The following is a 52,489-nucleotide window of genomic DNA, read 5'->3' on the forward strand; positions in this document are numbered from 1 at the left end:
GCGTGTTGTTTGAGAACTCAACAGGGTGTTTGGATGGTCAGCGTGTGGGCTGGCTGGGATGCTTGGGGCTAGGTTCCTGAGTGGTTCTGGCTGGTACTGTTTTTGACTGTCTTTTCCTTGGGGCACTTTGCTTGAGTGTCTCGTGAAAATCGGTCAGGGCATGCTTCGACACATACTGTGAGTCACCGGGTTCGCAAGAGCGCGGTGCGCGACAAGTTTTTGTTGGAGAGTTTGATCCTGGCTCAGGACGAACGCTGGCGGCGTGCTTCACACATGCAAGTCGAACGGAAAGGCCCGCTTGCGGGTACTCGAGTGGCGAACGGGTGAGTAACACGTGGGTAACCTGCCCCCATCTCTGGGATAACCGTTGGAAACGGCGGCTAATACCGGATACGACCACCTTCCGCATGGTTGGTGGTGGAAAGTTTTTGCGGTTGGGGAGGGGCCCGCGGCCTATCAGCTGGTTGGTGGGGTGATGGCCTACCAAGGCGTTGACGGGTAGCCGGCCTGAGAGGGCGGTCGGTCACATTGGGACTGAGATACGGCCCAGACTCCTACGGGAGGCAGCAGTGGGGAATTTTGCACAATGGGCGCAAGCCTGATGCAGCGACGCCGCGTGAGGGATGACGGCTTTCGGGTTGTAAACCTCTTTTATCCACCACGAAGGCGGTGTATTCGCACCGTTGACGGTAGTGGTTGAATAAGCGCCGGCTAACTACGTGCCAGCAGCCGCGGTAAGACGTAGGGCGCGAGCGTTGTCCGGATTTATTGGGCGTAAAGGGCTCGTAGGCGGCCCGCTGCGTCTGCCGTGAAAGGCCTCGGCTTAACCGGGGTTTTGCGGTGGATACGGGCGGGCTTGAGGCAAGTAGGGGAAACTGGAATTCTACGTGTAGCGGTGAAATGCGCAGATATGTGGAGGAACACCGGTGGCGAAGGCGGGTTTCTGGGCTTGTACTGACGCTGAGGAGCGAAAGCGTGGGGAGCGAACAGGATTAGATACCCTGGTAGTCCATGCTGTAAACGGTGGGCGCTAGGTGTGGGGCCACATTGGTTGGTTCTGTGCCGTAGCTAACGCATTAAGCGCCCCGCCTGGGGAGTACGGCCGCAAGGCTAAAACTCAAAGGAATTGACGGGGGCCCGCACAAGCGGCGGAGCATGCGGATTAATTCGATGCAACGCGAAGAACCTTACCTGGGTTTGACATCACCCGGAAACCCCTAGAGATAGGGGCCTCTTCGGACTGGGTGACAGGTGGTGCATGGCTGTCGTCAGCTCGTGTCGTGAGATGTTGGGTTAAGTCCCGCAACGAGCGCAACCCTTATCCCGTGTTGCCAGCATTCAGTTGGGGACTCGCGGGAGACTGCCGGGGTTAACTCGGAGGAAGGTGGGGATGAGGTCAAGTCATCATGCCCCTTATGTCCAGGGCTTCACGCATGCTACATTGGCCGGTACAGCGGGTTGCGATACCGTGAGGTGGAGCGAATCTCTGTAAAGCCGGTCTTGGTTCGGATTCGAGTCTGCAACTCGACTCGATGAAGGTGGAGTCGCTAGTAATCGCAGATCAGCAACGCTGCGGTGAATGCGTTCCCGGGCCTTGTACACACCGCCCGTCACGTCATGAAAGTTGGCAACACCCGAAGCCTGCGGCCTAACCGGTTTACCGGAGGGAGTGGTCGAAGGTGGGGCTGGCGATTAGGACGAAGTCGTAACAAGGTAGCCGTACCGGAAGGTGCGGCTGGATCACCTCCTTTCTAAGGAGTCCCGACCCCCCATGCGTGGGGGCGTCAACCATCCGAGTCCGCTGCCGGCATTTCGCTGGTGGAGGTTACTGCTCGGGTGTGTATGGACTAAATGTTTTAATGGTGTGTCGACTACACGTTGTTCAAGCGGGTTGGATTCCCGCTTCCATCCTTGAGACCCATGGTCTCTGTTCATGTCCTTCGGGATGTGGGCGGTGATTGTGGGTCTCGCACCCTGTTGGGGTTCTGAGGCAATACGTCTCGGAGCCTGGTCCTGTCGAAATCGCTGCTGGTAGTGGTGGGCTTGGCGGGGCTGGTGTGTTGTTTGAGATTTGTATAGTGTGCGTGAGTGTCTTTGTTTCTATCTGACTTGGCTGTGTGTTGGTTAAGTTGTGTAGGGCGCATGGTGGATGCCTTGGTGCCGGATGACCGATGAAGGACGTGTGAGGCTGCGATATGCCTGGGGGAGTTGCCAACTGGACTGTGATCCCAGGGTTTCCGAATGGGGTAACCTGGCCGGCTTGATGGCCGGTCGCGCCTGCCTGAATGTATAGGGCGGGTGGTGGTGTGGCGGGGAAGTGAAACATCTCAGTACCTGCTGTGGAGAAAACAAGAGTGATTCCGTCAGTAGCGGCGAGCGAAAGCGGAGGAGGCTAAACCTGGTTCGTGTGATAGCCGGCAGGCGTTGCGGGTCAGGGGTTGTGGGACATCATCGTTAGTTTCTGCCGAAACTAGGTGCGCGCGGCATTGTCTAGTCGAACGGTGTGGGAAAGCCGACCGGAGAGGGTGAGAGTCCCGTAGGTGAAGGGCAGTGTCGGTGTACGGATGGTGCACCCGAGTAGCGCGGGTTTCGTGGAGGCTCGTGTGAATCTGGCAGGACCGTCTGCTAAGCCTAAAGAGGTCCGGTGACCGATAGTGGAGAGTACCGTGAGGGAATGGTGAAAAGTACCCCGGGAGGGGAGTGAAAGAGTGCCTGAAACCATGTGCCTGTAAACCGTCAGAGCCCGGCATGGGTCTTGTATCCATGTAGGCGGGTGATGGCGTGCCTTTTGAAGAATGAGCCTGCGAGTTATGGTATGCCGCGAGGTTAAGCCGTGTGGTGGAGCCGGAGCGAAAGCGAGTCTGAATAGGGCGTGCAGTGGTGTGTTGTAGACCCGAAGCGGGGTGATCTACCCATGTCCAGGGTGAAGCGGCTGTAAGAGGTCGTGGAGGCCCGAACCCACCTAGGTTGCAAACTGGGGGGATGAGGTGTGGGTAGGGGTGAAAGGCCAATCAAACTCCGTGATAGCTGGTTCTCCCCGAAATGCATTTAGGTGCAGCGTCGCATGTTGCTCCGTGGTGGTAGGGCGCTGGTTGGGTGATGGGCCGTGTCGGTTACTGAACTCAGCTAAACTTCGAATGCCATGGTGTTGAGTGCGGCAGTGAGTCGGCGGGTGAGAAGATCCGTCGTCGAGAGGGAAACAGCCCAGATTACCGGCTAAGGCCCCTAAGGGTGCACTGAGTGGAAAAGGATGTGGGGTCGCGTTGACAGCCAGGAGGTTGGCTTAGAAGCAGCCATCCTTGAAAGAGTGCGTAATAGCTCACTGGTCGAGTGGTTTTGCGCCGATAATGTAGCGGGGCTGAAGTGCACCGCCGAAGCCGTAGCAATGCCCGATAGTTTCGACTGTCGGGGTTGGGTAGGGGAGCGTCGTACATGGGGTGAAGCTCCGGAGTGATCCATGGGGTGGACTTTGTACGAGTGAGAATGCAGGCATGAGTAGCGAAACACAGGTGAGAATCCTGTGCGCCGATTGACTAAGGGTTCCAGGGGACGGTTGTTCCGCCCTGGGTTAGTCTGGGCCTAAGGCGAGGCCGAGAGGCGTAGTCGATGGATAACCGGTTGATATTCCGGTACCCGAGTGCCGCGTATGAGTGATAGCGGTTGTGCTAACCGGCTGCAAGCCGGTGCGGAGCGGTCTTCGGATCGCATCGCATCAGTGAGTGGTTGGGGTCCTTTCCGTGTGTAGCGTAGTGATGGGGTGACGCAGTGGGGTAGCCGTACCGTCTGGTGGATTAGGCGGGGTAAGGTGGTAGCCCGGGACTCTAGGCAAATCCGGAGTCCCTCAGGTTCGACCTGGAGGGTGAGCGCTGAAGCATAGCTCTTTTGAGTGAATTCGGTGATCCCGTGCTGTCGAGAAAAGCCTCTAGCGAGTGGTAGTCGGCCAGTACCCTAAACCGACACTGGTGGTCAGGTAGAGTATACTGAGGCGTTCGAGTGATGTGTGGTTAAGGAACTCGGCAAATTGCCTCCGTAACTTCGGGAGAAGGAGGGCCCTTTCTGGTGGTGCGTGCGCACAGGAGCTGGAGGGGGTTGCAGAGGCCAGGGGGAAGCGACTGTTTACTAAAAACACAGGTCCATGCGAAGCCGTGAGGTGAGGTATATGGACTGACGCCTGCCCGGTGCTGGAACGTTAAGAGGATCCATCAAGGCTTCGGCCTGCAGTGGTGAATTGAAGCGCCAGTAAACGGCGGTGGTAACTATAACCATCCTAAGGTAGCGAAATTCCTTGTCGGGTAAGTTCCGACCTGCACGAATGGCGTAACGACTTCCCCGCTGTCTCAACCACATGCTCGGCGAAATTGCAGTACGAGTAAAGATGCTCGTTTCGCGCGGCAGGACGGAAAGACCCCGGGACCTTTACTATAGCTTGGTATTGGCATATTGTCTGGTTTGTGTAGGATAGGCGGGAGCCTGGGAAGCTGCGACGCTAGTCGTGGTGGAGGTGTTGGTGAAATACCGCTCTGACTAAATGATGTGTCTCACCCGCGGCCCTGATCGGGTCGGGGGACAGTGCCTGGTGGGTAGTTTAACTGGGGCGGTTGCCTCCTAAATGGTAACGGAGGCGCCCAATGGTACCCTCGGGCCGGTTGGAAACCGGTCGGTGAGTGTAAGCGTAGAAGGGTGCTTGACTGTGAGACCGACGGGTCGAGCAGGAGCGAAAGCTGGGGCTAGTGATCCGGCACCAACGTACGGATGTGGTGTCGCTCAACGGATAAAAGGTACCCCGGGGATAACAGGCTGATCTTCCCCAAGAGTCCATATCGACGGGATGGTTTGGCACCTCGATGTCGGCTCGTCGCATCCTGGGGCTGGAGTTGGTCCCAAGGGTTGGGCTGTTCGCCCATTAAAGCGGCACGCGAGCTGGGTTTAGAACGTCGTGAGACAGTTCGGTCCCTATCCGCCGCGCGCGCAGGAGATTTGATGGAGGGCTGTCCCTAGTACGAGAGGACCGGGATGGACGAACCGCTGGTGTGCCAGTTGTACCGCCAGGTGCATGGCTGGTTGGCTACGTTCGGGAGCGATAACCGCTGAAAGCATCTAAGCGGGAAGCGTGCTCTAAGATGAGATCTCCGTCAGCAGCAATGCTGGTGAGGCGCCCTAAAGATGATGGGGTTGATAGGCTCGACATGGAAGAGCAGCAATGCTTGGAGTGGACGGGTACTAACCGCCGAGAACTTAACACAACACTACGGCCGGCAACGGTCAGGTAGAAACCACATTCACGCACACTATGCGATTCTGAGACAACACACCTCAGACTCGAAGGACCCCGGCAGGGGTCCGACAGCTCTGGCTTGACGCCCCCCAGGGGCTCGCCAGACGAACCGACACCCGAGCGGGTGTCCACAGGTTTGTTTGGTGGTGAGAGCGGAAGTGACACACCCGGTCCCATTCCGAACCCGGTCGTTACGGCTTCCAGCGCCGATGGTACTGCACTCGAGAGGGTGTGGGAGAGCAGGACACCGCCAAACATGAAACACAAAAGGAAGGCCCGGCACACAAGTGCCGGGCCTTCCGCATATCTGGAATCAGTTCGAGTCGACGCCGCAATGGCGCCTCCTGCGACAGGCGCCCTGCGGCACGGCGATGAAGAAGGCCCCCACCGGATGGTGGGGGCCTTTTCCGTTTGCGGCGCTTAGACGTACGGGCCTTCGAGGTGTTCGCCGGCGTGCTGGCGGTACCAGAGTCCGCGGTAGCAGCGCCACGGTTGCGGGCGCAGCTGCGTGGGCGCGAAGATCTGCTCCAGGAGGCGGCGCGCCTCGAGGAAGAAGTCGAGGCGCTCGTCGGGGGCGGCGATGTGCTGGGAGTCGTCGACGGGGGTCTCCGCAGGGAGGATCGTCAGCGACGGCCACATCGTGGTCTGCTCGGCGAGGGGGAGGAGCCAGGCGCGCATCTCGTCCAGGGGCTCGCTGCCCACCGTGTAGGTGAACGAGGTGCGGTGGCCGGCTTCCCTTGCGGCCGAGAGGATCTCGGACAGGCGCTCGGACTGGTGGTTGGCGACCGGGGAGACCGGGTCGGCGGCCGCGGCGTCTTGGGGGACGATCGGCTCGGCCGCGAGTGCGGTGCTGTCGTCCTTGTACGTCTCGGTCGTGAGGAACAGCAGGACCGGGCCGACCTTCTCGGCGAGCTCGTCGAACGCGTCCTTGCTGCGCAGGGCCGGGGTCAGGACGCCGAGCGTGGTGGACTCGGGGAGTCCTTCGGCGGTCATGGCCTCGCGGACCGCCAGGAGGTGCTGGACGATCAGGCGCTCGTCGAGGGCGCCGCTCGCGGAGAGGGTGACCTCGTCGAAGAGGTGCTGCTCGCCGTCGTCGGCCAGGTCGGAGGCCAGGGCCTCCAGGAGGTCGCGGTAGCACGCGACGAGTTCCGAAGGCTCGATCTCGGACTGGAGGAGGAGGGTGGCGGCGGTGCCGTCGGCGCGGAGGTACCCGCGGACCTCTTCTCCCGGTTCGGCTTCGATGATCTCGGCGACCGGGGTGCCGTCGACGCAGAGCTCGCTCAGGCCGTGCTGCGGCGAGGACGGGTCGACGTGGGCCCGGAGGCTGAAGGGGGAGGTGGCGCGATCGGCCGGGAGGACGAGCATGAACTCCTCGTCCTCGGAGTTCAGGCGCAGGCGCATGCCCTCGGTGTTGTTGCCGCGCAGACCGTAGAGGTTGAGCGCGATGAGCAGGAGCTCGCTCCACTCGAGGTCGTGGCGCACCGCGAGGCGCCGCCACCGGTGCACCGTCGAGGAGATCGGGCCGGCTGAGTCAGCTGGTTGTGTCGGCTCTTCCATGACCAGTTCCGATTCTTCCTCTCGTCCCCACCGCGGAAACTCCACCGTACAAGAGACTTGGACGTACAGGTGGACGCGGTCCACCTCTATGCTAGGTCCGTCGGCGGACAAAAGCACCCGTCGTGAGCACCGGCACGCAGTCCGAATGCTGGGAACCGTGTCGTGCGTTCTGTACCCCTTCCACATGGCCTTGAACCCCTGCCCCCCGAAGCGATCTGGAGTCGGGAATGCGTGATGTCGCCGATCCGACCGGGGCCGTGCCGCCGCGGGCGCAGGGGCGGGTCTTCAAAGCGGTGGCGAAGACCTGGCCGTGGTTCCTCACCGGTGCCGTCGAAGGACCCGCGTTCGAACTGATCGAGCAGGAGCGGTACGAAGACGCGGTGGCCGTGCTGGAGCGCGGCGCCGAGCGCTTCGGCACGCGTTCGGTGCCGGCGATGCTGTACGCGTGGTGCCTGCACATGGCCGGGCGCCAGACCGAGGCCGCCGCGTGGGCAGAGCGGGCGGTCGAGGCCGATCCGCAGAGCGCCGACGCGCTCTGGCTGCGGGCGAACATCCTGTTCGAGCTGGAGCGGCCCGAGGAGGCGGCCGCGGCTCTGCGGGAGGCGGTCGAGCTGGCCCCGGACAACGGCCGCTTCCACATGCAGCTCGCGTGGATCCAGTACGAGGACGGGGCGTTCGCCGCGACCCGGGAGCTGGTCGAGCAGGCGCTGGAGCGGTCGCCCGACGACGCATGGGTGCAGCACCTCGCGGGCCGGATCTACGACCATCACCTGCGGCACCGCCGCGCGCAGCGCCATTACGAGCGGGCGGTAGAGCTGGACCCTGCGAACGTCCTGGCCCGGCTCGACCTCGCCGAGGTCCTCCAGACGAGGGGCCGGTTCAGCGCCGGGGTGCGGGTCGCGTGGGAGACGGCCGGGCGCGCCGGGGGCGAGGACGCCGACGACGCCCGGAGCCTCTACGACATCGTGCTGCGGCGGTGGCCGTGGCGCTGGTACGAGTGGGCGCTGCGGACCGCCGTGGTGCTCAACGTCCTCGACTGGATCCTGCCGACGTCGCGGGCCTTGGACCTGGTGTTTCTCGTGGCGGTGGCGCTGTTCTACGCGGGCGGGTGGACGAGGTCGCTGCTGGTGCTGCCGGCGGTGTGCCGCCGGGACCTGGTGGCGAAGGGGCGGCGTGGGCCGTTCGCGGGGGCGGTGGCGCGCACGCTCGTCGTGCTCGGCGGGATCGGCCTGGTGCTGCTGGGGGAGCTGAACGCGTTGCAGCACTTGGGAGTGCTCGCGCTGCTGGCACTCGGGTACGCGGAGTGGGTCCGGCGCGCGTACCGGATCTCGCAGGGCCGGGGGCGGGGCGCTGCGCCCGTTCGTCACTAGCCGCGCGGCAAGGTAGGCTTCGATCCGTGCCGGACCTGCGGTTCGGCGCGTTCCCGTCCCCCGCCCGGCGACGCCGGCGGTTGCGCAAAGGAGTCCCCGTGGTCGACCAGGGTGTGGTCTGTTCCGTCGATCCGCATGTCAGCCGGGCCGGCGCCGACGTGCTCGCGAACGGCGGCAACGCCGTCGACGCCGCGATCGCCGCCGGTGCGGTGCTCACCGTGGTAGCCCCGCACCTGTGCGGGCTCGGCGGCGACCTGTTCGCGCTGGTCCACGTCCCGGGCGAGCCCGTTCCGGCGTACCTGAACGCCTCGGGCCGCGCCGGATCGGGCGCCGACGCCGAAGCGCTGCGCGCCGAGGGGCATACGGCGATGCCGTTCCGGGGCGACCTGCGGTCGGCGACCGTGCCCGGCGTGGTGGACGGCTGGTTCGCGCTGCACGAGCGGTACGGGACCAAGCCGATGGCGGAGCTGCTGGCGCCCGCGATCGAGCTGGCGTCCAAGGGTTGGCCCGCGACCGCGATGCTCGCCAAGGCCGGGGCGATCCTCGACGGCGTCGAAGGCGCCGAGGACCTGGTCGGGCTGGAGGCCGGCGGCACGGTGACGCGCGAGCGGACCGCCGCGACGCTGCGCGCCGCCGCCGACGGCGGGCGCGACGGGTTCTACCTCGGGGACTTCGGACAGGGACTGGTGGAGATCGGCAAGGGGCTCTTCACCGAGGCCGACTTGGCGGTGGTGCAGGCGGCGTGGGAGGAGCCGCTCGCGGTCGACGCGTTCGGGCACCGGATTTGGTCCGCCGCACCGAACTCGCAGGGGTACCTGCTGCTGCTCGCGCTGGCGATCGCGGACCGGCTGGACCTGCCGGTGGACGCGGGCGACCCGCTGTGGGCGCACTACCTGGTCGAGGCCGCGCGGCAGGCCGGGCACGACCGGCCGGCGCGGCTGTTCGACGGTGCCGACGTCAGTGATCTGCTGGCCGCGGCCGGCGAGCGGGCGGCGCGCATCAGCCCGGACGCGAAGGCCGAGGTGCCGGTGCACCAGGCTGCGGGCGGGACGACGTACATGGCGGTGCTCGACGGGAACGGCATGGGCGTCTCGTACATCCAGTCGAACGCGGCCGGGTTCGGGACGTGGCTGTTCGAGCCGCGCACCGGGATCGGCCTCCAGAACCGCGGGACCGGGTTCAACCTCGAGCCGGGGCACCCGGCCGAGTACGGGCCGGGCAGGCGGCCGCCGCACACGCTCGTGCCGGCGCTGGTGACGCGCGAGGACGGGTCGCTGCGGCTGGTGGCGGGGTCGATGGGCGGCGATTCGCAGCCGCAGATCGTCGCGCAGCTCATCGCGCGGGTGCTGCACGGGGGCGAGTCGGTCGGGGCCGCGGTGAGCGCGCCGCGGTGGCGGCTGCACCCGGGCGAGACCGGGTTCGGGACGTGGACCGGGGTGTACGAAACGGACGTCGAGCTGGAGGACGGGAGCCCGGAGGGCTGGGGCGAGGGGCTGCGCGAGCGCGGCTTCGCGGTCGCGCCGGCCGCGGCCGGGAGCGGCTTCGGGCACGCGCACCTGATCGAGATCGACGAGGACGGGCACGTGGAGGGCGTGGCGGACCCGCGCGCCGAGACAGGCACGGTCGGGGTCGCGCCGAACCGGGGGTGACACGCCCGGGTTTGGAATCGGGGGAGTCTCGGAGGGTCCGGTGCAAATCGGGCGTTCGGAGCCGCCCCCGGTTCGATAGTGCCCGGTGGGTGTGACAAGGGATAAACGGGAGAAGGGTTCGCGCTGGTCGCGGGCTGACGCATGATCGTCGGCGGGTTCGCGGGTTCGCGGGTTCGCGGGTTCGCGGGTTCGCGGGTTCGCGGGTTCGCGGGTTCGCGGGTTCGCGGGGCGGGACTGCCGGGTTGTCGGTGGGTGGTTGTACGGTCGGGACGTTTGGTATCGCTCTCGGAGAGGACCTGGTGCAGTGCCTGAGTCGTTGCGGCTGGCCGATGCCCGGCGGATCGCCATCGCCGCGCAGTTGCGGCCGAAGGCCACGCGTTTCAAGACCGTCCTGGAGCGGCTCGGGTGCATCCAGCTCGACACCATCTCGGCGGTGCGCCGCGCCCACGAGCTGACGCTCCTGGCCCGCGACCTCGACGTGGACGAAGCCGTGCGGAGCCTGGAGCGCCGGAAGGCGCCGGTCGCCTTCGAGTACTGGGCGCACGCGATGTCGCTGCTGCCGGTCTCGGCATGGCCGTACCTGGCGCGGCGCCGCCGCAGTTGGCGCGAGCGGTACCAGGACGACTCCCTTGCCGTCGCCGAAGCCGAGGTCATCGCGCTCATGAATGAGCGCGGCGCGATCACCGTCTCCGACTTCCCGTCCGGGGCGATGCACCGCGGCCAGGGCATCGGGAACATGGGCGACAGCTGGAACTTCCGCACCGACCACAAGCAGGCGATCGAGCGGCTGCTGTGGTTCGGCGACGTCGCCTGCACGCACCGGATCGGCTTCAAACGCGTCTACCAGCTCGCCGAGCGCGGCATCCCCGCCGAGCACCTGTGGGACGCCGACGACGAGGAATGCCTGCGCTACATGGTGTCCACGGCCCTGCGGAACCTCGGCGTGGGCACCACCAAGGACGTCGCCGACTACTTCCGGCTCAAGATCGCTGACACCGAGCGGGTGCTCCGCGAGCTGGAGGTCGAGCAGGTCGCCGTCGAGGGCTGGAAGGCCCGCGCCTGGCTCGACCCGCAGGTGAAGCGCACCAGGCTCACCGGGGCCGAGCGGTCGGTCGCGGTGTCGATGTTCGACCAGCTCGTGTGGCTGCGCGAGCGCATGGAGCGCCTGTGGGGCCACGGCTGGAAGATCGAGATCTACGTGCCCGAGCCGCAGCGCACCTTCGGGTACTACTGCCTGCCGGTGTTCGTCGGCAGCGACCTGCCCGGCCGTGTCGCACTGCGCCGCAGCGGCGGCGAGCTCGTGGTCGAGGCGGCCCAGTGGGACGACGCGCGGGCCGACCGCGAGCACCTGCACGCGGCCGTCGACCGCGTCGCGTCCTGGGTCGGCGCCGAGGCCCGGTGGAAGGCTGAGGTCCGCGGGTTCGACACGGTCGCCGGGGATCTCTGAGGCTACCCACGGCGTCGCTTCGGCGGTGCCGTTCGTGTGCTCGAAGCGTGAAGGCCCCGGCCTGGGGCGGCGGCCGGAGTCTTGGATTTGCTGCATTGAATCCGTTGTGCCCCAGAGGAAGGGCCCGACCGGTGTCGATCCGGCCGGGCCCTCGTTCTCAGGTGCGGTGCAAGTGCGGCGCTACGTCGTGACGAGCGTCAGGCCCCACGCGGAGAGGGCCGGGCCGATCGGCTGGAAGTAGGTCGTGCCGCCGGAGGAGCAGTTGCCGTTGCCGCCCGAGGTCATGCCCTGGGCGCTGTTGCCGGTGATGAACGAGCCGCCGGAGTCGCCGGGCTCGGCGCACACGTTGGTACGGGTCATGCCGTAGACGCTGCCCTCGGCGTAGTTGACCGTCTGGTTGAACGCCTGGACGGTCCCGCAGTGCCAGCCGGTGGTCGAACCGGAGCGGCAGATGGAGGAGCCGACGGCGGCCTGGTTGGCGTTGGCGACGTCGCGCGCACCGGAGTACATGTTGACGTCGTCGTACAGGACCTCGCTGGTGCCCACGGCGACCCACGCGCGGTCGGCGGACGGGAAGACCGAGTTGCGGAAGGTGCCCGGGGCGGCCTCGCCGCTGGTCACGCGGTCGCCGGCCGAGCCGCAGTGGCCCGCGGTCACGAAGCCGGGGGTCGAGCCCTGGCGGACCGAGAAGCCCACCGAGCAGCGCCAGGAGTTCTCGACGATGTAGGCGTCGCCGCCGCGCACGAAGAACAGCTCGGGGGCCTCGGCCGTCGCCGCGCTGGCGAGGTCGGGGTTGATGCCGGCGGCCTCGATCGCCTGGGCCGCAAGGGCCTCGTCGGCGGCCTCGACCACGAGCGTGTTCTTCTCGAGGTCGACGTAGTGGCCGTAGACGCCTTCGATGTCGAGCGCGTCGAGGGCCGTGCCGGCCGCTTCGAGGTCGGCGAGGCCATGCTCGACGAGGACCGGGGTGGCCCCTTCGGCGCGCAGCTCGGTGAACTCGGCGCGGTCGGTGGTGGCGACCAGGATCTCGTCGGCGCCCTCGGCGACCCACAGGCCCGCGTAGGAGGCGTCGAGGGAGTCCGGGACCTCTTCGAGCAGGTCGGAGGCGACGGCCTCGACCGCGAGGCGGTCGTACGCCTCGGACTCGGTGAGCCCGAAGGTCTCCGAGAGCTCCTCGATGAGGCCGGGGGAGACGTTGCCGAGGAGGTCGGCGCGGGCGTCGGCGGCCTTGGCGTCCAGGATCTCGGCGGAGGCGGGCGCCGCGCCCGCGGCGAGCGAGAGCGCGGTGGCGATGGCGCCGGCGGCGGTGACCGCAAGCGCGCGTTGGCGATTCATGTGATGGATGCCTTTCGGGTGAGGCCGTCGACGGCCGACGGGGTTGGCGGCCGTCATGGCACGGCGGGGTGGACCGCTGGTTGCCGTCTCACCCGCAGTGATGGGTGAGCCATGCCATATATGGAGACTAGGGGTAAACCGCGCAAAGTTAAAGATAGAAATAATTCACTGAATAACGGGCGAACTCGTCCAAGGTTTCGGAAATGCTAACCAACCTGTGATTTCACAGATTCAACGCAAAAGGGGCGCCGTTCCGATCGGAACGGCGCCCCTGGCGTTCGGGCCCTACTTGAACGCGTCGGCGTTCTCCTGCGCCCACTGCGCGAAGCCGAGCGGCGCGCGGCCGACCAGCCGCTCGACCGTGTCGGACACCGTGCGCCCCTCGATGGGCGTGTTGCCGAGGGCCTCGATGAGGAAGCCGATGAGGCCGTCGTGCATGCCCTCACCGCGCCACTTGTCGCGCGCCTCGTCGACCGTGAGCTCGACGTACTCGACCTCGCGTCCGATCGCCTCGCCGATGAGGCGGACCTTGTCCTGCATGGTGAGGACCTCGGGGCCGGTGATGACCAAGGTCTGCTCGTCCTGGCCGCCGTCGAGGAGGACGCGCGCGGCGACGGCGCCGATGTCGACCGGGTGGACCATCGCGCTGAGGCGGTCGCCGAAGGGCTCGCGGATGCGGCTGTCGGCCTTGATGGGCGCGGCCCACCACATGAGGGCGTTCGACATGAACTCGACCGGCTGGAGGTAGGTCGCCTCGATCGCGCTGGTGGCGAGGGCCTGTTCGAGCGGGCCGGTGGCGATGCCGCCGAGGACGGTGGCGCGGCGGACGCCTGACTGCTCGGCGAGGGCGACGATCGCGGCCGGGTCTGGGAGCGCGCCGTACTGCTCGCCGGCGAAGTTGATGAAGTGGACGGCGTCGACGTCCTTGAAGGCCTCGGTGAGGGTGTCGGGCTCGGCGAGGTCCCCGACGGCGATCTCGACGCCCGCGGGGAGGGCGGCCTCGGGGTTGCGGGTGAGCGCGCGGACCTCGGCGGCGGGGTCGAAGGCGATGAGCTGCTCGACGATGTTGCGGCCGACGGTTCCGGTGGCGCCGGTGACGAGGATGCGCATGGGGTACTCCAGCTTCGTGATTTCTTGGAACGGAATCTCTTGTTCCAATTATAGCAGAGCGGAATGCTCCATTCCAATAGATGGGTCGAAGTTTTCTCTGGAAGGGTTCGTTCCCGCCCCCGAGGTCGGGTGTTTCGGCACGTGGGAGCCCCCGCTTGCAACGATGCCCGACGGGTCCGACACTCGTCGGAGGCGGGAGGCGGGAGGCGGGAGGCGGGAGGCGGGAGGCGGGAGGCGGGAGGCGGGAGGCGGGAGGCGGGAGGCCGCTCCTCATGACTCCCGCGGGTCTCCTGCCGTGACCAGGCCCGTCTCGTAGGCGCAGACCACCGCCTGCGCGCGATCGCGGAGTTCGAGCTTGGCGAAGACCTTGCCGACGTGCGTCTTCACCGTCTGCTCGGAGACGAACAGGGCCGCCGCGATCTCCGGGTTCGACAGGCCCCGCGCGATCAGGCGCAGGACCTCCTCCTCCCGCGGGGTGAGCACGTCGAGCCGCGCCGAGCGCCGCAGCGCCGGCCGGGCCTTGAAGCACTCCTCGATGAGCCGCCGCGTCACCGACGGCGCCAGCAGCGCGTCCCCGGCGGCGACGATCCGGACCGCGGCGATGAGGTCGCCGGGCGGCGCGTCCTTGAGCAGGAACCCGCTGGCGCCCATGCGAAGCGCTTCGTACACGTAGTCGTCGATGTCGAACGTCGTGAGCATGAGCACCCGCGGCCGCCGCGCCTCCGGCGCCGACAGGATGCGCTTGGCCGCCTCCAGGCCGTCCATGGTCGGCATCCGCACGTCCATGAGCACCACGTCGGGCCGCAGCCGGGTCGTCTCGGTGACCGCCGCGACCCCGTCCGGGGCGTCGCCGACGACGTCGATGTCCTCCTGGGCGTTCAGGAGCGCGGCGAACCCCGCGCGGACCATGGCCTGGTCGTCTGCGATGAGCACCTTGATCGTCACACGGACTCCTCAGCGTTCGAACGGATCGGCAGCACCGCGCGGACGCGGAACCCGCCCTCGGGCGTCGGCCCGGTCTCCAGGGCGCCGCCGTCGAGCGCGACCCGCTCGCCCATGCCGACCAGGCCCAGGCCCGAACCCTCCTGGCCCGGCGGGACCGGGCCGGGCGGCGGCCCGTTCACCACCGTAACCACCACCGTCCCGTCCGATGCGGCCACCGAGGCGTCGACGTGTGCGCCGGGGGCGTGCCGAACCACGTTGCTCAGAGCCTCCTGGACCACGCGGAACACGGTGAGCGCCACCGTCTCCGGCAGGTCCGGGGGCAGATCGCCGATGACCAGGTCCACGGGGGTCCCGGCCCGGTTCACCGACTCCGCGAGGCCGTGCAGGGCCTCGGGCCCCGGCTGCGGGGCGCGGGCGCCCGCCTCGTCCTCGCTGCGGAGCACGCCCAGCAGCCGCCGCATCTCCGCGAGCGATTCGCGGGCCTGGCCGCTGATCGAGCGGAACTCCTCCTTGACGTCCTCGCCGAGCCCGGCGAGCCGGTACTCCGCGGTCGAGGACTGGACCGCGATCACCGACATGTGGTGCGCGACGATGTCGTGCAGCTCCCGCGCGATCCTGGTGCGCTCCTCCAGGAGCCGCCGGCGCTGGCGCTCCTCCTCGGCGACCCGCTCCTCCTCGGCGACCCGGGCGCGGCCCTGCTGCCAGATGCGGACCGTCACGCCCACCAGGAGCGCGAACGCGCCGAGCAGCGCCCCGAGCGTCAGGTTCTCCACCGCCGGGTTGTCGTTCGTGAACCGGTTGTAGGACAAGACGATCCGGTCAGAGTTGACCGCCCACACCACCCAGGTCCCGGCCGCCGTGTACCCGCTCCACGCGAGGACCCCGATCCAGGCCAGGCGGTCGCGGCCGAGCGCGAACAGCGCCACGAGCAGCGCGAACAGGGTCGGCACGGTCAGCGGCCAGGGCTCCCAGCCGCTGACGTCGCCGAGCCAGGCGACCGCGGCGAACACGCCCATCGCCAGCAGCCACGCCTCGACCGGCCGGTACCGCGCCAGGACCACGGCCGCCCCGGTCGCGACCGCGATCAGCATCGGGGCGCCGATGTCGTAGTTCGTGCGCAGCAGCTGGTTCTGCGTCCCGAACACGACCAGCGCGAACGGCACCGACCCGGGACCGACCAGCGCGAGCACGAGCATGAGGCCCCAGCGTCGGCTGCCCGGCGCCACGGGGACCAGATGCCCGATCACCCGGCGGACGGGATGCGGTCGTTGCGCGGTCTCGGCGGTCACGGGACTACCGTATGCCGCCCGGGACCTGCGCGCCCTCACTCCCCGGTACGGGTCCGGCGGGGCCGTCTCACCCCTGGGTACGAGGCCCGATTCCACGCCTCGGCTTGAGGGAAGGGGACTTCCCGGAACCTACCGTTCGGCGCATGAACCACGACTTCTTCCGAAGCCGCGCAGCCGAAGTGACCGCGATTGCCGGCGTCGCCGCCGCGCAGGCCGGCTTCGCGGTGATGCACCTGACGCAGTCCGACGCGGTCGACCCGGTCGCGATCCCGGTCTCGGCGTACGCGGTGACCTGGCCGGGCGTCCTCCTGTTCCCCGCCTCGGTCCTGGCGCTGGCGGCGGCGTGCGCGGTCCTGGCCGGGCGGGGCGTGGGCCTTGCCCGCGACGGCTTCATCCGCTTCCTCCTCGGCGGCACCGCGCTCATGCTCGTGTGCGCGGCGGTGTTCCGCACCGGCACGCCCGAGTCGGGCCTGACCTGGTGGGCGCAGATCCACCGCTACACCGCCGGGGCGGCGTTCGTGCTGCTCACGGTGGTTGCGGCGCTGTGCGCGATCCGGATGCGGCAGGCCGAGGCGCCCGCGTGGGTGCGGCACGGGACGTGGTGGGCGACGGCGCTCTCGGTGGCGACGTTCGCGACCACGACCGTGAACACGTTCCTCCCCGGGTTCCTCGACGGCGGCGACTGGCGCGGCATCCCGCAGCGGGTGCTGCTGGTGGTCCTGTCGACGCTGCTGTGGTTCCTGGTCGCGAACTCGATCCGGGCGGCCGTGCCGGTGGCGGCGCCGGTAGCGGGGTTGGTGGCGCAGCCGGGCACGGTGCCGAGCATCGGTTCGGCCGCGGTGGCGGCCGCTGAGCGGGTGACCACGCCGGCCGCGCTGAGGACCGTCGAGCGGGCGACTGCCGGACCGGTGCCAGTGAATGTGCTGGCCCTCGGAACCGGACCGGTCGGCGCGCCCGAGTTCGCAGCATCGACGGCGCGGGCGGCGGACGCCACCCGCACCCTCGCCGAGGCCCGGCAGTGAAGGCCCCCAAGGGAATCCGGGCCCGCCTCGCGCGGGCCCGGCTCGCCCTGGGCGGGTGCCGTGAACTGCGGCGGGCCCGCGAGGAGTTCGCGTTCTTCACGCCCGTGGACGAATCGACCGAGGCCCCGTCCTTCGGGAGCTGGCTATAGTCGCAGCCATGGACGCACCTCGCCCGCCCCTGTCGATCGCGCTCGCCCAACCCGACCTGCGCCCCGGAGACGTGGCCGGGAACGCCGCCGCCCACGCGGCGGCGATCCGCGCCGCGGACGCCCGCGTCGTGGTCTTCCCCGAGCTGTCGCTCTCCTCGTACGCGATGGCCGCGCCGACCGTCGACCTCACCGACCCGGCGCTGGCTGAAATCACCGCGGCCTGCGCCGACACCGGGAGCATCGCCCTCGCGGGCGCGCCGCTCCTGGAGGACGGCCGCGAGCACATCGCGACGGTCCGCTTCGACGCCGACGGCCCGGTCCCGGTGTACCGCAAGATGTTCCCCGGCGGCGACGAGCCCGAACGCTTCGCGGCGGGGCCCGGTCCGGCCGTGCTGGAGGTCGACGGCTGGCGCCTCGGCCTCGCCGTCTGCCGCGACTGCAAGCTCGACGCCCACATCGAGGCGACCGCCGCGCTCGGCATCGACGCGTACGTGGGCGGGAACCTCCACGACCCGGAGGGCGCCGCCGTCCGCGACGCCCGGATGCCGAAACTCGCGGCCGAGTACGGCGTGTGGGTCGCACTGAGCTGCTTCGCCGGTCCGGGCAGCGACTACCCGGTCGCCTCGGGCGGCTCGGCGGTCTGGGCCCCGGACGGGTCCCTCGTCGCGCAGGCCGACGACGAACCGGGCCGGATCGTGCGGGCCGAGCTGCGCTGAGCCGCGAGCGGGACGGGCCCGACCTCCGCCGGGCCCGCGCTCCTCGCGTCAGATGGTGTTCGCGTACTGCTCCAGTGAGTCCGAACCGCTCTGGAAGAGCGTGACGGCCTCGTCGAGCCGGTCCTTCGCCTGGCGCCACTGCGACAGCGCCTCGCCGGGCAGGGCGCTGGCGGTGTCCTGGGTGGCGGCGGTGCCGGCCCCGATGGCGCCGTCGGCCTGGTCGTGAGCGCCGCCGACGGCGCCCATGGCCTCCTGCACCTGCTCGATCGCGCCTTGGATCTGGGCCTTGATCTCGGCCGGGCTCGACATGGCTCTCCTCTCGACGACTGCACTGTCGCCGTCCACCGTAGAGCCCCGGCCGCCCTGGATCAGGCTGCGGCGCGGACGAGTTCGGGCCCGGCGTCCGATGCGTGAGGACACCGCCCCCGACTTCCCCGTACGGTGGCGGACATGAGCACCAGCACCAGGGCCACGCGGGTCGCCGCGACCCGCGATGCCATCATCACCACCGCCGAGCGGCTCTTCGCCGAGCACGGTGTCGCCGCCGTCTCCAACCGGCAGATCTCCGAGGCCGCCGGGCAGGGCAACAACACCGCCGTCGGCTACCACTTCGGGACCAAGGGCGATCTGGTCCGGGCGATCGTCGAGCGGCACCTCGCCCGCATCGAGGCGGCCCGGATCGAGCGGATCGCGGCCCTGCCGGACGAACCCGGGCTGCGCGAGTGGGTCGAGTGCTTCGTCATGCCCACCATCGACCACCTCGGGACCCTCGGCGAGCGGACCTGGTTCGCGCGCTTCGCCGCCCAGGTCCTCGCCGAGCCCTCGACGCGCGAAGTCATCGCCGACCAGGCGATGGGCGCGCCCTCGCTCCGGCAGGTCACCGCCGGCCTCGACCGGTGCCTGCCCGACCTGCCCGCCGAGGTCCTCAGCGAGCGCAAGGAGATGGTCGCCCAGCTCGCCGTGGTGGTCCCCGCCGTCCGCGAGGCCCGCCTCGCCGCCGGCGCGTCGACCGCCAGGGACACCTGGCACGAGGCCGGCCTCGGCCTGGTCGACGCCATCGTCGGCCTCTACGAAGCCGAGTACACGGGACCGAGGGAGTTACCTGCGGGGAGCGTTGACGAGGTCGAGCACTGCGGTGAATGCTCATGCGCGCTGGTCATCCACGGTCGGTTCGAGTGTGCCAATGTCGCGATGCAACCAGTCCGTGTCATTGATCCGACAATCGAATCCGGTGGCGCCCGCCTCGATTTCGCCAGCGGTGAGGGCGACACCACGCCCCGGATCCGCGAGCACGTCTGGCAGCACCCACCACTTCGAAGGCTCGATGATCGTCTACACCCGCGGTGAGTGGGAAGCCTTCCTCGCCGGGGCCAAGGACGGCGAATTCGACTTCACCGAGTAGCCGCACATCGGCCGATCCGGTGGTGCAGCCGATCGGCGGGACCGCACATCAGGGCGGCGGCGCCTAGAATCAGGCGAGTCCCCTCTACCCAAAACTGAAAGCCCCTGCCGCCCATGCACAAGCCCATATTCCCGTCGCCTGCCCGCAAAGCGGCGGAAGCGTGACGACACTTCGCGAATTCGCGCCCTACATCGGGATCGCCCTCTTCGTGATAGCGATCGGTGCGGTGTTCGTCCGCTTCAAGTTCGCGGACTCGGTGCCGCGCAGCGTGCCCGTGGCGGTCTTCGCCGCCGCGTCGCTCGCCTTCCTCCTGACGGGAGCCGGTCTGCGGCTGCACGAGCAGCACGTGCTGAACCGCCCGCTGACCGTCGGGGACATCGTCCGCCCCGCACTCGAGGGCGAGCTGCCCACCGATGCGACCGTCGAATCCTTCCAGGCCCGACTCGATTCGCTGGGCTTGGCGTGGTCGAGCGGCGACACACTTCTCGTCGACCGGCCGAGCGACCTGCTGATCTTCGACGACGAGTTCAGCGGCTACATCGAAGGGCGGGCCGAGCGCGATGAGGTCCGGCTCACCGCCGCCATCGGGTTCGAGGGCACGGCGATCTCCTGGTTCACCTGCCACACCAGCGGAACCGGTGATCCCGACTTCGTGGTCTTCTACTTCCAGATGTGCCTGTCCGCCGCGGAGATCGACATCCCTGCGGTCAGTGCCGATTGGGTCGACTCTGCGGTGCGGTCGCCCGGAACGGTGATCGGCGGGTTCGATGTGGAACTCGCCCGGTCCTGCCCTGTGGCCTTGTCGGTCGTGTCCGTCGACGGGACTCCCGGATGGATCGAATCGCAACTGACCATCTCGAAAGGACAGGTCTGCTGATGGACGGCATGGTGGGTACAGGACTGCGCCGCTTCGGGCCGCTCTGCCTGTGGAGTTCGGCGGTCGTCGTCGCCATGTACCCGAACCTCCTGCTCATCGTCTGGCTCGACGACAGCGGATCGGAGATGATGCGCTGGTGGTCGAGGGGCTTGATCTACCTCGAAGTGGCTGCGCTCTTCCTCGCCTTCGTCTCCCGGAAAAGGTTGGCCGATGGCCTTTCCGAGACAGCGGGCTCTGGAAGGCGATGGCCCGGCATCGAGCCGAGCTTCGAGGTCATCGTGGTGCTCCAACCACTCGTCTGCCTCCTCGCCACCATGCAGTCGCTGGACTTGGTGAGAAGCAACGGACTCGGGGCCGGCACGATCTCCTACCTCGCGATGTGGGCCGTCTTCCAGTTGCTCCCGTGGACGCTCTTCTTCAAGAACCGGACACCGAAGCCGTTGCCGCCCCGCCCCGGCGCCAGCGGATCGGACTCCCTGCGGCTATGGCATGTCAGCGACCGTGAAGACGACTCCGACCGGGTCGAGGTCGCGGTGCGAGTGGAAGAACCGCTCAGCATCGCCGAAGTCCTGGGCACGGCCTTGCGGTATCAGGTGCTCCCCGCGGTGCCGGGCGGCACCCGGCGTTGGACCGTGCTCGTGGACGGTGCGCCCATGGGAGAACTGACCCAGACCTGGCAGCATCCGCGCTGGTGGCGGGAGATCGAGTGGGCGGACGAGGTCAGCCCTTCCGCCCTCTTCAAGGGCGAACGCATCGAGTTCCGGGCGGCTCCCGCCGGTCAGCAGCGGCGCAGGACTGCCTCGACTACCGGGAGGTAGGCGGGGTGGGGCTCGTGCCGGCCGGCGTGCTGGTCGGTGATCATGCGGTACAGCAAGGCGCGCAGGGTCATCTGGGGCCAGGCTGCGAGGTGCGCCCACTGGTCGAGGACCGATTCGTCGGCGCCGTTCCAGCACATGGCGTCGATCGCGATGACGGCCGCCGCCCATGAGGCCGGGCGCCAGTAGGGCGGCCAGTCGATGATCGCGGGTGGGAGGCCGGGCTCGTAGAGGACGTTGCCGAGGAGGTCGCCGTGGACCAGTTGATGGGGGAGATGCACGGGGAGCCGGGCTTCGGCGAGCTCCTGAATTCGGGGGTCGTCGGGGCGCAGGTCGAGGTTCCAGGAGTCGTTGTCGGCCCTTGACCACCAGTCGTCCCTGGTGTCGAGGAAGTCGGGGCGGGGGAGATCGGCGAGGGCGGCGTGGAACGCCGCTCCCACCTCGATCGCGTCGTTCCATCGCTTCGGGTCCGTGGCGCCGGGGATCAGTGCTGTTGCCTCCCAGCCGTCCACGGTCCAGCTCTCGCCGGAGCGGATCGGGCGGGGCACGCGGAACTCCGCGGACTCGGGCAGCGCCGCCAGGAGGTCCGCACGCCACTGCGCCTCGGCCTTGTTCTCGACCGGCTTCAGGACGATGCCGCCGCTTCTCCAGGTGCGGCCCTGGCCGCCGTCGAGGAGTTCGGGTTCGGCGGCGGCGCCGAAGGCGTCGAGGACGTGCCGGGGCGGGCTGGTTCGCATCAGGCGAACCTAGCCGCGCCGGAAGGGCAGGTCAAAACGATTAAGGGCGCCAGTACGCCATCGAATGGAAGCGGTCCTTGGGGACGGCGAGCTCCTTGCGGGCCAGGGCGGTCAGGGCGCGGGTGGTGCGGGCGTCGCAGGTTATCCACAGGTATGTGGACGGCGTGAGGAGCGCGGGCAGGTCGGCGCGGACCGCGGCTTCGAGGGCGGTGCCGTCGCCGCGGGGGACGCGGTGGAGGTCGTGGACCTCGCGGGCGCGGAACGGCAGGTCGTCGTCGGAGGTCGTCTCGAACCAGATCGTGGCGGGGGTGTCGGGGAAGGCGTCGAGGAGGGAGTTGATCGCGGGGAGCGAGGCGGCGTCGCCGACGAGGAGCAGGCGCTCGGGCGCGGGGTCGGGGGCGGTGAAGGCGGTGCCGTAGACCGTGGCAGCGATGGCGTCGCCGGGCCGGGCCCGCTCGGACCAGTTGCTCGCGGGGCCGTCGTGGAGGGCGAACTCCAGGTCGAAGGTGCCGGTCACTGGGTCGGGGTCGACCAGGGTGTACGCGCGCTGGTGCGGCCTCCCGTCGTGCTCGAACCAGAGGCGGACCCACATCGCGGGGTGGACGCCGACCTCGGCGAGAAGGCCGCCGTCGGTGAACGAGAGGCGGCGGTAGTGCGGCGCCACCTGCTCCGAGCCGGTGACCGTGAACTTGAAGTCCTTGGCGCGCAGCAGCTTCAGTACCGCGCCTTCCCAGCCGTGGCCCATGTCCGGTCCTCTCGAAATGTTCGCTTGAGCGATTCTAGTGTTAGGTTAGACTAACCTAATTATGAGCTTCTCCTGTCATCGGGACGCCTGGGGCATCCCCCACCTCAGGGCCTCCGACATCGTCGCGCTGGCCTTCGCCCAAGGGCACAACGCCGCAAAGGACCGGGCCTGGCAGCTCGAACACCTGCGCCGCCGCGCCACCGGGACCGCCTCCGAACTGCTCGGCGCCGAATGGGTCGACTGGGACCGGCTCACCCGGCAGGTCCGAGTCGTCGCCAAGGCGGGGGAGGTCTTCGACGCGCTGGACGAGGACACCCGCGCCTGGACCGCCGCGTACGTCGACGGCGTCAACGCCGGATCTCCCGTCGTCCCTTGGGAACCGTGGACGCCGCTCGCCGTCTGGTACGCCGAGCACCTGACCTTCGGGTCCGGCTTCCCAGCGAAGCTGTGGCGCCAGCTCGTCCGCGAGACCCTGGGCGAGGACGCCGTCGCGGGGTTCGCCATGGACGGACCGCAGCCCGTCGGCTCGAACGGCTGGCTCGTCTCCGGCGAGCTGACCGATTCCGGCCATGCCATCATCGCGGGCGACCCGCACCGGTTCATCCAGCTGCCCGGCTCCTACCAGCAGATCCACCTCGCCTGCGACGAGTTCGACGTGGTCGGGCTGGCCGTCCCCGGCGTCCCCGGCATCGCGCATTTCGGCCATGCCGGCGACGTCGCCTGGGGGATCACCAACGCCATGGCCGACACCCAGGACCTGTACCGGGAGCAGTTGCGGCGCAACCTGGACGGGTCGGTCGAGGCGTTCGGGCCGGGAGGCTGGGAGCCGGTCGCGACCTGGACCGAGCACTTCGACGTGGCCGGGGGAGCGGCGCAGGTCGTCGAGATCATCGCGACCGCCCGCGGGCCGATCGTCGCCGACGGGCCGGACGGCGCCCTGAGTCTGCGCGGGCCCGTGGACGCGCTTCCCGACCTCGGATTCGCCGCCCTGCCGAAGCTCCTGCGCGCCCGCACCGTCGCCGATGTCGATGCCGCGCTGGACGACTGGGTGCTGCCCGTCAACGTCGTCATGGCCGCCGACGTCCACGGCGGCCTGCTCCACCGCGCCGCCGGGCGCGTACCCGAGCGCGACCCCGAGAACCTGAAGTACCCGGTCTTCGCCTGGGACGCGCGCTCCGCCTGGAAGGGCTGGAAGCCGCTGCCCCGCAAGCAGGTCGACCGGATCGCCACCATGGCCAACGACCGCGGCGTCGCCGCACCGCTCGGCGTCGAGTTCTGCTCGACCGACCGGGCCGACCGCATCCGCACGCTCCTGGAGGAGCGGACCGGTTGGGCCGCAGCGGACATGGCCTCCCTCCACACCGACACCCGGCTACCCACGGCCGGACTGGTCCTCGACCCGCTCCCCGCGCTCGAACTGGGTCCCGAAGCCGCGGCGCTGCGCAAGCGCCTCCTCGACTGGGACCGGCGCATGGACGCGGGCAGCACCGAGGCCGCCGCCTTCGCCGCCGTCAGGAGCGCGTTCATCCGCGGCCTCGCCGCACTCCCGGTGTTCGCGCCGCTCAGCGCCCCGACCGGGCATCCGGCGTTCTTCGCCCCCTGGTTCGCGCTCAAGCCGCGCATCGGCTTCGCGCTCCGGCACGTGCTCGCGAGCGGCCTCGTCACCGACGCCGAACGCGACGCCGCGCTGACCGCCGCGATCGAGGAAGCGGCCCAAGGGGAGACGCGCACCTGGGGCGAGGTCCACCGGCTCACCGCCTGGCACGAACCGGCACCCGGCGAGGAGCCCGTGGGCCCGCTCGACGGGATGTCCGGAGACGCCGACTGCGTGCTCTCCACCTCCGGCGCGCCCGGCGCGAGCGAGGACTTCCTGCGCGGGCCCGCCGCCCGCTGGGTGTGGGACCTCGCCGACCGCGAGCGCAGCCGCTGGATCGTCCCCTTCGGAGCATCAGGGGAGCCCGGACCGCACCAGCGCGACCAGTTCCCGCTCTGGAAGCGGGGCGAACTCGCACCCGTCGTCACCGATTGGCAAGAGCTGCAGGAGGAGTACCGCATGATCGACCGCCCCGCCGTCTTCGAGCACGAGGTCGACGGCTTCGGCCGCGTCGCCATCGTCCCCGTCCGGCCGGTCGAGGACCTGGACCTGATCTACGGCTGGGTCGCCGAGGAGCGCGCCAGGTTCTGGGGGATGACCGGGCATTCGAAGGAGTACGTGCTGGAGATCTACGAGTATCTGGACTCGCTGGAGACGCATCACGCGTTCCTGGTCCTGCGCGACCGGGAGCCGATCGCGCTGTTCCAGACCTACGAGCCCGCCGCCGACCCGGTCGGGGAGTGCTACGAGGTCGAGCCCGGCGACATCGGCGCCCACCTGCTGGTCGCCTCCTCGCGCGGGCAGGTGCGGCCGGGGTTCACCGGGGAGCTCATGGGGGTGCTCGCGCTGTACCTGTTCGCCGACCCGGTCCACCGGCGAATCGTCGTGGAGCCCGACGCCAGGAACGCGCAGGCCGCGATCCGCATGCGACGCAGCGGGTTCACGCTCGGACCCGAGATCCAGTTGGGGGAGAAGCGGGCGCAGCTGGCGTTCATCCGCCGCGAGGACGCGCCCTGTCGCGGCGTGGAGAAGAAATAAGCACAGTGGACTGATGGTGGCAAGGGCGGCGGCCCCAACCCCAGGGCCGCCGCCGTCGGCTCAGCGGGACCGCGGCTCAGGTCCCGATATTGCGCTGCGGGCCGCTGAACCGGCTCAAGAGGCCCGGCACCGCACGCGCGGGGTCGAGCCGGTAGTCGTAGAAGTCGAGAGCGCCCGCCGCGGCTGCCGCGGCCAGGGCGCGGCGGCTGAGTTTCGGTGTCTTCCAAGGGGTCACGCGAGGCTCCTTCGGCTCGGGGGCGGGCGGCGTCAGGGAGCAGTCTAAGCAGGTCGATTGATTATGGTCAATGGATTGCCGTAACTTCGGACCAATTATTTTCATGACTTGACATAACCTCGCGCCGGGTCGTAACCTGAGCGCCCAACCATCGAGTCCGATCGATACGCCGGACACGGACGTCCGCGTGAAGGGACCGCAAGCGTGACCACTGAGCAACCCCCCACCCCTCGTCGGGCGGTCAGCCGCCGCAACCTCATGAAGGCCGGCGGCCTCGGCCTGGCCGCCGCCCCGGCCCTCGCCGCCTGCGGCCGCGGCTTCGGCGGCGGCGGAGACGACGACTCCGGCGACGGCGTCACCCTCAACATGGTCTGGTGGGGCGACGCCACCCGGGCCGAGAAGACCCAGGCCGCCCTCGACCTCTTCAAGGAGCGGCACGAAGGCGTCGAGATCGAGGTCGAGTACCAGGACTCCGGCCCCTACCAGGACAAGCTCGCCACCCGCTTCGCCGCGGGCGACCCGCCGGACCTCATGGCCATGCGCATGGATAGCCTCCGCGAGTACGCCGACCGCGACGCGCTCCTCGACCTCAACGAGTACGCCGGCGACCTCGACCTCTCCGGGCTCAGCGACAACGCCGCGACCATCGCCGAGGTCGGCGACCGCGTCTACGGCGTCCCCGCCGGGCTCAACACCGTCGGCTTCGTGATCCGCACCGACTTCGCCGAGCAGTACGGCGTCCCGATCCCCGACGGCGACACCTGGGGCTGGGACGATCTGGCCGCCTTCGCGAAAGCGATCACCGACGCCAGCGGCGGCGAGGTCTACGGCACCGGCTTCGAGGCCCAGACCCTCGCCAACATCCTCGTCTTCACCCGCCAGAGGGGCGAGGACTTCTTCACTGAGGACGACCGGCTCGGCGTCACCGCCGCCACCGTCCAGGCGTGGTTCGAGCTCGTCAACGGGATGCGGGACGAAGGCGGCTTCCCGCCCGCGGGCTTCTTCGAGAACATCGGCGGCTCCGCCGACCAGTCCTATGTGGCCCAGGGCAAGATCGCCTCGCAGATCATCCCCACCAACAACTTCCTCGGCTACAACGAGGCGTGCGGCGGGACCCTCGTGCTGCTGCGCATGCCCGGCGAGACCCAGGGGGCCCGCCGCGGCCAGTCGATCGACTGCCCGCACCTGTGGTCGGTCGCCTCGGCCTCGAAGCACCCCGAGGAGGCCCTGCAGCTCCTCGACTTCCTGCTCAACGACGCGGAGGCGTCCCTCGCCACGGGCACCACCCGCGGCGTCCCGGCGAACGCCGACGTGGCCGAGGAGATCAAGCCCTCGCTGGAGCCGGACGACCAGGCCGCCACCGATTTCCTCATCGCGCTCCAAGGCGAGGACCTGCCCCGCTCGCTCCTGTACCCGCCCGGCGGCAGCGCCGTCTTCGACTTCCTCGACGCCCTCGCGGTCGAGGTCGAGTTCGGGCGCGTCAGCCCGGCCGACGCCGCCGCGCAGTTCATCGAGCAGGCCGAAGGGGCCATCGCAGGGTGAGCACCGAGACCGCCGTCATGCCGGAGGCGGACGTGCCGCCGGCCCCGGAGCACCAGCGCCTCTCCGCGGGGCGTCGCCGGGGCCGGCGGGCGCGTAAGGACCGCGCCGGCTACCTGTTCCTGCTGCCGTGGTTCATCGGGATGCTGTTCACGGTGGTGCCGTTCTTCGCGTCGCTGTACCTGGCGTTCACGGACTACAACCTCCTCAACCCTCCGAAGTGGATTGGGCTGGAGAACTTCACGGCCATGTTCCGGGACCCGGTCCTGGTCAAGTCGCTCAAGGTCACGTTCGTCTACACGTTCGTGTCGGTGCCGCTGTCGCTCGCGGCGGCGCTGGGGGTGGCGATGATCCTCAACAAGGGCATCAGGGCGCTCCCGGTCTACCGGGCCGTGTTCTACCTGCCCTCGCTCCTGGGCGCGAGCGTCGCGGTGGTCCTGCTGTGGCGCTACGTCTTCGGGCTCGACGGGATCGTGAACGCCCTCCTCGGCTGGTTCGGGGCGCCCGCGATCGCGTGGACCTCCGACCCCGACTACGCGCTGACGACGCTCATCATCCTGCACGTGTGGACCTTCGGCTCGCCCATGGTGATCTTCCTGGCCGGGCTGCGGCAGATCCCGGTCATGTACTACGAGGCGGCCGCGGTCGACGGGGCCTCGCGCTGGCGCCGGTTCCGCTCGATCACGCTGCCGCTGCTGAGCCCGATCATCTTCTTCAACCTGATCCAGTCGCTCATCGCCTCGTTCCAGACGTTCACGCAGGGCTTCGTGATGAACGACGGCGGCGGGGGTCCGGCGAACTCCACATTGTTCTACAACCTGTACCTGTACCAGCAGGGCTTCAACCAGTTCCACATGGGATACGCCTCGGCGATGGCCTGGACCCTGCTCGTCATCATCGCCGCGTTCACCGCCCTGACGTTCTTCTCCGCGAAGTACTGGGTCAACTACGACAACTGAGGCCGCATAGATGTCAACGACCTTGCAATCGACGAAGACGCGGCGCTCCTACGACGACGCGCTCATCGAGCGGTTCGGCTCGAGCCGCAGGAGCCGCTTCACCAGGCACGTGGCGCTGTGCCTCATCGGCCTGTTCATGATGTACCCGCTGCTGTGGCTGCTGTCGAGCTCGCTCAAGCCGAACGGGCTGATCTTCTCGGACCTGGCGCTGTGGCCGGCCGAGTGGAGCCCGTCGAACTACGCCGACGGCTGGACGGCCCTGGAGTACGACTTCGGGGTCTACTTCACCAACTCGATCGTGATCGTGGTGCTCAGCATCGTCGGGAACCTGTTCTCGTGCTCCCTTGCGGCGTACGGGTTCGCGCGGCTGCACTTCACCGGGCGCAAGCTGTTCTTCGCGCTCATGCTCGGGACGATGATGCTGCCGGGGCACGTGCTGCTCATCCCGCAGTACATCCTGTTCGCCAAGCTCGGATGGCTCAACACGTACTACCCGCTGCTGGTTCCGAACTTCCTGGCCACCAACGCGTTCTACATCTTCCTGATGGTGCAGTTCATGCGGCAGCTCCCGCAGGAGCTCGACGACGCGGCCCGGATCGACGGCTGCGGGCCGTTCCGCACGTTCTGGAGCATCATCCTGCCGCTGTGCCGCCCGGCGTTCGCCACGACCGCGATCTTCACGTTCATCTCGGTGTGGAACGAGTTCTTCGGGCCGCTGCTCTACCTGACCGACCCCGAGCTGTACACGGTGCCGCTGGCGCTGCGGCAGTTCGTGGACTCGGAGGGGCAGTCGCAGTGGGGGCAGATGTTCGCGATGTCGGTGCTCTCGCTCGCGCCGATCATCGGGTTCTTCATCGCCGGACAGAAATACCTGGTCAAGGGCATCGCCACGACCGGGCTCAAATAGAGGGAACGCTGTGGTGAATCCGCTCCACGCCGACACCCGCGGAGGCGTGAATCCGATATGGACCGCCGATCTCGGCGACGGCACGTACCGCAACCCGGTCCTCAACGCGGACTGGTCCGACCCGGACGCGGTCCGGATCGGGGACGACTTCTACCTGACCGCGTCGAGCTTCCACCGGGTGCCGGGGCTGCCGGTCCTGCACAGCCGGGACCTCGTGAACTGGACGCTGATCGGGCACGCGCTGGAGCGGCTGGTGCCGGAGGACGACTTCCGGACCCCGCAGCGCGGCGGCGGCGTGTGGGCGCCGGCCCTGCGCCACCACGCGGGGCGCTTCTGGATCGTGTACCCGGACCCGGATCGCGGCCTGTTCACGACGAGCGCCGAGGACCCGGCGGGGAAGTGGACCGAGCCGCGGCTCCTCAAGGGCGGCAGGGGACTCATCGACCCGTGCCCGCTGTGGGTCGAGGGAGGGGACGGGGTCGAGGCGTACCTGGTGCACGGGTGGGCCAAGAGCCGGTCGGGGATCAACAACCGGTTGACGGTGCACCGCATGAGCGCCGACGCGACCTCGCTGCTGGACGAGGGCGCCGTCGTGATCGACGGCGACGAGCTTGAGGGGTACCGGACGCTCGAAGGGCCGAAGTTCTACGAGCGCGACGGCTGGTACTGGATCTTCGCGCCCGCGGGCGGGGTCGCGCAGGGCTGGCAGTCGGCGTTCCGGTCGCGGGACCCGTTCGGGCCCTACGAGGACCGGATCGTGCTGGAGCAGGGCTCGACGCCGGTGAACGGGCCGCACCAGGGGGCGTGGGTCGACACCCCGGACGGCGCGGACTGGTTCCTGCACTTCCAGGACAAAAGCTTCCTGGGGCGGGTGGTCCATCTCCAGCCGATGCGCTGGGGGGATGACGGCTGGCCGGTCATCGGGAACGGCGGGGAGCCGGTGCTGGTGCACGAGAAGCCGATCCAGGGCGAGGCGGTGGCGGTGCCGGCCGCTGGGGACGACTTCGCGGACGGGATCGGGCTCCAGTGGAGCTGGCAGGCGAACCCGGAGGCGGGGTGGGTCGGCGGCAACAGAGCGGCCGGTACGGGTGCCGGTGGAGGCGGGGACACTCTCGGCGCGAACGCGAACGCGAACGCGAACGCGAACGCGAACGCGAACGCGAACGCGAACGCCGAAGCGGGAGCGGGAGCGAGCGCCGACGCGGCTCCCGCCGCCGGGCTGCGGCTCAACTGCGTGCCCGGGCCGCAGGACCTGCGGTACCTGCCGAACCTGCTCGGGCAGCTGCTGCCTTCGGACGACCTGCGGGCCGAAGTCACGGTGACGCTCGACGGCGCCGAGCCCGGCGACCGCGCCGGGCTCGCGGTAGTGGGCGACACGTACGCGTGGATCGGTCTGGAGCGCACCGAGAACGGCACGGTTCTGGTGTACCGGACCGCACAGGACGGCGTCGAGATCGATGCGGCACCGCCAGTCGAGGTCGCGGGCGCGGTGACCGTGGCGGTGGAAGTCGAGCCCGGCGGGCTGTGCCGCTTCTTCGTCACTCGGAACCCCGGCGACTCCGTCAGCACGAGAAGACGACTTCAAAACCCGTACAGTGTGGGTTCGAATCCCAACCTCCCTACCGGTGCAGTCCCGATCGGTGAGCCGTTCCAGGCCACGGAAGGGCGTTGGGTCGGAGCCGCGCTCGGGCTGTTCGCGAGCGGCACCGCCGCTCACGGTGCGAAAGCTCCCGGGCCCGGTGCCGCCGCCGGGATCTCCGGCTCGGCTGCCGCGAGCGGCAATGCCGCCCACGACTCCGATGCCTCCGACTCGACCGAGTCCGCGGGCTCGGCGACCTTCGGCCCGTTCGTCGTCGAGGCGCGGTCGGGTGACCATGGATGAGCAGCTCACCCTCGTCCAGACGCACCCCTTGAGCCTCGGCGGCCGGATCGTCGCCGAGTACGTGTGGCGGCCCCACCTGCCGAGCCTGCTGTCCCCGCGCCCCTACCTCCACCCCGTCCGCACCCTCGCCGGGACCGAGGTCACCGAGGCCATGCCGCCCGACCACCTGCACCACCTCGGGGCGAGCCTCGCCGTGCCCGACGTCGGGGGCGTCAACTTCTGGGGCGGACGGACCTACGTGCGCGGCAAGGGATCCGTGCCGCTCCCCAACCACGGCGTGCAGCGCCACCACCGCTGGGAGGCGCGCACCGACGCGGTCCTGGCGCAAGAGCTCCACTGGGTCGGCCCCGACGGCGAAGTGGTCCTGCGCGAGCGCCGCCGGATCGCCGCCCGGCCCGTGGACGACCGGGCCTGGGCCCTCGACTTCCGGTTCGCACTCCACAGCGCCAAGACCGGACCGCTGGAGTTCTCCAGCCCGGGTGCCAAGGGCCGCATCGGGGCCGGGTACGGCGGGTTCTTCTGGCGGGCCCGCCGGGGCCTGCGCAGCGTGCGCATCATCGGGCCCGGCGCCGAGGGCGCGGCCCGCCTGCACGGATCGCGGGACCGCTGGGTCGCCTTGAGCGCCGGCGGCCCCGACCCGTGGACGCTCGTGTTCATCGACATCGCGGCCCAAGGCGACCCGTGGTTCGTGCGCGGCGACGACTACGTGGGCGTCGGCGCGTCGCTCGCGTGGTCGGAGGGGTTCACCGCCGCGCCGGGGGAGGGGCCGCGGCGCCGGATCGTCACGGTCGTCGCGGACGGCGCGCTCAATCCCGCCGAAGCCGAGCGCATGGCGGCGTCGGTGACGTCGGCCGCCTCGGAGCGCGACCATGGATCGTAGATCCTATAGGATAGGTGATCTTCGATCCGGTGCCGCGCGTTCGACACCGGGACCGGCACTGCTACCGGGAGGCGCCATGGAGCACTCCGGCACCGCCACCGTCGCCGAACGGCCCGAGGCGCTGCTCCTGCAGGTGGACGGCCGCGAGGTCGCCAGCTACGTGTGGCGCTCGCGCCTGCCCGCCTCCACCGCGCCCCGCCCGTTCCTCCACCCCGTGCGCACCCTCGCCGGCACGCTCGTCACCGACGCGCGCCCGCACTCGCACACCCACCAGCTCGGCATCAGCATCGCCGCGCCCGACATCGGCGGCCGCAACTTCTGGGGCGGCCGCACGTTCGTGCCCGGCCACGGGCCCGCCTGGCTCGACGACCACGGCGCCCAGCGGCACCGCAGATGGCTGCGGCACACCGACTCCGCGCTGGCGCACACCCTCAACTGGGTCGACCGGGACGGCGCGGCGCTGCTCAACGAGCGCCGCTCGATCGCCTGCGGCCCGCTCACCGGCGACGCCTGGACCCTCTCCGTGCGGACCCGGCTCGCCAACGCCACCGAAGGCCCGCTCCAGATCCGCAGCCCCGCCGCGCTCGGCCGCGTCGGCGCCGGGTACGGCGGGTTCTTCTGGCGCGGGCCCTCCAGGTCCGAACGCGTGCGTGTCCTCAGCCCCGCCGGGGCCGGCGAGCGCGCCGTCAACGGCACCACCGCGGAGTGGGTCGCGGTCTCCGGCGGCGCCGAGGGCCGGGAGTGGACCGTCGTGTTCACCGCGGCCGACGAGACGACGGCCGCCGACCGCTGGTTCGTGCGCTCCCGCGACTACCTCGGCGTGGGCTCCTCGCTCACCTGGGACCGTCCACTGGTGCTGGAGCCGGGCGGCGCCGTCGCACGGCATATCCTCACGGTCGTGGCAGACGGAACCCTCAGCGACGACGCGGCCGCCGCCCTGGCCGCCGCGGCCCGGTCCGCGCCGTGACCAGCGATCCCGCGCGCCAGGAGCGCCTGCGCGAACTCAACCTCGGCCTGGTCTTCCGGGAGGTCCTGGCCGCCGAAGGCCCCGTCTCCCGCACCGAGCTGGCCGCCGCGACCGGCCTGACCCGGCCCACGATCACCCGCATCGTCGAGGAGCTGCTGGCCGGGCGCCTCGTCACCGAGACCGGGACGACCCTGGACGGCCGCGCCGGGCGCCCCCGCATGGGCCTGACGCTCTCGCGATCCGGCCCGGCCGGGCTCGGCCTCGACATCCGCTCCGACGGGCTCGCGGCGTGCGTGGTGGACCTCGCCGGGAAGGTCCGGCACCTCGTGTTCGCGCCGCTCACCGACACCGACGCCCCCGCGGTCCTCGAACGCCTGGGCCGCATGGCCTCCGAAGCCGCCGACGCCGCCGCGGCCGAAGGGCTCACCGTGGTCACCGCGACCCTCGCCGTCCCCGGGCCCGTGGACGGCGGGATCGTGCGGACCGCGCCCGCGCTCGGCTGGCGCGACGTCGACGCCGGGGGCCTCCTCGACGCGGCGCTCTCCGGACTGGGCCTCGCCACGGCCGTCGACTCGGAGGCGAACCTCGCCGCCCGCGGCGAACTCCACGCGACCGGTGCCGACCGCTCGCTCAACCACTTCGGCCGTACCGCAACGCATTTCATCTACGTCTCGGGCGGTCTCGACATCGGGGCCGGGCTGGTCATGGACGGCCGGCTCATGCGCGGCGCGCGCGGCTGGGGCGGCCAGCTCGGGCACGTCACCGTCGACCCCGAGGGCAAGCCGTGCCGGTGCGGGTCGCGCGGGTGCCTCCAGACGTACGCGAGCCTGCCCGCGCTCCTCGGCGGCGAGGCCGTGCCGCCCGGCGCGAGCCCGGAGTCGGTGATCCTCGGCCGCGCCGACGCCGGCCGGCCCGAGACCCTGGCGGCCCTCGACGCCGCCGCGAGCGCGCTCGGCGTCGCACTCGCGAACGTGTGCAACCTCCTCGGGGTCGACACGGTCTTCCTCGGCGGCAGCTTCGCGCTCATGGACTCGTGGCTCGCCGCGGGCGTGCGGGCCGAGCTGGAGCAGCGGGTCCTGTTCGCGGACTGGGCCCCGGTCACGGTGCGCCCGGCGACGATCGGGCCCGACGCGGCCGCGATCGGCGCGGCCCTCGCCGTTGTCGACCGCATCAGCGCCGACCCGGCCGCCTGGATCGCCGCGAACCGCTGACGGCGCCGACCCGCGGCGGAGGATGGTCCGGGGTCAGGCCGTGCCCTTGAACGGGCCTTCCAGTGCGGCCCACTGGAGGAGCATCACGGTCTTGGCGTCGGCGATGCGGCCGGTGCGGACCATCGCGAGGGCGTCGGCGAAGGGGAGTTCCACGACGGTGATGTCCTCGCCCTCCTCGGCGACGCCCGCGCGGGCGGCGAGTGCGGCGGACCCGTCGTAGGGCGCGGCGAAGCAGTGCAGGCGCTCGGTGACCGACCCGGGGCTCATGTACGGCGCGAAGACCAGGTGCGGCTCGCCGATGTCGAGGCCGGTCTCCTCGGCGGCCTCGCGGCGGATGGCCTCCTCGGGCGCGTCGCCGTCGAGGAGCCCGGCCGGGACCTCCAGGAGCATCCCGTCGGGGTGCTCGTTCACATACGCGGGCAACCGGAACTGCTGCGTGAGGACGACGGTGGCGCGGTCGGCGTCGTAGAGGAGGACGGCCGCGCCGTCGCCGCGGTCGTAGGTCTCGCGCTGCTCGCGGGTCCAGTGCCCGTCCTGGTGCCGGTAGTCGTAGGTGGTCTTGCGCAGGACGTACCAGTCGCTGGAGAGCAGTTCGACGTCGACGATGCGCACGCCCGGGTTGCCGGCCAGGTCGCGGCCCTGCCGGTCGAGCCCGGTGCGGCCGCGCCGGTCCGGGGTGTCGATCCCTGCGGTCATGCTCGCGCCTCTTTTCGATTCTGTGTGAATGTGTTCGATTTTGATGATACGCTGCGATGCCGTGGAAGGCACGGCTGCGAGCGTTTACTGGTTGCGCGCGTCATGGTAGGGTCCGCTACATACCGACCAGACGGTTTGGAGTCGTGCATGCAGAGGTTCGAGGGCAGGGTCGCCCTGATCACCGGCGCGAGCAGGGGCATCGGCTTCGCCGTGGCCCGGCGCCTCGTCAGCGAAGGCGCGTCGGTGGTCGTCACCGGCCGCGATGAGGCGGCCCTGGAGGCCGCCGTCGCCGAACTCGGCGAGGAGCGCGCCGCGGGCGTCGCCGGGAAGGCCGACGACACCGCGCACCAGGCCGCGGCCGTCGTCCACGCGGTCGAGCGCTTCGGCGGCCTCGACCACCTCGTCAACAACGCCGGGATCAACCCCGCCTACGGGCCCCTCGCCGCGATCGACCTCGACGCGGCCCGGAAGATCCTGGAGGTCAACGTGATCGGCGCGCTGGGCTGGACCCGCGTGGCCGCCGCGACGGGCCGCCTGCGGTCCGTGGTGAACATGGCCTCGATCGCGGGCACCGCCTCCAGTCCCGGCATCGCGTTCTACGGGGTCTCCAAGGCCGCGCTCATCAACCTGACCGAGCAGCTCGCGGAGGAACTCGCGCCCGCGGTCCGCGTCAACGCGCTCGCCCCCGCGGTCGTCAAGTCCCGCTTCTCGAAGGCGCTCTACGAGGGCCGCGAGGAGCAGGCCGCCGCCGCGTACCCGCTCGCGCGGCTCGGGACGCCCGAGGACGTGGCCGGGCCGGCCGCGTTCCTGCTCTCGGAGGACGCCGCCTGGGTCACCGGGCAGACCCTCCTCGTCGACGGCGGCGCCGGTGCCCGCCGCTCCTGGTGAAGGATGGGAGCCATGAAGACCAAGAACGTCGCCGACGAGGTGCTGCGCGCCGCCCTCGAACTGTTCGCCCAGCAGGGCTACGCCAACACCAGCGTCCAGCAGATCGTGCAGGCCGCCGGCGTCACCAAGGGCGCGATGTACCACTACTTCACGTCGAAGGACGACCTGCTCTTCGCGATCTACGAGCGGATGCTCTCGCTCCAGAAGCGGCGCCTCGACGAGATCACCGCCGCGGGCGGCGAGACCGAGGAGGTCCTGCGGGCGGTGTGCGAAGACGTGGTGGTCACCTCGATCGACTTCCTGCCCGAGGGCACGGTGTTCTTCCGCAGCCAGCACATGCTCACCCCCGAGCGGCAGAACGAGGTCAAGCGGCGCCGCCGCGAGTACCACGACAAGTTCGCCGAGCTCATCGTGCGCGGCCAGGAGGAGAAGCGGTTCCGCGACGACGTGCCGGTCTCGGTCCTCATCGCGCACTTCTTCTCCGACATCCACTACCTGCCCCACTGGTACTCCCACGAGGGCCCCGAGAACGAGGCCGAGCTGGCCGCCCAGATCACCGAGCTGTTCCTGCGGAGCCTGCGGAGGGCCGATGGCTGACACCATGCGCGCGTGGCGCATCGAGACCAACGGCGAGCCCGCCGAAGTGATGGCCGTGGCGGAGGTCCCGGTCCCCGCGCCCGGCCCCGGGGAGGTCCTGGTCCGCAACCGCGCGGTCGCGGTGAACTTCCCCGACGTGCTGCTCGCCCGCGGCATGTACCAGGAGCGGCCGCCGCTGCCGTTCACGCCCGGGATCGAGCTGTGCGGCGAGGTGGCCGCGGTCGGCTCGGGCGTCACCTCGGTCGCCGTGGGGCAGCGCGTGGTCGCGACCTCGATCGGGGTCATGGCCGAGTACGCGGTGGTCCCCGCCTGGTCGGTGCACGACGCCCCTGAATCGCTGGACGACGCGGCCGCCGCGGCGTTCCTCATCGCCTACCAGACCGCGTGGTTCGGGCTCCACCAGCGCGCGGCGCTCCAGAGTGGAGAGACGCTGCTGGTCCACGCCGCCGCGGGCGGGGTCGGCACGGCCGCGTGCCAGCTCGGGGCCGCCGCGGGCGCCACCGTGGTCGGCATCGTCGGCAGCGAGGCGAAGACCCGGGTCGCCAAGGACGCCGGCGCCTCGCGGGTGCTGCTGCGCGGCGACGACTGGATCGGCGCCGTCAAGGCCGCCGGCGGGGCGGACGTCGTGTTCGACCCGGTGGGCGGCAAGGCGTTCGCCGGAGCGACCAAGGTGGTCAACTTCGAGGGCCGGATCGTGGTGGTCGGCTTCGCCTCCGGCGAGGTCCCGCCCGTGCGCGCCGACCACGCCCTCGTCAAGAACTACAGCGTGCTCGGCCTCCACTGGGCCCTGTACCAGCGCAAGCGGCCCGAACTCGTGGCCGAGGCGCACGCGGCCCTGACCCGCCTCGCCGCCGAGGGCGCGGTGCGGCCCGTGGTCGCCGAGACCGTGCCGTTCGACGGGGCCGCGGACGCGGTGCAGCGGCTCGCCGACGGCACCACCACCGGGCGCCTGGTCGTGGCGGTGGGGGAGTGAACGGCCTGGCCGGGCGCACCGCCATCGTCACCGGCGGCGCGCGCGGCATCGGCGAGGTCTACGTGCGGGCCCTGCACGCCGAGGGCGCCCGCGTCGTCATCGCCGATGTCCTCGCCGGCGAAGGGAAGGCGCTGGCGGACGAGCTGGAGGGATCGCGCTTCTGCGAACTCGACGTGTCCGACGAGGCCGCCTGGGACGCCGCGGTGGCGGCGACACTCGACGCGTTCGGCGCGGTCGACGTCCTGGTCAACAACGCCGGGATCGCGAACGCCGCCCCCATCGAGCACTTCACGCTCGCGAAGTGGAACGCCGTGATCGCGGTGAACCTCACCGGGACCTTCCTCGGCTGCCGCGCGGTGGTCCCGGCGATGAAGGCCGCCGGGCGCGGCTCGATCGTGAACGTGTCCTCAGTGGAAGGACTGCGCGGTTCCGAACGGCTGCACGGCTACACCGCCTCGAAGTTCGGCGTGCGGGGCCTCACCAAGTCCCTCGCCGTCGAGCTGGGCCCCGACGGCGTCCGCGTCAACTCGGTCCATCCGGGCTTCGTCCGGACCGGGATGACCACCCGCATCGACCCCGCCCGGCTCCAGATCCCGCTCGGCCGCCCCGGTGCGCCCGGCGACCTCGCCGGGGCCGTCGTGTTCCTCGCGGGCGACGCCTCGGCGTACGTCACCGGCGCCGAGATCGTGGTCGACGGCGGCATGACCGCCGGCATCCCCCACACCTGACCCGCCGGTCTGCTTCAGTCCTCTGCCCCAACCGATCCGCCCGGTTCGACCCACCCCGTCCGACCTGCCCCGACAGCCGCAAGATATCGATACGGATTCACTGTCCTCACTACATACCGTCCGGTCGGTATCTAGGGTATGGTGGCACTACTCCGACACGAAGAGGTGCGAGTACACGATGAACACCCCTCTCCCGCCCCGACTCTCGGTCGGCGGACTCGAAGTCGCCTTCGGCGGCCTCACCGCCCTCGGCGGCGTCTCCTTCGACGTGGCCGACGGCGAGACCGTCGCCCTCATCGGCCCCAACGGCGCCGGCAAGACCACGGTCTTCAACGCCGTCTGCGGACTCGTCAAGCCCCGCAAGGGCACCGTCCGCATCGCCGGGCGCCCGGCCCCCGCCCGGACCACCGGCCTCCTCAAGGCCGGCGTCGCCCGGACCCTCCAGGGCCTCGGGCTCTTCGAGCACCTGACGGTCCTGGAGAACGTCCTCGTCCCCCTCACCAGCCTCCGCGACCCCGACGCGATCGCGAAGGCGCACAGGACACTCGACGACCTCGGCCTCGCGCACTTCGCCGCGCGGCCCGCCGGGACCCTCCCGTACCCCGAACGCAAGCGCGTGGCCCTCGCCCGCGCCCTCGCGACCGACCCGCGGCTGCTGCTCCTCGACGAGCCCGCCGGGGGCCTCGGCGGCGCCGACATCGACGCCCTCGCCGACACCGTGCGCCGCATCGCCGCCGACGGCCGCGCCGTGCTGCTGGTCGAGCACCACGTGGACTTCGTCATGGAGGTCGCCGACCGGATCGTCGTCCTCGACTTCGGCGAGGTCATCGCCGCCGGCACCCCCGAAGCGGTGCAGGCCGACCCGGCCGTGGAGGCCGCCTACCTCGGACTCGAGGCGGTCGGCGCGACGGGCACCGCCCGCGACGGGGCCGCCGAGGCGGGTGGGATCGCATGAGCGCCTTCGCATTCCAGGACCTGACGGTCGGCTACGGCGACGGCGCGCCGGTCGTCGACGGGCTCGGCCTCGACCTCGCCGAAGGCGCGGTCGTCGCCCTGCTGGGCGCCAACGGCGCCGGGAAGACCACCGTGCTGCGGGCCCTCGCCGGGCTCCAGCCGGCCCGCGCCGGCCGGATCCTGCTGGGCGGCCGCGACCTCGCGCGCCTGTCGGCCGAGGACCGCGTCCGCGCCGGCCTGTCTCTGGTCCCCGAGGGGCGCAGCGTGGTCGTGGAGCTCACCGTGGACGAGAACCTGCGCCTCGGCGGGCTGTGGCGGCACCGGCCCAAGGCCCGCAAGGCCGCCGTCGAGGAGATGTACGCGCTCTTCCCCGCGCTCGACCGGCGCCGCCGCGCCGCCGGGCACACCCTCTCGGGCGGGGAGCGGCAGATGCTCGCGCTGGCCCGCGCGCTCCTCGCCCGCCCGGCGGTGGTGCTCCTGGACGAGCCGTCACTGGGCCTGGCGCCCAAGGCGACCGCGCAGCTCCTCGGGGTGCTCCGCGAGACCGCCGCACGCACGGGCCTGACGGTGCTCCTCGCCGAGCAGAACGTCACCGGCGCCCTGTCGGTGGCGAGCCGCGGCGTCGTGCTCTCGCTCGGCGCGGTCGCCGCCGACCGCCCCGCCGCCGACCTCGCCGCCGACCCCGCCCTTCGCCACGCCTACCTGGGGTTCTGATGATTCGACAGCACACCCGCCCGGCAACGGGCATGCGTCGCGCAGCGGCGGTGCCAGTGGACCGCCGGCCCGCGTCCCGCCGCGGAGCCCCGGGTTCCGCGACCGCGGGAGCCGCGGGGGAGGACGCCGTGTCCTCAATCCGCGCAGCGGCTTCGCGCGCCGGTCACCGACCCGCGTCCCACCGCGACACGACGCCGGTCTCCGCGGCCGCGGGTCCCAGTGCGCACCCGGCGTCCTGGCCCCGCGCCTCGCGGGCCGCGGTCCGGCGCGCGCAGTGGGCCGCCCGCGTGCAGCGCCTCGCGGCCTCCTTCTCTGGGGAGGCCCGCTGATGGACCGGTTCGTGTTCCTCACCGCGGCCGGGCTCGCCCGCGGGGCCGTGCTCGCGCTGTTCGCGCTGTCGCTCGTGATCGTCTGGCGCACCGCGCGGGTCGTGAACTTCGCGCAGGCCGCCATGGCCGCCGCGGCCGTCTACGCGGCCTTCGCGGTCACCGCCGCGACCGGCTCCTACTGGGCCGGGCTGCTCACCGGGCTCGCGGCCGGCGCGCTCCTCGGAGCCGCCGCCGAGCGAGGGCTCATGCGGCGCCTCCCCGCGCACGCCCCGCTGCCGGGGATCATCGTCGCGATCGGGCTCGTCATGGTCCTCCAGGCCGGGCTCGCGATCGCGTTCGGCCCCGAGCACCGGCCCATGCACCCGCCCTTCTCCGAGCGGCCCTTCGTCATCGGCGGCGTCCCGGTCCTCTCCCCGTACGACCTGTTCACCCTCGGCGCCGCCGCCGCGGTCATGGCCGTCCTCGCGCTCCTGTTCAACCGCACCTCGCTCGGCCTCCAGCTCCGCGCCGCCGCGTTCGCGCCCGAGACCGCCCGGCTCCTCGGCGTCCGGGTCCCGCGCATGGTCACGCTCGGCTGGGCGCTGTCGGTGGCCGCCGCTTCCCTCGCCGCGCTCCTGCTGGTGCCCACCGAACTCGGGCTCAACCCGCACGCCGCCGACCTCCTGTTCGTGAACGCGTTCGCCGTGGCCGTCATCGGCGGCCTCGACTCCCCGCTCGGCGCGCTCGTCGCCGGGATCGGCGTGGGCCTGCTCGTCAGCTACGTCACCGGCTACGCCTCCGCCTCCGCGGCGCCGCTCGCGGTGCTCGCGCTCATGACCCTCGTCCTGCTGGTCCGACCCGGCGGCCTGTTCGCCGCCCGAGAAGCGAGGACCGCATGAAGACCTCCCTGCGCGCCCTGGCCGTCACCGTCCTCGCGATCGGCGGGACCTTCGGCCTCGACCCGTTCCGCAACTACCAGCTCGCCACGGCCGCCGCGTGCTTCGCGGCCGTCGCCGGCCTCACCGTCCTCGTCGGCCTCACCGGGCAGCTCTCGCTCGGCCACGCGGTCCTCATGGCCGCGGGCGGCTACGGGTTCGCCTACGCCGCATCGGCGGTGGACGGGCACTGGCTCGTGGTCCTGCTCGTCGGCCTGGCCGCCGCCGCGGTCGTTGCAGGGCTCCTCGGCCTGCTCCTCGGCGCTGCCGCCGCGCGGCTGCGGGGCCCCTACCTCGCCGGGCTCACGCTCGCGCTCGTCATCGCCCTCCCTGCGGCGGCGAACACGCTGCCGCTCGGCGGCGACCAGGGCGCCCGCGCCCCGTTCTTCCCCGTGCCCGACGCGCTCGCGAACCTCATCGCGGTCGAGCAGTGGCACGCGTGGCTCGCCATCGTGATCGCCGCACTCGCGGTGACCCCCCTGGTGGTCCTGCGCTCGGGCCGGGCCGGACTGCGCATGCGCGCGGTCCTCGACGACGAGACCGCGTCGCGTCTGTCCGGAGTGGACCCCGGCCTGGTGAAGACCGGCGCGTTCGCCGCGAGCGCGGTGCCGGCCGGGCTCGGCGGCGCCGTCCTGGCCATCGCCACCCAGCAGGTCACGCCCGGCGGGTACGGGCTCGCGTTCTCGCTCCTCCTCGTGGTCGCGGCCGTCGCCGGGGGCCTCGGCTCCATCGGCGGCGCGGCGATCGGGTCGGTCCTGGTGACCGTCCTCCCCTGGGCCATCGACGAACTCACGGCCCTCGCGCCCGCCGACCTCGGCCGGCGCCTCGACGGGAACCTCGCCGTGCTGCTGTTCGGCGCCGGCCTCATCGCCCTGACCACCATCTGGCCGGGCGGCGCCTCCCGTCTGCTCGACCGGCTCCGCGCCGCCCGGCCCCTCCGCTTCGCTACCCCTTCAACGACCACAGAGAGGTGATCGGCATGCGAACCCCCGGACCCTTCAACCACGGACACAGGAACCGGCCCTTCACGAGCGCGGCGGCACTGGCCGCGGCGGCGGCCCTCGGCCTGGCCGCGTGCAGCACCCCCGGCGGCGACGAGGACGTCCCCGGCGTCACCGACGACACCGTCACGATCGGCACCCACCAGCCGCTGACCGGCCCGGCCGCGGCCGGGTACTCGGCGATCTCGGCCGCCACGGCCGCCTACTTCGAGTACGTGAACGCCAACGGCGGCATCCACGGTCGCGACATCGAGTACCTCGTCAAGGACGACGCGTACGACCCCGCCGCGACCCAGACCGCCGTGCGCGAGCTGGTGACCGAAGAGGACGTGTTCGCGATCGTCAACGGCCTCGGCACCCCCACCCACTCCTCGGTCCTCGACTACCTCGACCAGCAGGGCGTCCCCGACCTGTTCGTGTCCTCGGGGTCGCTCACATGGAACCAGCCGAACGTCTACGACAACACGTTCGCGTTCAACGCCGACTACGTGACCGAGGGCGCGGCCCTCGCCAAATATGCCGTCGAGCAGGACCCCGAGGCCGTCATCTGCGTGCTCGGCCAGGACGACGACTACGGCGAGGGCATCATCGAGGGCGTCGAGACCGTGGTGGGCTCCAACGAGATCGCCGAGGTCCAGAACTACTCGGTGTCCAGTGAGGACCTGACGGCGCAGCTCGGCGCGATGATGGCCGCCGAGTGCGAGGTCAACGTCCTCGGCACCATCAACGGGTTCACGGCCATGGCCGTGGGCACCGCGGCCCAGATGGAGTGGTTCCCGAAGTGGTACGTCTCGTCCTCGGGCGCGGACTACCCGACCCTCGCCGGCTACCTCGGCGAAGACCTCGCCCCGGTCCTCCTGCAGGGCCTGGTGAGCGTCAACTACCTGCCCTCGAGCGCGGGCGGGGAGTGGGACGCGCTGTTCCGCGAGATCAACGACGAGTACAACGACGGCGCCCCGTACACCGGCAACACCATCTTCGGGATGAGCGTCGGCTACCTGTTCGCCGAGGCGCTGGCCGCCGCCGGTGAGGACCCGACCCGCGAGTCGCTGGTGGCCGCGGTCGAGTCGGGCGACCTGGTGGGCAACGGGATCGTGCCGCTCTCCTACAGCGAGGACGACCACGCGGCCTACCGGGCCGTGGGCGTGACCGTGGTGAACGAGGGCGTCCAGGACTACATCGGCACCACGTACGAAGTGTCCGCGGGCCAGGTGGCCGCGGTCGAACCCGACCCCGTTCCGCTCGAGAACGAGGGCATCCCGGGCTCCTAGCCCGGGACCGAGACGAAGGAGACCGATGACCGACGCGCACGTGCCGGGGCCGGACGCACCAGGATTCGACGGGCCGGGGCTCGAACGGCCCGGGCTCGACGGGCCGGGGCTCGAACCACCCGGTTCCGACGTCCCCGGTCTCGACGTCGCCGGGCTCGCCCGCTGGCTGGCCCGGGAGCACCCCGGGCTGGCCGGGGCGGGGCCGCTGCGGGCCGCGCTCATCGACGGGGGCCGCTCGAACCTGACGTACCGGGTCGAGGGGTCGGCGGCGCCGCTGGTGCTGCGCCGCCCGCCCCTGGGGCACGCCCTGCCGACCGCGCACGACATGCGCCGCGAGCACCGGGTCATCTCGGCGCTCCGCGGGACGATCCCCGTACCGGCCACTGTGGACGTGGTGGACGACACGGGGGCCCGCGAGGTCACCGGCACGGTCTTCTTCGTCATGGAGCATGTCGACGGCCAGGTCCTGGACCACCCGGCCAAGAACGCCGGCTGGGCCCCGGAGGGCCTGCACCGCTTGGGCATCGAGGTCGCCGAAGTGCTCGCGGACCTGCACGCCGCCGAGCCGGGACCGCTCGGCCTCGGCGGCTTCGGCCGGCCCGACGGGTACCTCGACCGGCAGATGCGCACCTGGCGGCGCCAGCTCGACGCGTCCCGGTCCCGGGAGGTCCCGGACCTGGACGCGCTCGGCGCGCGCCTCGCGGCCGGCGTCCCGGTCTCGGCGCGTGCGGGGATCGTCCACGGCGACTACCGGCTCGACAACATGCTCGTGGCCGGGCCGGCGGACGCGCCGCGCATCGCCGCGGTCCTCGACTGGGAGATGGCCACCCTCGGCGACCCGCTCGTGGACCTGGGGATGCTCGGCATGTACTGGCACATCAGGGAGATGGCCGGGGACGCGGGCGCGGCGGGCGCGATCGTGCCCGGCGCCGGCTACCCCGCGTTCGCGGAGGCGGTCGACGCGTACGCCGCCCGCGCCGGGACCGCCGTCCCGGACCTGCGCTGGTACCGGTCGTTCGCCTGCTACAAGCTGGCGGTGATCCTCGAAGGCGTGCACTTCCGGTTCAGCAGGGGACAGACCGTGGGGGAGGGCTTCGACGCGATCGGCGCGCTCGTGGCGCCCCTGGCGAAGGAGGGGCTGTGGATTTCCGACCCGACGAGATGACCCGCGCGTTCGCCGACGAGGCGCGCACCTTCCTCGACGAGCACGTGCTCCCCGCCGAGCCCGTCCTCGCGAAGCAGGTCGCCGACACCCCCGGCGAGTGGACCGTCCGGCCCGTCGTGCGCGACCTCCAGGAGACCGCCCGCGAACGCGGCCTGTGGAACCTGTTCCTGCCGCCCGGCCCCCACGGCTACGGCGGCGGCCTCGCGAACCTCCGCTACGCGCCCGTCGCCGAGCTCACCGGCCGCAGCCCCCGGCTCGCTCCGGCCGCCATGAACTGCAACGCGCCCGACACCGGGAACATGGAGCTCCTCGCCCACTTCGGCACCCCCGAGCAGCAGGAGCGCTGGCTCGAACCGCTCCTGGAGGCCCGCATCCGGTCCGCGTTCTGCATGACCGAGCCCGGCACCGCCTCCTCCGACGCCTCCCAGATCGGCACCCGCGTCCATAGAGACGGAGCGGAGTGGGTCGTCAACGGGCACAAGTGGTTCGCCACCGGCGCCATGAACCCCGACTGCGAACTCCTCGTCGTCATGGGCAAGACCGACCCGAACGGGCCCCGCCACCGCCAGCAGTCGATGGTCCTCGTCCCGCGCGACACCCCCGGCGTCACCGTCGTGCGGCCCCTCACCGTCCTCGGCTACGACGACTGCGACCACGGCGGCCACGCCGAGATCCTGTTCGAGGACGTGCGCGTGCCCGCCGCGAACCTCCTCGGCGGCGCCGGCGACGGCTTCGCGATCGCCCAGGCCCGCCTCGGACCCGGCCGCATCCACCACTGCATGCGCGCCCTCGGCATGGCCGAACGCGCCCTCGACCTGGTGCGCGGCAGGGCGAACGAGCGCATCGCGTTCGGCGGGCCCCTCGCCCGGCAGGGGGTCGTGCGCGAATGGGCCGCCGACGCGCGCGTGGAGATCGAGGCGCTGCGCCTCCTCGTCCTCAAGACCGCGTGGCTCATGGACACCGCCGGGAACCGCAACGCCATGAAGGAGATCCAGGCGATCAAGGTCGCCGTGCCGCGCGCCGTCCAGCGCATCCTCGACCACGCCATCCAGCTGTTCGGCGCCGCGGGCCTCACCGACGACCACCCGCTCGCCGAGATGTTCGCCGCCGCCAGGGCCCTGCGCCTCGCCGACGGCCCCGATGAAGTGCACGCCTCCGCCCTGGGCAAGGCCGAGCTTCGGATACCCGCCACCCCAACGGAAGGAAACGCGCAATGACGCGCCAAACCGACCCCGCCGTCGACGGCCCCGGCCACGGGACCCTCTCGATCGCCGCCATCCTCGCCGAGTCCGCCCGCCGCCGCCCCGACGCCCCCGCCCTCCATTTCATGGGCGGCACCGTCCGCTACGGCGAGCTGTGGGACCAGACCCGCGCCTACGCCGGGGCCCTCGCCGCCCGCGGCATCGGGCCCGGCTCGCGGGTCGCCATGCTCGTGCCGAACGTCCCGGACTTCCCGCGCGTCTACTACGCGGCCCTCGCGCTCGGCGCCGTGATCGTCCCGATCCACCTGCTGTTCAAGGCCGACGAGATCGCGTTCGTCCTGGAGGACTCCGGCGCCGAGCTCCTGGTGGCCGCCGCCCCGCTCCTCGCCGAGGCCGCCCCCGCCGCCGCCCGCACCGGCACCCCGCTCACCACCGTCCTCGCCCCCGAGGGCCTGGAGGTCGGCGGGCACCCGCTGCCGCGCCTCGAAGCCGAAGCGGCCCAGGCGGAGCCGATCGAGCGGTACACCTCGGTGAACCCGCTCGACGCCGCCACCGTCCTGTACACCTCGGGCACCACCGGCACCCCCAAGGGCGCGGTCGGCACCCACCTGGCGATGGTCGAGCAGGTCCACGTCTCGCTCATCGACTCGTTCCCGATGGCCGCGGACGACGTGGTCTACGGCGGCCTGCCGTTCTTCCACTCCTTCGGGCAGATGGCGGTGCTCAACATCGCGTTCCGGCGCGGGGCCGCGATCATCCTGCTCCCGAAGTTCGACCCGGACGAGGCGCTGGCGCTCCTCAACCGCTACCAGGCGACCGTGTTCACGGCGGTGCCGACGAACTTCGCGGGGATGGTCGAGGCCGCGAAGCGCAACCCCGACCGGCCGCCGCTGCGGTTCGCCGTCTCGGGCGGCGCGGCCCTGCCGGTGGCGCTGCTGGAGGCGTTCGAGGCGGCGTACGGCGCGGAGGTCCACGAAGGCTACGGGCTCACCGAGACCGCGCCCTCGTGCACGTTCAACATGGTGGGCGAGCCGATCCGGCCCGGCACCGTGGGCACCCCGATCTGGGGCGTCGACGTGGCCGCCGCCGACCCCGACGCCGAGGACCGGATCGCGCTGCTGCCCGCGGGGGAGCTGGGCGAGATCGTGGTGCGCGGCCACAACCTCATGAAGGGGTACCTGGGCCGGCCCGACGCCACGGCGCAGACCATCGTGGACGGATGGTTCCGCACCGGCGACCTCGGCACCGTGAGCGCGGACCTGGTGGTGCGCATCGTGGACCGCAAGAAGGACATGATCATCCGCAACGGCTACAACGTGTACCCGACCGAGGTCGAGGCCGTCCTCGCCCGCTACCCGGGGGTCTCGATCGCCGCGGTGTTCGGGGTCGCGCACGAGACGCACGGCCAGGAGGTCCACGCCGCGGTCGTCCCGGCCGAGGGCGCGGTCCTCGACGCGGCCGCGGTGGTGGCGCACATGAAGGAGAAGGTCGCCGCCTACAAGTACCCGCGGGTCGTCCACGTGGTCGACGACCTCCCGCTCGGGGCGAGCGGGAAGGTCCTCAAGCGGGAGCTCGTGGAGCGGTTCGGGGCCCGGGCCGCGGTTCCCGAGGCGCCGGCCTAGGGCCCGTCCGGATGCACGGGACAGGCCCTAGCCCTCGCCGATCCGCAGCTCCGCCTCCACGGCGGCGCGCACGGGCGCGGGGACCGGCACCGGGCGGCGCCCGGCGCGGTCGACGAACACGTGCGTGAAGCGGCCCAGCGCGAGCGGCGCGCCCCGATCGGGCGCGCCCTCGCGCAGGATCGCCAGGTCCCACGTGACCGAGGTGGTCCCGAGGCGGGCCACGGCGATGTCGACCTCCAGGACCTCGGGGAACGAGGCGGGGGCCAGGAACTCGCACGACGAGGCCCGGGCCAGCCCGATGACGTCCCCGGCCGGGTCGAGGCCCGCGCGGTGCATCATCCAGGAGTTCACCGCCGAGTCCATCGCCTCGTAGTAGACGGTGTTGTTCATGTGGCCGTACTGGTCGTTGTCGTTCCAGCGCAGCGGGAACGGGTGGCGGTTGGTCAAGATCGCTCCTCCGGGGGCTTCAGTTCGCATCGGCACACGTGCATACTAGTAACATACCGACCGGTCGGTTTCACCGGTCCGGGACCGACAGGAGAACCCATGACCGCCACCGGCCGGCTCGACGCCGACTTCTACCACTTCCAGGACCTCCTCACCCCAGTGGAGCACGAAGCGGCCCTGCGCCTGCGCGACTTCATGGAACGCGAGGTCCGCCCCCTCGCCGACGACTACTGGGACCGCGCCGAGTTCCCCCACCACCTCGTCCCCGGCATCGCCGCCACCGGCGTCATCGGCACCGCCTGGCCCGAATCCCGCCGCTTCGAGAACAGCGCCCTCTTCCGCGGCTGGGCCGCCGTCGAGATCGCCCGCGTCGACGCCTCCTTCGCCACCTTCGTCGGCGTCACCTCCGGACTCGCCATGGGCGCCATCGGCGTCGGCGGCTCCGACGCCCAGCGCGCCGAATGGCTCCCGCCCATGGGCCGCGGCGAGGTCATCGGCGCCTTCGGCCTCACCGAACCCCTCGCCGGCTCCGACACCGCCCGCGGCCTGCGCACCACCGCCACCCGCCGCGGCGACACCTGGATCCTCGACGGCGCCAAGCGCTGGATCGGCAACGCCACCTTCGCCGACATCACCCTCATCTGGGCCAAGGACATCGACGACGGCCACGTCAAGGGCTTCATCGTCCGCAAGGACGCCCCCGGCTTCAAAGCCGAGAAGATCGAGCGCAAGCAGTCCCTGCGCGGCGTCCAGAACGCCGACATCACCCTCACCGGCGTCGAAGTCCCCGAGGCCGACCGCCTCCAGCGGATCGACTCCTTCAAGGACCTCGCCGGCGTCCTCGGCCCCACCCGCGTCGGCGTGGCCTGGGAGGCCATGGGCATCGCCCTCGGCGCCCACGAGGCCGCCGTCCGCTACGCCAAGGAGCGCGAGCAGTTCGGCCGCCCCATCGCCGCCTTCCAGCTCATCCAGCAGAAACTCGCCGAGAACCTCGCCGACGTCACCGCCGGACTCGCCGTCTGCGTCCGCGCCGCCCAGCTCGAAGACGCCGGCGAGCGCCGCGACGAGCACGCCGCGATGGCCAAGGCGTTCTGCACCGCCCGCATGAGGGACGTCGTCGCCCGCGCCCGCGCCGTCCTCGGCGGCAACGGCATCCAGCTCGACCACGGCGTCGCCCGCTACTTCGCCGACGCCGAGGCCGTCTACTCCTACGAAGGCACCTACGACATGAACACCCTCATCGTCGGCCGCGCCGTCACCGGACACCAGGCATTCGTCTGAAAGGAACCCACATGACCGAGGCATACATCGCCGCCACCGCCCGCTCCCCGATCGGCCGCGCCCACAAGGGCTCGCTCAAGGACGCCCGCGCCGACGACCTCGCCGCCCAGATGGTCAGCGCCGCCGTCGCCAAGCTCCCCGGCCTCGACCCCGCCCGCATCGACGACCTCCTCCTCGGCTGCGGCATGCCCGGCGGCCGCCAGGGCATGAACATGGCCCGCATCGTCGCCGTCCTGCTCGGCTGGGACACCGTCCCCGGCGCCACCGTCACCCGCTACTGTTCCTCCAGCCTCCAGACCACCCGCATGGCGTTCCACGCCATCAAGGCCGGCGAAGGCGACGTCTTCGTCTCCGCCGGCGTCGAATCCGTCTCCGGCATGGACATCGGCTCCAGCGACGCCATCCCCGGCGCCGACCTCGAGAACCCCGCCTTCACCGACGCCGTGCTCCGCACGAACAAGCGCGCCGGCGGCGCCTTCGGCTGGACCGACCCCCGCGCCGAGGGCCGCCTCCCTGACCCCTACATCGCCATGGGCCAGACCGCCGAGAACGTCGCCGCGATCCGCGGCGTCACCCGCGAGCAGCAGGACGCCTTCGCCGCCCGCAGCCAGCAGCGCGCCGAACGCGCGGTCGCCGACGGCTTCTGGGCCAGGGACATCACCCCCGTCACCCTCCCCGACGGCACCGTCGTCACCGCCGACGACGGCCCCCGCCCCGGCACCACGATCGCGAAGCTCGCCGGACTCGACCCCGTGTTCCGTCCGAACGGGACGGTCACCGCGGGGAACGCGTGCCCGCTCAACGACGGCGCCGCCGCCCTCGTCGTCGTCTCCGACCGCGTGGTGGCCGAACTCGGGATCGAGCCGATCGCCCGCATCGTCTCCACGGGCGTCTCCGGGCTCTCCCCGGAGATCATGGGCCTGGGCCCGGTCGAGGCGTCGCGGCGCGCGCTCGCGCTGGCGGGCCTGGGGATCGAGGACATCGACCTGGTCGAGATCAACGAGGCGTTCGCCGCGCAGGTGATCCCCTCGGCGCGCGACCTCGGCGTCGACGAGGAGCAGCTGAACGTCAAGGGCGGCGCGATCGCCGTCGGGCACCCGTTCGGGATGACCGGCGCCCGGATCACCTCCACACTGCTGAACGCTCTCGAGGACACCGGCGGGCGGTACGGCCTCGAGGCGATGTGCGTGGGCGGCGGGCAGGGCATGGCGATGGTCCTCGAACGCCTCTGAGCCGCTTGAGCTTTGATTCCACACGAAAGCGGCGCGGTCCCACAAGGACCGCGCCGCTTCGGGTTTCGCTACTCGGGGACGTAGAGGGTGATGGTCCGGGCGACGAGCGCGGGCTTGGCGGCGCCCTCGATCTCCACCGTGACGTCGTACCCGGCGCGCACGCCGCGGCCGGTTGCCTCGGCGCTGGCGAGTTCGACCACCGCGCGGACGCGGGCGCCGACCGGCACGGGCTGGAGGAACCGGAGCCGGTCGAGCCCGTAGTTGACGGACATGGCGAGGCCGTCGATCACGATGAGGCCCTTGAGGAGCCCCGGGAGCAGCGACAGGGTGAGGTAGCCGTGGGCGATGGGCCCGCCGAAGGGCCCGGCGGCGGCGCGCTCGGGGTCGGTGTGGATCCACTGGTGGTCGCCGGTGGCGTCGGCGAACGCGTCGACGCGCTCCTGGTCGATCCGGAGCCAGTCGCCGACGGCCTTGGCGCCGAGGGCGTTGACGAGGTCTTGGGGGGAGGCCGCGGTGATGGTCACGCCTTCGGCCCTCCCGCCACGTACAGGACCTGGCCGGAGACGAACCCGGCGTCCTCGGAGCAGAAGAACGCGACCGCGGCGGCGATGTCCTCGGGCTGGCCGACGCGCCCGACCGGGGTCTCCTTGGCCGCGTGGGCGAGGAAGTCCTCGAAGGGCACGCCGATCCGCTCGGCGGTGGCCTTGGTCATCTCGGTCTCGATGAACCCGGGCGCGACGGCGTTCGCGGTGATCCCGAAGCGGCCCAGCTCGATCGCGAGGGTCTTGGTGAAGCCCTGCATGCCGGCCTTGGCGGCGGCGTAGTTCGCCTGGCCGCGGTTGCCGAGCGCGGAGGTGCTGGAGAGGTTGACGATCCGGCCCCAGCCCGCGTCCACCATGGACGACTGGACGGCGCGGCTCATGAGGAACGCGCCGCGCAGGTGGACGCCGAGGACCGCGTCCCAGTCGCCCGCGCTCATCTTGAACAGGAGGTTGTCGCGGAGGATGCCGGCGTTGTTGACGAGGATCTGCGGCGGGCCGAGCTCGGCGGCGACGCGGGCGACGGCCGCGGCGGCGGCCTCCTCGTCGGCGACGTCGGCGCCCACGGCGATCGCCCTGCCGCCCTTGGCGTTGATCGCGTCGGCGGTGGTCCGCGCCTGCTCCTCGGCGAGGTCGAGGACGGCGACGGCGTGGCCGTCGGCGGCGAGGCGGCGGGCCGTGGCGGCCCCGATGCCGCGCGCGGCGCCGGTGACGATGGCGGTCCTTGCGGTCATTGGCTTGGGTCCCTTCGAAGGTCAGAACACGATGAGCTGGCGCAGGGCCTCGCCCGCGGCGAGGCGGTCGAGGGCCTGCGGGAGGCCGTCGAGGCCGATGCGGTCGGAGACGAGCCGGTCGAGCGGGAGCCGCCCGGCGCGCCAGAGGCCGGCGTAGCGGGGGACGTCGTCGCCGGGCACGGCCGAGCCGAGGTAGGAGCCGACGACGGTGCGGGCCTCGGCCGTCAGGCGCAGCGGCGCGATCGAGGCGCGCGCGTCGGGGTGGGGGAGGCCGACGGTGACGGTGGTGCCGCCGGGCGCGGTGAGCGCGAACGCGGTCTCGAAGGCGCGGGCCGACCCGGCGGCCTCCACGACGACGGGCGCGCGCAGGTCGCCGAGGCGGTCCGGGGTGCAGGCGTCGGCGCCGAGGGACCGGGCGAGGTCGAGCTTCGCGGGGACGGTGTCGACGCCGACCACCCTGTGGCCCAGTGCCTGCGCGACGAGGAGCGCGGCCATGCCGACGCCGCCGAGGCCGACGACGGCGACCGTCTCGCCCGGGTTCGGCCTGCCCGCGTTGACGACCGCGCCGCCGCCGGTGAGCACGGCGCAGCCGAGGAGCGCGGCGATGTCGGGCGGCACGTCGTCCTCGACGGGGACCACGGAGCTCTCGGAGACCACGGCGCGGGTCGCGAACGCGCTGACGCCGAGGTGGTGGGCGACGGGTTCGCCGCCGCGGCGCAGGCGCACGGCGCCGCCGACGAGGGTCCCGGCGGCGTTCGCGGCGCTGCCGACCGCGCAGGGGAGGCGCCCGAGGGTGCCGCACTCCTCGCAGCGGCCGCAGCGGGGGAGGAAGGTCATGACGACCCGGCGGCCGACCGCGATGCCGGTGCCGGGCCCGGCGGCCTCGACGATCCCGGCGGCCTCGTGGCCCAGGAGCATCGGCACGGGCCGCACGCGGCTGCCGTCGACCACCGACAGGTCCGAGTGGCACAGCCCCGCGACCTCGACCCGGACCAGCAGCTCGCCCGGCCCGGGGCCGTCGAGTTCCAAGGGGCCCAGCGTGAGCGGCATCGACTCGGCGTACGGGCCCGGCGCGCCGCAGCGCTCCAGCACGGCTCCGGTGATCTCCACGGCGACCTCCTCGTCATCGGGGTGGTGCACGGCCATCCTCGCGGCACCGCGCGGCCGGCCCGCAGCGGGCCGGCCGGTTCCGCTCAGCATACCGACTGGACGGTTTGTAGCGCTACCCCCGTCCCCGCGAGCACCGCCGACCGTGCCGACCGTGCCGACCGTGCCGACCGTGCCGACCGTGCCGACCGTGCCGACCGTGCCGACCGTGCCGACCGTGCCGACCGTGCCCTACCCGCCGTCCTGGCGCGGCGGCCCGCCGTCCCCCGCCGTGTGGCGATCTCCACAGAAGGATGCACTCAGTGCATCGTTGCATTTAGTGTAGGCGGCATGGCCGAAGCCACCGGACCCGTCGACCGACGCGCCGCCCTCAAAGCCAAGAGCCGCCGCGCCATCCTCGACGCCGCCGCCGACCTCATGACCCGGCGCCGCACCGCCGACTT

General features: G+C 71.1%; 45 protein-coding genes and 3 rRNA genes. 34 read left to right on the top strand and 14 right to left on the bottom strand.

The window, feature by feature from the left end; genetic code table 11:
• Positions 1–219: 219 nt before the first annotated feature.
• The 3 genes from BLS99_RS25130 to rrf all read left to right on the top strand — a co-directional run bounded on the left by BLS99_RS25130 (position 220) and on the right by rrf (position 5,531).
• Positions 220–1,751, top strand: a 16S ribosomal RNA gene (locus BLS99_RS25130).
• 371 nt (positions 1,752–2,122) lie between these two features.
• Positions 2,123–5,243, top strand: a 23S ribosomal RNA gene (locus tag BLS99_RS25135).
• 171 nt (positions 5,244–5,414) lie between these two features.
• Positions 5,415–5,531 (top strand): 5S ribosomal RNA (rrf, locus tag BLS99_RS25140).
• The 16S, 23S and 5S rRNA genes sit together here, the layout of an rRNA operon.
• Positions 5,532–5,695: 164 nt before the next feature.
• Here rrf and BLS99_RS25145 read toward each other — a convergent pair.
• Positions 5,696–6,832: a hypothetical protein gene (locus BLS99_RS25145; protein WP_143034953.1), complete on the bottom strand. Its 1,137-nt coding sequence runs from the start codon at positions 6,830–6,832 to the stop codon at positions 5,696–5,698.
• A gap of 227 nt (positions 6,833–7,059) precedes the next feature.
• Between BLS99_RS25145 and BLS99_RS25150 the strand changes: the two genes are divergently transcribed.
• The 3 genes from BLS99_RS25150 to BLS99_RS25160 all read left to right on the top strand — a co-directional run bounded on the left by BLS99_RS25150 (position 7,060) and on the right by BLS99_RS25160 (position 11,298).
• Positions 7,060–8,202: a tetratricopeptide repeat protein gene (locus BLS99_RS25150; RefSeq protein WP_091054491.1), complete on the top strand. Its 1,143-nt coding sequence runs from the start codon at positions 7,060–7,062 to the stop codon at positions 8,200–8,202.
• A 98-nt stretch (positions 8,203–8,300) separates the two neighbouring features.
• Positions 8,301–9,851 (top strand): gamma-glutamyltransferase family protein, encoded by a 1,551-nt coding sequence (locus BLS99_RS25155; protein WP_143034954.1) that lies wholly within the window; start codon positions 8,301–8,303, stop codon positions 9,849–9,851.
• Between the two features lie 304 nt (positions 9,852–10,155).
• Complete coding sequence (locus BLS99_RS25160) at positions 10,156–11,298, top strand: DNA glycosylase AlkZ-like family protein (RefSeq protein WP_176953535.1); 1,143 nt, start codon at positions 10,156–10,158, stop codon at positions 11,296–11,298.
• Positions 11,299–11,478: 180 nt separating this feature from the next.
• Here the strand turns inward: BLS99_RS25160 and BLS99_RS25165 are convergent, their stop codons facing one another.
• The 4 genes from BLS99_RS25165 to BLS99_RS25180 form a co-directional block, all read right to left on the bottom strand.
• The gene (locus BLS99_RS25165; RefSeq protein ID WP_091054493.1) at positions 11,479–12,633 is read right to left on the bottom strand and encodes a S1 family peptidase; all 1,155 of its coding nucleotides are present in this window, start codon (positions 12,631–12,633) and stop codon (positions 11,479–11,481) included.
• Positions 12,634–12,918: 285 nt separating this feature from the next.
• Entirely contained in the window at positions 12,919–13,743 is an 825-nt protein-coding gene (locus BLS99_RS25170; protein WP_091054494.1) for an NmrA family NAD(P)-binding protein, read from the bottom strand.
• 270 nt (positions 13,744–14,013) lie between these two features.
• The gene (locus BLS99_RS25175; RefSeq protein WP_091054495.1) at positions 14,014–14,688 is read right to left on the bottom strand and encodes a response regulator; all 675 of its coding nucleotides are present in this window, start codon (positions 14,686–14,688) and stop codon (positions 14,014–14,016) included.
• The gene (locus tag BLS99_RS25180) at positions 14,685–15,977 is read right to left on the bottom strand and encodes a sensor histidine kinase (protein WP_091054496.1); all 1,293 of its coding nucleotides are present in this window, start codon (positions 15,975–15,977) and stop codon (positions 14,685–14,687) included. Before BLS99_RS25180 ends, BLS99_RS25175 begins: the two co-directional genes overlap by 4 nt.
• Positions 15,978–16,120: 143 nt before the next feature.
• On the opposite strand from BLS99_RS25180, the gene BLS99_RS25185 reads away from it, so the two are divergent.
• Genes BLS99_RS25185 through BLS99_RS25190 form a run of 3 tightly spaced genes read left to right on the top strand, consistent with a single transcriptional unit; the run spans position 16,121 to position 17,864 of the window.
• Positions 16,121–16,999: a DUF998 domain-containing protein gene (locus BLS99_RS25185; RefSeq protein ID WP_176953536.1), complete on the top strand. Its 879-nt coding sequence runs from the start codon at positions 16,121–16,123 to the stop codon at positions 16,997–16,999.
• On the top strand, positions 16,996–17,148 hold the full coding sequence (locus BLS99_RS26460) for a hypothetical protein (protein ID WP_176953537.1): 153 nt from the start codon (positions 16,996–16,998) through the stop codon (positions 17,146–17,148). Before BLS99_RS25185 ends, BLS99_RS26460 begins: the two co-directional genes overlap by 4 nt.
• A gap of 8 nt (positions 17,149–17,156) precedes the next feature.
• Entirely contained in the window at positions 17,157–17,864 is a 708-nt protein-coding gene (locus tag BLS99_RS25190; protein ID WP_091054498.1) for a carbon-nitrogen hydrolase family protein, read from the top strand.
• Positions 17,865–17,912: 48 nt separating this feature from the next.
• On the opposite strand, the gene BLS99_RS25195 is transcribed toward BLS99_RS25190, so the two are convergent.
• Complete coding sequence (locus tag BLS99_RS25195; protein ID WP_091054499.1) at positions 17,913–18,173, bottom strand: hypothetical protein; 261 nt, start codon at positions 18,171–18,173, stop codon at positions 17,913–17,915.
• A gap of 141 nt (positions 18,174–18,314) precedes the next feature.
• Here BLS99_RS25195 and BLS99_RS25200 point away from each other — a divergent pair, with 141 nt between their 5' ends.
• From BLS99_RS25200 to BLS99_RS25210, 3 genes are all read left to right on the top strand, one after another.
• Positions 18,315–19,211, top strand: a complete 897-nt coding sequence (locus tag BLS99_RS25200; protein ID WP_091054500.1) for a TetR/AcrR family transcriptional regulator — start codon at positions 18,315–18,317, stop codon at positions 19,209–19,211.
• A gap of 215 nt (positions 19,212–19,426) precedes the next feature.
• Positions 19,427–20,143 (top strand): hypothetical protein, encoded by a 717-nt coding sequence (locus tag BLS99_RS25205; protein ID WP_091054501.1) that lies wholly within the window; start codon positions 19,427–19,429, stop codon positions 20,141–20,143.
• On the top strand, positions 20,143–20,961 hold the full coding sequence (locus BLS99_RS25210; RefSeq protein ID WP_091054502.1) for a hypothetical protein: 819 nt from the start codon (positions 20,143–20,145) through the stop codon (positions 20,959–20,961). The genes BLS99_RS25205 and BLS99_RS25210 overlap by 1 nt, the downstream gene beginning before the upstream one ends.
• Here BLS99_RS25210 and BLS99_RS25215 read toward each other — a convergent pair.
• Positions 20,922–21,695, bottom strand: a complete 774-nt coding sequence (locus tag BLS99_RS25215; RefSeq protein WP_091054503.1) for a TIGR02569 family protein — start codon at positions 21,693–21,695, stop codon at positions 20,922–20,924. The genes BLS99_RS25210 and BLS99_RS25215 overlap by 40 nt on opposite strands.
• 40 nt (positions 21,696–21,735) lie before the next feature.
• Entirely contained in the window at positions 21,736–22,440 is a 705-nt protein-coding gene (locus BLS99_RS25220; protein ID WP_091054504.1) for a siderophore-interacting protein, read from the bottom strand.
• 61 nt (positions 22,441–22,501) lie between these two features.
• Here BLS99_RS25220 and BLS99_RS25225 point away from each other — a divergent pair, with 61 nt between their 5' ends.
• A complete protein-coding gene (locus BLS99_RS25225; protein WP_091054505.1) occupies positions 22,502–25,072 on the top strand; it encodes a GNAT family N-acetyltransferase in 2,571 nt (856 codons plus the stop codon).
• Positions 25,073–25,148: 76 nt separating this feature from the next.
• Here the strand turns inward: BLS99_RS25225 and BLS99_RS26465 are convergent, their stop codons facing one another.
• A complete protein-coding gene (locus BLS99_RS26465) occupies positions 25,149–25,307 on the bottom strand; it encodes a hypothetical protein (RefSeq protein ID WP_176953534.1) in 159 nt (52 codons plus the stop codon).
• Between the two features lie 204 nt (positions 25,308–25,511).
• Between BLS99_RS26465 and BLS99_RS25230 the strand changes: the two genes are divergently transcribed.
• The 7 genes from BLS99_RS25230 to BLS99_RS25255 all read left to right on the top strand — a co-directional run bounded on the left by BLS99_RS25230 (position 25,512) and on the right by BLS99_RS25255 (position 33,652).
• Entirely contained in the window at positions 25,512–26,849 is a 1,338-nt protein-coding gene (locus tag BLS99_RS25230; protein WP_218126858.1) for an ABC transporter substrate-binding protein, read from the top strand.
• A gap of 17 nt (positions 26,850–26,866) precedes the next feature.
• Positions 26,867–27,805 (top strand): carbohydrate ABC transporter permease, encoded by a 939-nt coding sequence (locus tag BLS99_RS25235; protein ID WP_091054528.1) that lies wholly within the window; start codon positions 26,867–26,869, stop codon positions 27,803–27,805.
• A 10-nt stretch (positions 27,806–27,815) separates the two neighbouring features.
• Positions 27,816–28,712, top strand: coding sequence for a carbohydrate ABC transporter permease (locus BLS99_RS25240; protein WP_091054507.1), 897 nt, complete (start codon positions 27,816–27,818; stop codon positions 28,710–28,712).
• Positions 28,713–28,758: 46 nt separating this feature from the next.
• Positions 28,759–30,594, top strand: a complete 1,836-nt coding sequence (locus tag BLS99_RS25245) for a glycoside hydrolase family 43 protein (protein ID WP_091054529.1) — start codon at positions 28,759–28,761, stop codon at positions 30,592–30,594.
• Complete coding sequence (locus BLS99_RS25250; RefSeq protein WP_091054508.1) at positions 30,587–31,474, top strand: DUF6807 domain-containing protein; 888 nt, start codon at positions 30,587–30,589, stop codon at positions 31,472–31,474. The genes BLS99_RS25245 and BLS99_RS25250 overlap by 8 nt, the downstream gene beginning before the upstream one ends.
• A 76-nt stretch (positions 31,475–31,550) precedes the next feature.
• The gene (locus BLS99_RS26705; protein WP_218126861.1) at positions 31,551–32,441 is read left to right on the top strand and encodes a DUF6807 domain-containing protein; all 891 of its coding nucleotides are present in this window, start codon (positions 31,551–31,553) and stop codon (positions 32,439–32,441) included.
• Complete coding sequence (locus BLS99_RS25255) at positions 32,438–33,652, top strand: ROK family transcriptional regulator (protein WP_218126862.1); 1,215 nt, start codon at positions 32,438–32,440, stop codon at positions 33,650–33,652. The genes BLS99_RS26705 and BLS99_RS25255 overlap by 4 nt, the downstream gene beginning before the upstream one ends.
• A 33-nt stretch (positions 33,653–33,685) precedes the next feature.
• On the opposite strand, the gene BLS99_RS25260 is transcribed toward BLS99_RS25255, so the two are convergent.
• Complete coding sequence (locus BLS99_RS25260) at positions 33,686–34,348, bottom strand: NUDIX domain-containing protein (RefSeq protein ID WP_091054510.1); 663 nt, start codon at positions 34,346–34,348, stop codon at positions 33,686–33,688.
• 147 nt (positions 34,349–34,495) lie between these two features.
• On the opposite strand from BLS99_RS25260, the gene BLS99_RS25265 reads away from it, so the two are divergent.
• The 12 genes from BLS99_RS25265 to BLS99_RS25320 all read left to right on the top strand — a co-directional run bounded on the left by BLS99_RS25265 (position 34,496) and on the right by BLS99_RS25320 (position 46,706).
• Entirely contained in the window at positions 34,496–35,236 is a 741-nt protein-coding gene (locus BLS99_RS25265) for an SDR family oxidoreductase (protein ID WP_091054511.1), read from the top strand.
• A gap of 12 nt (positions 35,237–35,248) precedes the next feature.
• A complete protein-coding gene (locus BLS99_RS25270; protein WP_091054512.1) occupies positions 35,249–35,833 on the top strand; it encodes a TetR/AcrR family transcriptional regulator in 585 nt (194 codons plus the stop codon).
• Positions 35,826–36,806 carry an NADPH:quinone oxidoreductase family protein gene (locus tag BLS99_RS25275; RefSeq protein ID WP_245712412.1) on the top strand — a complete coding sequence of 327 codons (981 nt, stop codon included), beginning with the start codon at positions 35,826–35,828 and terminating at the stop codon, positions 36,804–36,806. Before BLS99_RS25270 ends, BLS99_RS25275 begins: the two co-directional genes overlap by 8 nt.
• A complete protein-coding gene (locus tag BLS99_RS25280; protein ID WP_091054513.1) occupies positions 36,803–37,534 on the top strand; it encodes a glucose 1-dehydrogenase in 732 nt (243 codons plus the stop codon). Before BLS99_RS25275 ends, BLS99_RS25280 begins: the two co-directional genes overlap by 4 nt.
• A gap of 178 nt (positions 37,535–37,712) precedes the next feature.
• Positions 37,713–38,489 (top strand): ABC transporter ATP-binding protein, encoded by a 777-nt coding sequence (locus tag BLS99_RS25285; protein ID WP_091054514.1) that lies wholly within the window; start codon positions 37,713–37,715, stop codon positions 38,487–38,489.
• Complete coding sequence (locus BLS99_RS25290) at positions 38,486–39,202, top strand: ABC transporter ATP-binding protein (protein WP_091054515.1); 717 nt, start codon at positions 38,486–38,488, stop codon at positions 39,200–39,202. Before BLS99_RS25285 ends, BLS99_RS25290 begins: the two co-directional genes overlap by 4 nt.
• Before the next feature lie 328 nt (positions 39,203–39,530).
• Positions 39,531–40,409 carry a branched-chain amino acid ABC transporter permease gene (locus BLS99_RS25295; protein ID WP_091054516.1) on the top strand — a complete coding sequence of 293 codons (879 nt, stop codon included), beginning with the start codon at positions 39,531–39,533 and terminating at the stop codon, positions 40,407–40,409.
• Positions 40,406–41,419: a branched-chain amino acid ABC transporter permease gene (locus BLS99_RS25300; protein WP_091054517.1), complete on the top strand. Its 1,014-nt coding sequence runs from the start codon at positions 40,406–40,408 to the stop codon at positions 41,417–41,419. Before BLS99_RS25295 ends, BLS99_RS25300 begins: the two co-directional genes overlap by 4 nt.
• A 5-nt stretch (positions 41,420–41,424) precedes the next feature.
• Positions 41,425–42,717, top strand: a complete 1,293-nt coding sequence (locus tag BLS99_RS25305) for an ABC transporter substrate-binding protein (protein ID WP_091054531.1) — start codon at positions 41,425–41,427, stop codon at positions 42,715–42,717.
• Positions 42,718–42,742: 25 nt separating this feature from the next.
• Positions 42,743–43,882, top strand: a complete 1,140-nt coding sequence (locus BLS99_RS25310) for a phosphotransferase family protein (RefSeq protein WP_091054518.1) — start codon at positions 42,743–42,745, stop codon at positions 43,880–43,882.
• On the top strand, positions 43,858–45,099 hold the full coding sequence (locus BLS99_RS25315) for an acyl-CoA dehydrogenase family protein (protein WP_245712413.1): 1,242 nt from the start codon (positions 43,858–43,860) through the stop codon (positions 45,097–45,099). Before BLS99_RS25310 ends, BLS99_RS25315 begins: the two co-directional genes overlap by 25 nt.
• Entirely contained in the window at positions 45,096–46,706 is a 1,611-nt protein-coding gene (locus tag BLS99_RS25320) for an AMP-binding protein (RefSeq protein ID WP_091054520.1), read from the top strand. The genes BLS99_RS25315 and BLS99_RS25320 overlap by 4 nt, the downstream gene beginning before the upstream one ends.
• Before the next feature lie 27 nt (positions 46,707–46,733).
• Here BLS99_RS25320 and BLS99_RS25325 read toward each other — a convergent pair whose 3' ends face one another.
• On the bottom strand, positions 46,734–47,153 hold the full coding sequence (locus BLS99_RS25325) for an acyl-CoA thioesterase (RefSeq protein ID WP_245712414.1): 420 nt from the start codon (positions 47,151–47,153) through the stop codon (positions 46,734–46,736).
• A gap of 99 nt (positions 47,154–47,252) precedes the next feature.
• On the opposite strand from BLS99_RS25325, the gene BLS99_RS25330 reads away from it, so the two are divergent.
• Positions 47,253–48,434 carry an acyl-CoA dehydrogenase family protein gene (locus tag BLS99_RS25330; protein WP_091054522.1) on the top strand — a complete coding sequence of 394 codons (1,182 nt, stop codon included), beginning with the start codon at positions 47,253–47,255 and terminating at the stop codon, positions 48,432–48,434.
• An 11-nt stretch (positions 48,435–48,445) separates the two neighbouring features.
• A complete protein-coding gene (locus tag BLS99_RS25335) occupies positions 48,446–49,666 on the top strand; it encodes an acetyl-CoA C-acetyltransferase (RefSeq protein WP_091054523.1) in 1,221 nt (406 codons plus the stop codon).
• 68 nt (positions 49,667–49,734) lie between these two features.
• On the opposite strand, the gene BLS99_RS25340 is transcribed toward BLS99_RS25335, so the two are convergent.
• From BLS99_RS25340 to BLS99_RS25350, 3 genes are read right to left on the bottom strand one after another with little or no spacing between them, the layout of a single operon-like run.
• Positions 49,735–50,190, bottom strand: coding sequence for a MaoC family dehydratase (locus BLS99_RS25340; RefSeq protein WP_091054524.1), 456 nt, complete (start codon positions 50,188–50,190; stop codon positions 49,735–49,737).
• A complete protein-coding gene (gene fabG, locus BLS99_RS25345; RefSeq protein WP_091054525.1) occupies positions 50,187–50,939 on the bottom strand; it encodes a 3-oxoacyl-ACP reductase FabG in 753 nt (250 codons plus the stop codon). Before fabG ends, BLS99_RS25340 begins: the two co-directional genes overlap by 4 nt.
• A gap of 21 nt (positions 50,940–50,960) precedes the next feature.
• Positions 50,961–52,049, bottom strand: a complete 1,089-nt coding sequence (locus tag BLS99_RS25350) for an alcohol dehydrogenase catalytic domain-containing protein (RefSeq protein ID WP_091054532.1) — start codon at positions 52,047–52,049, stop codon at positions 50,961–50,963.
• Positions 52,050–52,489 lie beyond the last annotated feature (440 nt).

Source organism: Glycomyces sambucus (genome assembly GCF_900102815.1).
GTDB classification, from domain to species: domain Bacteria; phylum Actinomycetota; class Actinomycetes; order Mycobacteriales; family Micromonosporaceae; genus Glycomyces; species Glycomyces sambucus.

Excerpts from the sequence above, each read along its gene's own strand:
- BLS99_RS25195 (WP_091054499.1), bottom strand. The coding sequence starts at position 18,173 with ATGTCGAGCCCGGCCGAGATCAAGGCCCAGATCCAAGGCGCGATCGAG.
- BLS99_RS25210 (WP_091054502.1), top strand. The coding sequence starts at position 20,143 with ATGGACGGCATGGTGGGTACAGGACTGCGCCGCTTCGGGCCGCTCTGC.
- BLS99_RS25295 (WP_091054516.1), top strand. The coding sequence starts at position 39,531 with ATGGACCGGTTCGTGTTCCTCACCGCGGCCGGGCTCGCCCGCGGGGCC.
- BLS99_RS25165 (WP_091054493.1), bottom strand. The coding sequence starts at position 12,633 with ATGAATCGCCAACGCGCGCTTGCGGTCACCGCCGCCGGCGCCATCGCC.
- BLS99_RS25185 (WP_176953536.1), top strand. The coding sequence starts at position 16,121 with ATGAACCACGACTTCTTCCGAAGCCGCGCAGCCGAAGTGACCGCGATT.
- BLS99_RS25330 (WP_091054522.1), top strand. The coding sequence starts at position 47,253 with ATGACCGCCACCGGCCGGCTCGACGCCGACTTCTACCACTTCCAGGAC.
- BLS99_RS25260 (WP_091054510.1), bottom strand. The coding sequence starts at position 34,348 with ATGACCGCAGGGATCGACACCCCGGACCGGCGCGGCCGCACCGGGCTC.
- fabG (WP_091054525.1), bottom strand. The coding sequence starts at position 50,939 with ATGACCGCAAGGACCGCCATCGTCACCGGCGCCGCGCGCGGCATCGGG.
- BLS99_RS25240 (WP_091054507.1), top strand. The coding sequence starts at position 27,816 with ATGTCAACGACCTTGCAATCGACGAAGACGCGGCGCTCCTACGACGAC.
- BLS99_RS25200 (WP_091054500.1), top strand. The coding sequence starts at position 18,315 with ATGAGCACCAGCACCAGGGCCACGCGGGTCGCCGCGACCCGCGATGCC.
- BLS99_RS25250 (WP_091054508.1), top strand. The coding sequence starts at position 30,587 with ATGGATGAGCAGCTCACCCTCGTCCAGACGCACCCCTTGAGCCTCGGC.
- BLS99_RS26705 (WP_218126861.1), top strand. The coding sequence starts at position 31,551 with ATGGAGCACTCCGGCACCGCCACCGTCGCCGAACGGCCCGAGGCGCTG.
- BLS99_RS25190 (WP_091054498.1), top strand. The coding sequence starts at position 17,157 with ATGGACGCACCTCGCCCGCCCCTGTCGATCGCGCTCGCCCAACCCGAC.
- BLS99_RS25285 (WP_091054514.1), top strand. The coding sequence starts at position 37,713 with ATGAACACCCCTCTCCCGCCCCGACTCTCGGTCGGCGGACTCGAAGTC.
- BLS99_RS25290 (WP_091054515.1), top strand. The coding sequence starts at position 38,486 with ATGAGCGCCTTCGCATTCCAGGACCTGACGGTCGGCTACGGCGACGGC.
- BLS99_RS25320 (WP_091054520.1), top strand. The coding sequence starts at position 45,096 with ATGACGCGCCAAACCGACCCCGCCGTCGACGGCCCCGGCCACGGGACC.
- BLS99_RS25150 (WP_091054491.1), top strand. The coding sequence starts at position 7,060 with ATGCGTGATGTCGCCGATCCGACCGGGGCCGTGCCGCCGCGGGCGCAG.
- BLS99_RS25275 (WP_245712412.1), top strand. The coding sequence starts at position 35,826 with ATGGCTGACACCATGCGCGCGTGGCGCATCGAGACCAACGGCGAGCCC.
- BLS99_RS25235 (WP_091054528.1), top strand. The coding sequence starts at position 26,867 with ATGCCGGAGGCGGACGTGCCGCCGGCCCCGGAGCACCAGCGCCTCTCC.
- BLS99_RS25310 (WP_091054518.1), top strand. The coding sequence starts at position 42,743 with ATGACCGACGCGCACGTGCCGGGGCCGGACGCACCAGGATTCGACGGG.
- BLS99_RS25225 (WP_091054505.1), top strand. The coding sequence starts at position 22,502 with ATGAGCTTCTCCTGTCATCGGGACGCCTGGGGCATCCCCCACCTCAGG.
- BLS99_RS25170 (WP_091054494.1), bottom strand. The coding sequence starts at position 13,743 with ATGCGCATCCTCGTCACCGGCGCCACCGGAACCGTCGGCCGCAACATC.
- BLS99_RS25220 (WP_091054504.1), bottom strand. The coding sequence starts at position 22,440 with ATGGGCCACGGCTGGGAAGGCGCGGTACTGAAGCTGCTGCGCGCCAAG.
- BLS99_RS25265 (WP_091054511.1), top strand. The coding sequence starts at position 34,496 with ATGCAGAGGTTCGAGGGCAGGGTCGCCCTGATCACCGGCGCGAGCAGG.
- BLS99_RS25300 (WP_091054517.1), top strand. The coding sequence starts at position 40,406 with ATGAAGACCTCCCTGCGCGCCCTGGCCGTCACCGTCCTCGCGATCGGC.
- BLS99_RS25215 (WP_091054503.1), bottom strand. The coding sequence starts at position 21,695 with ATGCGAACCAGCCCGCCCCGGCACGTCCTCGACGCCTTCGGCGCCGCC.
- BLS99_RS25270 (WP_091054512.1), top strand. The coding sequence starts at position 35,249 with ATGAAGACCAAGAACGTCGCCGACGAGGTGCTGCGCGCCGCCCTCGAA.
- BLS99_RS25145 (WP_143034953.1), bottom strand. The coding sequence starts at position 6,832 with ATGGAAGAGCCGACACAACCAGCTGACTCAGCCGGCCCGATCTCCTCG.
- BLS99_RS25305 (WP_091054531.1), top strand. The coding sequence starts at position 41,425 with ATGCGAACCCCCGGACCCTTCAACCACGGACACAGGAACCGGCCCTTC.
- BLS99_RS25335 (WP_091054523.1), top strand. The coding sequence starts at position 48,446 with ATGACCGAGGCATACATCGCCGCCACCGCCCGCTCCCCGATCGGCCGC.